Origin of the sequence: Empedobacter sp. GD03861, from assembly GCF_029840885.1 — a bacterium.
GTDB classification, from domain to species: domain Bacteria; phylum Bacteroidota; class Bacteroidia; order Flavobacteriales; family Weeksellaceae; genus Empedobacter; species Empedobacter falsenii_B.
Genome location: NZ_JAOCDJ010000007.1, coordinates 1 through 57671 on the forward strand (window position 1 = coordinate 1; position 57671 = coordinate 57671).

The following is a 57671-nucleotide window of genomic DNA, read 5'->3' on the forward strand; positions in this document are numbered from 1 at the left end:
TTCCCACGCTTGGCGTCAGTTGCGAATTTCGGAACTGATTATTTTCTGTTAAAGATAAAATTTCTTGCGAAACGTGAACGTGAATTTACTACAAAATTCGCAATTGCGCCAAACGTGTGTTGGCTGACGTTTTTATTCAAAGTATTTTATTTCTCTTTTCCAAACATATAATTTTTTTCCATTAATTGATTTTGTTTGTTCAATCCAATTTTTTTTGTCATCAAATACATATTCAAAATCAATAGCGTCCAAAACGATTTAATAAAGAAAGGAAGTTTTTAACTCAAAGATTATCTTTGAGGTTGACCAAAAAACCATCCTTTCTTATGACAAATGTAACATTGTTTTCTCAAATTATTAGTAAACTCGATCGTTCAAAATTTAACAAACTTGTAAAAGAAAAACAAACCGATAAGCATCAAAAGGGTTTTTCATCTTGGACGCATTTAGTTTCAATGCTATTTTGTCAATTTGCTAAGAGTCAATCTGTACGTGATATTAGTAACGGACTTCGTTCTGCTACTGGAAATTTAAATCATTTAGGAGTTGAGCGCGCTCCGTCAAAATCAACTATAAGTTATCAAAACAAGCATCGAGATTGGGAACTCTTTAAATCGTATTATTTTGAACTATTAAATTCTTTAGGACAGCAAGCCAAGTTCAAGCAAGTAAAATTTAAAATTAAGAGCAAAATATTTCTTTTAGATTCCACCACGATATCAATGTGTTTAAGTCTGTTTGATTGGGCAAAATACAAGACTGCAAAAGGCGCTGTAAAAATGCACACATTGCTTGATTATGATGGTAATCTGCCATCCTATATCAATATTACAGATGGCAAAACAGCCGACAATAAAGGAGCTTACGACGTGCCTTTAATCAAAGGCAGTGTTATTGTGGCCGACCGTTTTTATAATGATTTTTATCTGCTAAACCTTTGGGACAGCAAAAATGTTTTCTTTGTAATTAGACATAAAGAAAATCTTCAATATCTCACTATAAAAGAAAATGAATTGCCTGAAAAAACGCATCAACACATCCTAAAGGATGAAATAATTGAATTGAAAAATCAAACATCAAAAGATAAATATCCAAAGAAATTGAGACGCGTTGTGGTTTGGAATGAACAAAATCACCAAACTATTGAACTCATCACAAACCAATTCATTTGGTCGCCAAATACCATAAGTGAACTGTATAAAAGCCGTTGGCAAGTAGAAATATTCTTTAGAGAAATAAAACAATTATTACATATAAAATCCTTTGTAGGAACAACACAAAATGCAGTAATGATACAAATATGGACAGCTTTAATAACAATACTTGTCCTTAAAGCATTAAAAGCAATGGCTCGGTATAATTGGCATTTATCAAATTTAGTGGCATTTATTAGACTCAATTTATTTGTGAAAATTGAACTCCAAAAATGGCTCGATAAACCATTTGAAGAACACTTTCAAAAGCAAGAAATTACTATACAAGGGGTTTTGTTCTGATTATTGAGTTTTTCGGTCAATAAACTCAATAGATTTAATAAATTTGTGAAACCTAAAATTTATTTAGGACAGTATTGATTTTATTTATATATTTGAAAAATATTTTTGATTATATCTTATTAAAACTAACATTAAAACAACTAAAAAATGAGAAAATTTATTTTATCCTTAGTATTTGCTTTAATTGCATTGCCATTATTTTCACAAACTGTAAAAGATGAAGTAGCTATCTTTCAAAACGCTTTTGGTATTGAAAAAAGAACGTTGATTGAAAATTATATGAAAGTTGACGAATCGAAAGCTGCTGAATTTTGGAAATTATACGAAACCTATGAAAACAGCAGAAGAGCCATTGGTTTAAAACGTATTCAAAACATTACAAAATACGCTGAAAATTACGAGAATTATACACCAGAAAGCATCAATGCTATAATGAAAAATGCTCTTGATGTTCAAAAAGAAATGACATCTTTATGGGGTTCAACTTATAAAAAAATGTCAAAAGTTATTACACCTGTGGAAGCTGCTAAATTCATCCAAGCGGAAATGTATTTTGAAAACACTATACGTCAAGCCTTATTAGAACAAGTGCCATTAATTGGAGAATTAAGATAATATTTTAAATTACACTTTATACAAATCGGAATAGCAATTAATGTTATTCCGATTTGTTTTTTTTTTATAAATTTGTAACGTTAATACTTTTTATCCGAATCAATATTTTTTGATAAAATCAAATTATTGTTTTTATCATAAAGATTAGTTGTATTTGAAAATTTATAAGAATTAAATTTTTGATTTACTAACTTACCCTCTTTATCATATTCGTTTTCACAAGAATTTAAAATCGTCTGGTCTTTATAATACCATATGACTTTTAATAGTTTATTGTTGATGTCAAATTCTTTATAGTAATTAATATAGTGAACCCAATAAGTTTGATACCACCAAATATTAAATCTTCTTTTTGTATATTCTTCGCTTAAAAAACCATTATGTCCGTAATCACCTTCGGTACTGAATAGTTTTCTATTTTGTCGATTTTCATCTAAAAATAGAAGTTGTTCTCTAATGGACTTTATTTTGCCGTAAATTGTGTCTTTTGGTTGTGAATATGAAATATTTTTTAGTAACGTCAAAAAGATTATTAACAACTTTAACTTCATAATTTATTATTTTAAGTGATTGTTGTTTGCAGCACGATTTTCCAAAATGTCTGCCAACATTGTTTTTTCACGAAACTGATCTAGCTTTTGTTTCGTAAAAAATCAACTATATCCGCATTTCGTAAAATTAGAAGCAAATATAATTATTTTTTTGTAAATAAGATACTTATAAAAACAATATTCATGTATCACGAAGTAATTTGATGTAGAATGTAATAATGAATGTATGGATAGCGAAACAAAGTATTCTTGCATCATTTTATTTTTACAATTTCAATTTCCTCCCACTTTTGTTCGTGTTTTCTTCGACCGTTCTTCGACGAGAATGCCGTTTTTCCGAAGATTCGTCGAACAATGGTCGAACAATGGTCGAACAAGACCAAAATTGACCAAAAATTCAACTTCTCTCTAGCTCTTATAAATAGGAGGTTAGCGAGGTTTTTATTTTGTTATATTACTATTATTGTGTAAAAAGCAACTGGACAAAAGTGGACAAATGCGGGCAGAGCAGGGCAAATGCGGGCACAAAATTGTGTTTTTGTAAATGGTGTTGTTTCTGTTGCTAACTTTATGAATATTAACAATAAAAACTTGCAATTATGGCAGAAATTAAAAAAGGAATCCTTGGTGGATTCTCAGGAAAAGTAGGAACTGTAGTAGGCGTTAATTGGCGCGGCAAAGACATTATCCGTAGTTTGCCAAAAAAATCTAAAAGCCAACCTACTGATTTGCAATTGATGCAACAAATCAAATTTAAGAAAATTATTGGTTTTTTGCAACCAATTCGTCTTATTCTTAATTTATATTTTGGGAATAGAGTCGGGCTAAAATCGCGCTACAACATCGCGACTTCTTATATGCTGAACAATGCATTGGAAATGGAGAATGGTTTACCTGTTATTGTATTAGAGCGTGTATTGGTGTCGAAAGGCGATTTGGTTGGCTTTTTACAACCTACGATAGAGACGGCAGGTGGGGATAGTTTCCAAATGAATTGGGAAGATAATTCTGGGCAAGGCAATGCGCAACCTTCGGATTTTGTGAATCTTGTTTGTTATTGCGAGGAACTAAATTCGTTCGAAGTGTTTCAGAATGTTGTAACTCGTGATTCTATGATTATAGATGTTACTTTACCAACGTATTACAATGGCAAAAAAGTGAATTTTTGGGCGTTTCTGAATAGTGAAACAAAGGCTATGGCGAGTACCAGTATTTATCTTGGCGAGTATATGGTTGTGTAAAGGTAGTAGTGAGGTAGTAGTAAAATGAAGTTCGTTGATTGGAGTGATTTTTCGGTACAATACTTTGTTTAACGGCGTAGAAGAGTGAAGAAGAATCGTATCGAAAATAGAATTTTATAGATGTTGTTCAAATTTATTTTGACCACATAGAAACATAGTTTTAGTTGTGATGGCTTATAAAGATTAGTTGAAAATACGAATAGGTAGACTACTAATTGGAAAGCAAAATCATTTGGTTCTATGTTTCTATGTGGTATTTTTTTTGCAAAGTGAATATGTGTTTTTTTTTCAACTTTATGTTTGGTGTAAAATTCTGGGAGAACCTTGCTTGTATTTATGGTTTTAATCCTAAAACTGTTCAACGATACATTGGTTTATTGTCGAACATAATCGATTTGAGTACTCTACAAAAAGTAGGGTGATAGCTAGATTTCGTGTAAAGGAATATTGTTTGTTTGGTAAATATTTGGTTATTAAGTATTTATTTTATAAATTAGTACATCTTAACATCAACTAAATATATGAAAAATGATTTATTTTTACAAAACGATGGAGAGGCATTAAAGGATATGAAGCTCCTGCTGATAGAATTCCAAAAAACTTTTCTACTATTAGAAGAAAATCAGAAATTCTATGATAACGCAGACCTAAAAAGTTTGCTTAACGTGAGTGACAAAACGTTGTATAGGATGAGGAAAACGAATAAGATTCCTTATATTAAGTTTGGAAATAAATTCTATTATCTAAAACAGTTTTTTAACCAAATGGCTCTTTGATAAGAGCTTTTTTTGTGGGGTGTTGGGAGTGGTTGAGATAGTGTGTATATTGGGGAATTATAGTTACGCAAAATAATATGAAAAAAATTCTACAATTAATTTTAAGTTTTTTAATGATTGCTTGTACTTCAGAAGTAGAAAAATTGACTGATAAACAATTTACGAATAAATATTTAGAGAAAATATCTGAGCAATATCCAACGGTAAATTTTGAAATAAAAGAACCTCTTGTGATAATTTCAAAGTTTGAAAATGAAGAATTTACGCATTATTTAGATAATTCTTTTAAAGAATATAATCTTAGCCCAACAGAACTTAATGAGATAATAGAACGATATGTAAATTCTTCAGGAAGTTTATATGAAAAGAAAGAAGAAATAAATATTAATCAAATCATTCCAATAATAAAACCATCAAGTTACTTCGAAGAACTAAAAAGAAGTGGAATTGAGACGCCTGATTTAATATGGGAAAACTATAATGAAGACTTGATAATTATTTATGCAGAAGATAAGGGAAATAGATTTAATTATTTCAATAATAACGAATTTGAAAAGCTAAACATAAAAAAAGATACTTTATTAGATTTTGCAAGAAGTAATTTAAATAACATTATTCCTAAGATAGAAAAAGTTGGAAAAAATGGTGAATATGGACTTATAGCGGGTGGAGATTATGAGGCAAATCTTATTCTTCTGAATACTCTTTGGACAAAGGATAATTTTAAAGTAGATGGAGATATTATTGTAGCTATTCCAAATAGAGATTTAGTTTTTATAATAGGTTCTAATAATAAGCAATCTATAGAAAAATTAAAAAAGAGTATACCTGAATATTACAATACTGGAAATCATCCTATATCAGATAGCTTTTATCGTTGGACTGGAACTAAATTTGAAAAAATATCACTATAGCTAATTATTTATTAATAAAAGCTGGTATAGTTTTTAAATAGAAAAAAATATAATAATACTCAAAAAGCTTCTAAATCTTTAGTGATTTAGAAGCCTTTATTGTTTTTAATACTATTGATAATCAGTATTGAACTGATAGTGATTTTAACCTCTAAAATGTCCTACCCATTCTTTGAATTTACCAAATTGTTCTAATAGAAAAGATTCTTTTTCTTCTTCCTCTTGTGGTGAATCTGATCCAATAGGTAGAATATGTTCAAAATAAGTTCCCTTTAAAACTTTATTCAATAAACCTTCACCCATGAATGGTTTATCATCGTTCAACGTTTTAGTTGCTTTTAATAAATGACGAATGTCGTATTGTAATGGATTAATGTCTGGAACTTGCTTATTTAAATTAAGTAATTCATAAACTGCAATACGTGCGGTACGAACAGAACTTTCCATTGTGAAAACTACATCGTTATTGGTTTCTACAAATTGACCTACTAAACCTAGATTCTTACACTCATCTGGAACTACTTGTGGGCGGTCTCCTTTTGCTCTAGGCATAAACATAGATGTGATGTAAGGCATATAAGCAGAACGAGTGATTGTATTCTCAATAACGTCGTCTATTTGGTCTTCAATTCCTAAATGATAACATAATTCTGTTAGGATTTCGTTTCCTGTACAAGTAGGCATTGTTTTCTTAATGTAGTTTCCTTCTTTATCCATAAATAATGCATAAACCCAAAGTACTAAAATATCATCTGGTTGTGTAGGAAAATGTGGTTGACGATTACACGTAAAACTCATTAACCAATTAGAATCTGTAATGGTAATAATTCCACCTGTAACAGTTTGACCTGAATATGGATCATTAACAGAATATTCTTTTAGTTTTTCTACTAATGCAGAAGGTTTACAAGTTAAAGTAACAGATTCCCATGAAGATTTTTCAATATTCCCACAAAATTTTTCTGGACGACCAAAAACAGGAGATTTAGCAGAAAGGTTTTTCCATAGTTTCCACCCTGCACTTTGACCACTAGTATTATTATCTATCGCTAAAACTGGTGCCGTTGTATTATCTCCATACGCAGTATCTTCAGTCATAGAACCAGTAGTTACAATAACATAATCATTTGGTGTGACAGGAATAATTACATCTTGTCCATCTTGTTCTGTTATAATTCCTTTGACTACTTTTCCTTCTGTATTAATTAATAAATCTAAATCTTTAACCAGTGTATTTAACTGAATTTTTACTCCTTTTTCTTTTAACCATTTACCTAATGGCGTAACAAAAGTGTCGTATTGATTGTATTTAGGAAATACCAATGAAGAAAGATCATTTAAACCATCAATCGCATGTAAAAAGCGATGCATATATAATTTGAATTCTAGTAAACTATGCCAATTCTCAAAGGCAAACATTGTACGCCAAAATGTCCAGAAATTACTTTCTAAGAATGATTGATTAAAATAATCTTCAATTGTTATATCATCCAACTCTTCTTTTTTCTTTAACAAAAGTTTGATAATAGCTAATTGATCTTTCTTATTCAAACCAAATTTACTAAAGTCTTTTACTTTCCCTTTTTCATGAATTAAACGTGCAATAGAATAATTAGAATCATTATCATTTACTAATCTATATTCGTCTAAAACACTATAAGGTTCTGGTAACTCTAATGCAGGAATGTCTTGGAAAATATCCCATAAATTCTCGTAGGTACAATCCATTTCTCGACCTCCTCGAATTATGTAACCATCTTTTGCATTTCCAGCTCCATCTAACGAACCTCCTTCTACCTGAAGTTGTTCTATAAATGTGATATTCTCTGGAGTGAAATGTCCGTCTCTAATAAAATAATAGGCAGTAGCTAAACCTGCAATACCACTTCCCACAATATATACCTTACTGTCCTTATAAGATTTTGTAGGAATTCCTTTATTGCGTTGGTAATTTCCTATTTGATCAGAGAAGGGATAAGATTTTTCTGGAGTGTTTCTTGGTGTTTCTTTACTTGCATCTGGTTGATGATCAATATTTCCGTAGATAGTAGAATGATTTAAAACGTTGTCAAATTTTGAAGTAACTTTATCCATAATTATTTATTTTAAGATTCTAGAATAAAATTACGCTTTATTACTTTTCTAAAGTATCCCGAAATTCGTCATTTGTATCCCAAATTTCTTTTTTTATATATGTTGTTGTTTTCTATATTGTTGAGGAGAAATTGAAGTGTATTTTTTAAAAAACCGACCAAAAGATGAAGAAGAGTTGAAACCTAGATCTAATGCTATTTGGACAATTGTTTTCTCTGAGTAGCCAAGCAAAACATACGCTTCTTTTAATAAATACTCGTCAATAATAACATGTGGAGTTTTCTTAGTTGCTTTTTTTACAAGGTGAATCAAATATTTATTTGTAATAAACAATTGATCTGCATAAAACTGTACGTCTTTGTGAGCGATAACATTTTCTTGAACAAGTTGTGTAAACTTACAAAATAGAGTGTTGATTTCGCGGGAATAATTTTTATTTTCTTTTGAATATTGTTCAGCAATTATAGAGGCAGATTCAAGAAGTAAAGTAAAAATAATCGATCGAATAATATCTTCTAAGAACAAAACATTTCTTTCTCGTTGTTCTTGAAGATAATTGATTAACATTAAAAGATGATTCGCATCTTTTTTATTTGCCTTACAAACTGTAAAGTTTTGATGTGTAAACAAATTAAGTTTATCAATAAAGAAAGGATTAGAAATGTTTTTAAGGAGAAAGTTTTTCTCAAAAAACAACAATTTCATTCTAAAATTAGAGTTAGTATCTAGAATTTTCAAAACAGTAGAAGGAGCAGAAATCAAGAATTCGTTTTGAGTAATAAAATATTTCTGAGAATCTATCTCAACTTCTATCGAGCCAGATAAACAAATACAAAATGCATAAAAGTCGATTCGAAAAGATCTTTCAGGAAACGCAAAAATTGGATTTCCTGATGAGATATAATATAGTTTATTACAATTTACGCCATAAAAAGACAAGGTCTCTTTTAGGTTTTCATAGTTTTTCATGCTTGAAAATAATAGTTGGTCAGATCGTTTTTTTAGGGTAGTAGAATTGATATAGCAAAAATAAGAATTGTTTAGTAAGTAATTAAATACAATAAGGTATTTTAACTGTATTCTAATGTAAAAGTTATTTTCATATCAACTAAGTAGTTCTTAAATAAGAAATTTCATGAATATAATCAATGAAATATCGGCTAACAATGTTGAATGATGTAGTAATTTTTTGTAACAAGTAATACTTTTGGATTGTGTAGTTTGTTTCGGTTAAGATAAATTACCTTTGCAAAAAATCCGTTATGTTTTCTGCCATTAATAAAAAATTAAATTTAGATCCCGTTTATAATCTCCATTTTATTTTAATGTGTTTGAGTTCGTTGTTGTTTTCAGCGAGTTTTAATATGATGATTCCCGAGCTACCTGCTTATTTAAGCAGCATGGGAGGAGCAGAATACAAAGGATTTATTATTGCATTATTTACCTTGACAGCGGGAATTTCGAGACCTTTTAGTGGAAAATTAACCGATAAAGTGGGGCGGGTACCTATTATGGCAGTCGGTTCTATTGTCTGTTTTGTGTGCGGAATTTTATATCCTGTTTTAACAACCGTTTCAGGTTTTTTATTTTTGAGATTGGTACACGGCTTTTCGACAGGTTTCAAACCCACTGCAACAGCAGCTTATATTGCAGATATTATTCCGCGCGAACGTTGGGGCGAAGCATTGGGCTTGCACGGAATTTGTTTCAGTATCGGAATGGCAATTGGACCTGCATTGGGAAGTACAATTACATTATATACATCGATTAATGTGATGTTTTTTACGTCTTCGTTTTTTGCATTATTATCGATATTGATTTTATTCAATATGAAAGAGACCTTGCAAAATAAACAAAAATTTTCGTTCGGATTATTAAAGATTTCGAAGCAAGATGTTTTTGCAAAAGAAGCTTTGCCAGCGGCATTGATTACGTTTCTTTCGTATGTTGCTTATGGTTCTATATTGACATTAATTCCAGATTGGACCGAACATTTAGGTTTTCAAAATAAAGGGGTTTTCTTTATGTTATTTACAATATCATCTATGATGGTTCGTTTCTTTGCAGGTAAGATATCTGACCAAAAAGGGCGTGTGTTGGTGATAAAATTAGGCTTAGTTTTATTGATTATTGCATTGGTACTTTTGGCTTCTATTGATGCAAAAATAGGGTTGATTTTAGGGGGGTTGATGTATGGCATTTCAACCGGAATTCTTTCACCTGCACTAAATGCTTGGACGATAGATTTTAGTAAACCTGATGAACGTGGAAAGGCGATGGCAACAATGTATATTGCGATGGAAGCGGGGATAGGACTTGGAGCATTGTGTGCGGGTTGGTATTTTCAGGATTATTTGGATCGCATTCCGATGGTGATTTATGTTTCGGCATTTATCTGTCTTTTGGGAACCATTTACATGCTGAGATTTAAGAATAAGCCTCAAACAATTTAATTGAAAGAAATGAAAGCAGAATTATATCAATTTATAGCACAACAAATCGAAGATAAAATAACGTATTTGAATGGTTTGATTGACGATTTACGTGCTTCAAACAACGATACTAAAAGTAGTATGGGTGATAAGTATGAAACGTCGCGCGAAATGATGCAACAGGAAATTACTCGAATTCAAAATCAATTGAATGAAGTTTTAATTCAGCAAGACGTGTTTTCTAAAATAAAAATTGTGGAGAACAAAACCATTGGTTTAGGTAGTTATGTTGAAACTACGATGGGAAATTTCTGTATGGCGTGTAGTTTTGGGGAAATTATTTTCGAGAATAAAAAGATATTTGTCCTATCAACTCAAACTCCTTTGGCTAGAATCTTGGTTGGAAAATCGGAACAAGATACTTTCGAAATGAATGGAAAAGTTTTTGTAATTAGTAAAATTAATTAAGATAAAAAAGGACGTAGTTGCGGTACGTCCTTTCTAATTGAAAAGTATGTATTAGAATTGTGCGGCTTCCGTACTTTCGGCCATAGCTGTAGTAGATGAAATGCCTTGTTGCACTGTGTTTTGTACGTAATCGAAATATTGTGTTCCTACAAAAGATTGGTGTTTTACAGCTGCAAAACCTTCTTCTTGTAACGCAAATTCTTTTTCTTGTAATGCCGAATATCCCGCCATTCCTTTGGCTTTGTATGCACGTGATAACTCGAACATAGAGGTATTCATCGCATGGAAACCTGCTAAAGTGATGAATTGGAATTTGTATCCCATTTCAGCTAAATCTTCGCGAAATGTTTCCATTTGAGCTTCTGTTAAATGTTTTGCCCAATTAAATGAAGGCGAACAATTATAGGCTAACATCTGATTTGGATATTTTTCTCGAATCGCTTGTGCAAATTCTCTTGCCATTCCAAGATCTGGATTAGATGTTTCCATCCAAATTAAATCAGCATAAGGCGCATAGCTTAAACCTCGATTAATTCCTTGTTCCAAACCATTTCTCACATTGTAAAAACCTTCAGAAGTTCTACTTCCTTGTATAATAAAAGGTTGATCTCTTTCATCAATATCCGAAGTAATCAAATTCGCAGCTTCTGCATCAGTTCTTGCAACCAATAGAGTAGGAACGCCGCAAACATCTGCTGCTAAACGAGCTGCAACCAATTTGTTAATTGCTTCTTGTGTTGGAACTAAAACTTTTCCTCCAAGATGACCACATTTTTTGGCTGATGACAATTGATCTTCGAAATGAACGCCAGCAGCACCAGCTTCTATCATTTGTTTCATCAATTCATAAGCATTCAAGTTTCCTCCAAATCCAGCTTCTGCATCGGCAACAATTGGTACCATATAATCAATGTTTCCCTGTTCGGTAACAGATTGTATTTCATCGCGACGACGCAACGCATTGTTAATACGTTTTATCACCATTGGAACCGAATTGGCTGGATACAATGATTGATCTGGATACATTTCTGCCGAAAGATTTGCATCTGCAGCAACTTGCCATCCCGAAAGATAGATTGCATCCAAACCAGCTTGCACTTCTTGTATGGCTTGATTACCATTCAAAGCGCCTAAACCCGCCATAAATGGCTTCGAATTTAAACCTTCCCAAAGTTTCTTAGCACCTAATCTTGCTAAAGTGTAATCGATGTCCAAAGAACCTCTTAATCGAATAACATCTTCTGCTGAATAAGGACGAACAATGTCTGTCCAGCGTGGATTAGTTTCCCAATCCTGCCGAATCTTTTGAATTCTTTCTTGATTGCTCATAATTGTGTTTTTTGTGTTTTGTTTATGAATGTGTGTTGTGTGTGTATTTCTTTTTGTGTGTGTCTGGTTATAAGGGCTTAATCAATATACTTATAGGCTTCTAATGTTAAAAATTCGGTAAACTTGTGCGATAAAACTAATTCGTCAAAGATTGAAATAGCTTCTTCAAATCTTCCGTTCAAATAGTTTTCCTCACCAACTAATTTTTTTATTTTTTGAACCTCTTCGGCTCTTAATTTTTTGTATTTGTCACTGTTAAATTCGCATCCGTTTTCTAACGTAATCGACTGGCTTAACCATTGCCAAACCTGCGTACGAGAGATTTCTGCTGTTGCTGCGTCTTCCATTAAGTTATATAAAGCTGCGGCTCCTTTTCCAGATAACCAACTTTCGATGTATAAAATTCCGACATTAATATTGTCTCTAATTCCTTGTTCTGTAACTGTTCCTTTTGGCAATTCTAACAAAGCCTCGGCAGTTGTTACAACATCTTCTCGCTTATTGGAAATTTGATTAGCTTGTGGCATATATTCGTCAAAAATATCTTTTGCGACTTTTACCAAAGCAGGATGCGCAACCCACGTTCCATCGTGTCCATTTTTTACTTCGCGAAGTTTATCATTCTTCACTTTTTCAAAGGCAATTTCATTGACTTTTTCATCATTCTTAATCGGAATTTGAGCAGCCATTCCACCAATTGCATGTATGTTTCGTTTATGACAACGTTGGATAACTGCTTGCGAATATGCAGCCATAAAAGGCGAAGTCATCGTAACTTGTGAACGATCTGGAACAATAAAATTTGGGTGTTTCTTAAATTTTTTGATATAAGAAAATATATAATCCCAACGACCGCAGTTAAGGCCTGCGATGTGGTCTTTTAATTCGTAAATAATTTCATCTAACTGAAAAGAAGCTGTTATAGTTTCGATCAAAACTGTAGCTTTAATCGTAGCTTGTGGAATGTTTAAATAATTTTGTGCGAAAACAAAAACATCGTTCCACCAGCGTGCTTCTAGGTGATGTTCTAATTTAGGAAGATAGAAATAAGGCCCACTTTGCTTGGAAAGTAACGTGTGTGCATTATGGAAAAAATATAAACCAAAGTCAAATAGTGAGCCTGATATTTCTTGTTTATCTATTATGATATTCTTTTCATTCAAATGTAAACCTCTCGGTCTTACAAGCAAGACAGCAGTTTTTTCGTTTAATTGATACTTTTTTCCATTATTTTCGAATGAAATAGTACCATTTACAGCATCTCTTAAATTTTGTTGTCCTTGAAGATTGTTATCCCATGTAGGAGAATTACTATCTTCAAAATCGGCCATAAATGTTTTAGCGCCAGAATTTAACGCGTTAATTACCATTTTACGGTCAACAGGACCAGTTATCTCAACGCGTCTGTCTTGTAAATCAGCTGGAATAGGAGCTGATGTCCAATCACTATTTCTGATTTCTTTTGTTTCTGACAAAAAAGTTGGAAAATTACCCAAATCAAAAAAGATTTGTCTTTCTTGTCGATTCGCCAAAAGTTCTAAACGTCTTTCGTTGAAATTTTTGTGTAAAGCTGTTAAAAATTTAACCGCTTCGGTTGTCAAAATATCTGGATAACTATCCAGCTTATTCTGCGATAATTTTAATTCACTTGTAATAGTATCCATTTTTTTGTGTTTTTGTTGTAATTTTGGTTTTGGTTATTCGAGCGGAATTTTACTTCCAGCGAACGTTCGCTAAATTATAAAAATTCGTTTACATTTACCAAATATTTTTGAAAAAATTATGCAAGAAGAATACATTAAATTAATTTTTGGGTTAAAACTAAAACAATTAAGAACGGCTAAAGATTTGTCGTTGTTTAAGTTATCTAAGTTAACTGGACTTTCGAAATCGTATTTGAATGAGATCGAAAAAGGTAAAAAATATCCAAAAACTGATAAAATTGTTGCTCTTGCCGAAGCGTTGGAAATTCCTTATGATGAGATAGTTTCTTTAAAATTGGATAAGAATTTAGCGCCAGTCGCTGAGATTCTACAATCAAATTTATTGCAAGAAATTCCTTTGGAACTCTTCGGAATTGAAGAAAGAGATTTAATTGAGATCATTTCTAACGCACCAATGAAGGTAAATGCGTTCATTTCTACGTTGATTGAAATAGGTAATAATTACAATCTTACACGCGAAAGTTTTTTCTTGGCTTCGTTGAGGTCTTTTCAGGAAGCAAATGATAATTATTTCCCTGAAATTGAAAAATCTGCAAAGAGTTTTTTACAAGAATATTTGATTGAATCAGAAGATTTTGTAAAAAATGAAACGATGGAAGAAATTCTGAAAGAAGAATATAATTATACCATTCTTTATGAAGATTTCACTTCGTTAGGAGGGAAGGATTTAGCGAAATTACGTTCTATTTTTATCAAAGAGAAAAAGCTGTTGTATATCAATATTAATTCTGACAATGATCAAAAACGATTTATTTTAGCGAAAGAATTAGGCTATAATTATCTTGATTTGAAGGAACGTTTGTATACATTTTCGTGGGCAAGTTTTGATAATTTTGATCAATTGTTAAACAATTTTTATGCATCTTATTTTGCTGGAGCTTTGTTGTTACCAGAAGAAAAACTGTTGAAGGATATGCAGAATTTGTTTGCTATAGAGCATCATGATTTGTCTAAATTTCAAGAAATTCTTGGAAAATATACCGAATCACCTGAAACGGTTTATCAACGAATGACAAATTTGTTACCCAAACATTTTAATATTCGTGATTTGTTTTTCTTGCGTTTGTCAGCAAAAGTTGGTTCAAATTCATATAAATTAACGAAAGAACTTCATCTTAATCAACAACAATCGCCACAAGCAAATGAAACGGATGAGCATTATTGTCGTCGTTGGGTTTCGTTAAATGTTTTGAAAGAATTGGAAAAACATCAAGATGATCATCATGAGATTTCTGCACAAATTTCGTTGTATCCGTTCAATAATAATCAAAAATATTATGTAATTTCTTCTGCAACGAAAGATCCATTCAATCCAAATTATTTACGAAGCGTAACGATTGGTGTATTGTACAAATCAGCTCAACGTAAAGTGAAATTTATGAATGATCCCTCAATTCCTGTAAAAGAAGTTGCGGTTACGTGTGAAAATTGTGGTATGAAAGACTGTGCTGAACGTGTTGCTGAACCAATTCGTTTTGAAAAAGATATCCGAAATAAACGATTAAATGTTACGATTAATGATTTTATAAAAGAGCAGAGTAAGTAATATTATCTACCATAAAATAAAAAGGAGAACTTGTTTCAAGTTTTCCTTTTTTTATGTTTAATCTAAATATTCTAATCTATTTTCAACTAATATTACATGATGTTGAAGCGAAAATGTGTTTCCTCTTTCTATGGTTGTGCAATCAAAATTACGGTATTGTAATTCGTTGAATAATGTTTTGACATAACATCTTCTTGCAGAATTCCAAGAACTGTTCCTACATTTTGATTAAAGCGTTCGATTAATTCGTTGTCAGTTAATTCACGAAATAATACGACAAATTCATTTTTTAGATTTTCCATTGTTTTAATTTTTTAATGATAAAAACAACAGGATAGAGTGGAGAATAACCTTTTATTTTGGCGTTTGCCCTCATTCTATACCACCGTAGCGCGGTTTTGGCTCGGTTGGTGTTCTGATTTTTCAGAAACTCCTGATGATTGATAGAGTAAATATAGGCATAAATTTTAAAAACAAAAAAAGGAACTCAAAAAAGTTCCTTTTCAATATTTTTATTCGGATAATTCTAACCAACGGAATTCTTTTTCCTCTAATTCATCTACAATTTTTTGTAGTTCATCTCCAATAGTTGCGATTTTGTCATAACCTAAATTTGGGTCGGAAAGTAAATTTGTTAATTCTTCTTTTTTGGCTTCAAGAATTGGTAAAGATTTATTAATTTCTTCTAATTCTCGTTGTTCTTTAAACGATAATTTTTTTGGTTTTGTCTCTACAATCTTCTCTTTCGATTCAACTTTTTCCTGAATAACGATTTCTTTTTCAACCTTTTTATCGTCAGTTACAGGCTTGTTTTTATTCTCGATGTGATATTCTGTATATGTTCCCATATAACGAGAAATTTTTCCTTCGCCTTCAAAAATCATCAATTCATCGACCACTTTATCCATAAAATATCTATCGTGGGAAACAACTAATAAACAACCTTGATATTCTTCTAAGAAACTTTCAAGAACCGTTAAAGTAGGTAAATCTAAATCGTTTGTTGGCTCATCGAGAATCAAAAAGTTAGGATTTTTATACAAAATTGCTAATAATTGGAGACGTTTTTTCTCTCCACCACTCAACTTTGAGATAAAAGTATGTTGTTGTTCTGGCGTAAATAAAAACATTTCTAAGAACTGTTCTGCACGCATTTCTTTTCCATTAGAAAGAGGGAAAAAATCTGCAATATCTTTCACAAACTCAATGACACGTTCGTCGCCTTTAAATTCTATTCCATCTTGTTTAAAGTGTCCAATATTTAAGGTTTCTCCACGTTCAATTGTTCCAGAATCCATCGTTTCGATTCCTTCTAACATTTTCAAGAAAGTGGTTTTTCCAACACCATTTTTTCCGACTAAACCAATTTTTCCACCACGAGCGAAAATATAAGAGAAATCATCTAAAATTTTCTTTTTCCCAAATGCTTTCGAAACATGTTCCATTTCGATGATTTTTTGCCCCAAACGCGTCATCACCATCTCTAATTTTACTTGTTGATCAATAATTTTATGTTTAGCAACTTTTTCAGTATCATAAAACGCGTCAATACGAGATTTAGATTTTGTTGTACGAGCTTGCGGTTGTCGACGCATCCATTCAATCTCCTTACGATAAAGGTTTTTCGCTTTGTCAATTGTCGCATTTTGATTTTCGATACGCAATGCTTTGTTCGTAATATAAGTTTCGTAATTTCCCGAATGTACATACAATGTTTTGTCCTCCATTTCGAGAATTTTGGTACAAATTGCATCTAAGAAATAACGATCGTGCGTAACCAAAATCAATGTTTTGTTTTCTTTGTTCAAGAAATATTCAAGCCATTCCACCATTTCAATATCCAGATGGTTGGTAGGCTCATCTAAAATCAAAAGAACATATCCAGTTTCGAAACTTAAATCAATCAAAAATTTTGCTAAAGAAATACGTTTGCGCTGACCTCCAGAAAGTTTTCCAATTTTTTGATCCAAGAAATCAATCTTCAATTTTGATAAAATTTCTTTGATTGTTGGCTCAACTTTCCATGCATCTAAAACATCCATTTTTCCCATTAAATCAATTAAATCAGGATTTGTTGGGTCATTTTCGATCATGTTTTCATATTGACGAACAACATCTAAAACTTCATTCGAATGATTGAAAATATATTCTTCACTTTTCAAGTTTTCGTCAAAGTCATCACTTTGATCCAACATCAAGATTTTAACACCTTTATTTGGACGAACTTCGCCAGAATCGGCAGTTTCTAATCCAGCTAAAATTTTAAGTAAAGTAGATTTTCCACTTCCATTTTTTGCTACGAATGCGATTTGGTCTCCTTCATTTACATGAAAATTTACATCTTCAAATAAAGTTCTGATTCCGTATGATTTGGTTAGATTTTCAACTGTAAGAAAATTCATAGTTTATTATCTGTTTTGTAAATTAAAAAAAGATGCTAAATCTTTTCTGTTTCGATTTGTTTCATCGATTGTTTAGCTTTTCTTATTTTAACGATTAGAATAGCCAAAGATAAGACAAAGCAAATACTTCCTATTACAATTAGATTATTTAAATGTGGTTGAATTAACGCAGGATCGCCTTTTTCGATGAAAAGTATTCGGAATATTTTCAAATAATGTGTTAATGGAATGCAATCTGCAATTGCTTGAATCCATTTTGGCATTTGACTTAAAGGCCATGTAAATCCACTTAAAATGAAACTTGGTGTTGCAACAACCATCAAAACTTCAGTTGCTTTTAGTTGGCTTGGAAGGAGAATGCTGACTAAAAATCCTAAAAAGCAAACGGCTAAAATGAATGCAAGAGAAGAAGTGAAAAATGGCCAAAATTCGGTTTCTAATTTCATGTCATAAAACATTCCGAACCAATAATACAGCATATATATAAATACTGACATAAATAAATAAGGAAAAGTTTTGACGAATAAAATGGTAAACGGATTAGATGATTTTGAGATTAATTCATTAAATGTTCTGTTCTCAAATTCTGAAGCAAATGAAAGTGCTAAACCTAATAATAAAACCTGTTGCAAAACGGTTAATAAAACACCTGGAAGCATAAAATATAAATAGTTTCCACTTCTGATATTTTGGCGAATCATGGTAGATTTGAACGGTTCGTAGCTTTGTGTTGCAATATATTCTGGAACGCCTTGTTTTCGAGCTGTTTCTATTGAAATTCCGGCTTTCATTGTTGTTAGAACTGTCGTAATTGCGATTGCTGCTGTATTAGAAGTTAACGTGTTTGAAGCATTTACAAAATAAGCAATTTCGGGTAATTTTTTTTGTTGTACATCAGACTGAAAGTTTCGAGGAATAACAACCACAACTTCAGCTCCGATTGCTAAAGCTTTATTCTTAGAATCAAATGTTGAAGGTAAAACTTCAGCAACTTTCACCGATTCATTTTCATCTAACATCTGAATAATTTTCTGACTTGTCATCGTATGATCTTCGTCTACAACAATAATTGGTAAATTGGTTACATTTCCTTTTTTATAAACATTTCCGATCAGAACACCATACATAATAGGTGCTCCCAAGAATAAAATTGGTAAAACAGGATTCTTGAAGAAAAGTTTGAATTCTCGTATAATTAAATGAAAAATCGTTTTCATCAGAATTTATTTAGCGTTAAGATCCAAAATTACATTTGCTTTTGTCAATAGTTGAGCAGCTTGTTTATAGTCAACAGGAACAACTTTCACTTCATATTGCGATTGTTGTTGATCAATATCAGGATAAGCAGTCGAAATATTTGCATACGAATTAAGAACTTTTATCGAAACAATTTTACCTTTCAAAACCATATTATTTTTATAAGGAACTTTTAAATTGACGATTTGATTTTTTTGCAATTGCCCGATTTTATTCTCAGGAATTGTAAATCTAAAAAATGTAGTTTCTTCCAAAATTCCGTTTGCAATAGAATATCCAGCCAAAGCTAATTCTCCAACTTTTAGATTAATTGTTTCAACCGTCATGTCTTGTGGTGCTTTGATGTGTCTTTCCGCCTCAGCAACATCTACTTCTTGCAAAGCTCCCAAAGCACGCTCTTTTTGTCCCAAAGCCATTTGTTGTTGTTCTACACGCGCTCCATTTTCGGCATCAGCTAATTCCGCTTTTGCAGCTAAATATTGATTTTTAGCACCTTGATATTTAGCATAAACTTCATCATAACTTTGTTGCGGAACAAGACTATCTCGAAGCATATTTTTTAATCTATGATTTGATTTTTCTGCATAATCTAATTGTTCTTTCAAGCCAGCAACTTTTGCACGCAATTGTTTCAATTGATTATCTGTTGCACCTTTTTTAGCCATTTCATATTGAGCTTCGGCAGAATTTACTGCGCCTTCAGCTTGACTTTTCTTCGCGTCAACTTCTGGTAATTGTAAAACAAAAAGCGTTTGTCCTTTTTTTACTTCATCGCCTTCGTGAACTAATATTTGATCTATTTTTCCTGGGATTTTTGTTACAACACTAATTTGATCGCGCTCAATTTTACCTTGAAAAATAGTTTGCTCTTCTTTTTTATTTTCTTTGTTAGATGATTTACAATTTGTAAAAAGAATTAATCCGCTTAAAGCAAAAATATAGGATAATGTATTTTTCATGATTCTAATTTGATAATTGATTAAATAATTCTCCAGATGTTTGAAGTAATTCGTAGGTTTTAGAGCGTTGATCTAAGATTTGAGCATAATAACCTAGATTGGCTTTGTAATAATCATTTTCAGCAGCCAAACGCTCGGTTACATCTATTAATCCTTCTTGAAATCGTCTTGAAGCGATTTCTAAATTATTTGTTGCAATGGTATTTTGTTGATTATTTACTTTTAATTTTTCAGTAGAAGTTTCGTAATCAATTTTGTTTTTACTTAATAATAAATTCAGTTTTTCTTGGGAATCTTGTAACTTGTTTTCATTTATTAAAATGTCAGTTTTTGCTTGTGCTAATTTATTTTTATGTTGTCCGCCATCCAACAATTCCCACTTTGCGCCAATACCAATCAAAATATTAGGGAACATCGAAAATTGGTTCATTTTTAAATTAACATCACCTAATACATCACCATCTTTTAATTTGAAATGACTTCCAAAAATTGAGGTGTAATTGGTATTCGCGAATGCAAAAACTTGCGGTAAATGTGAACCTTTTTCCTTTTGATACAGAAATTCGTAAGCTTTCACAGAGTGTTCAAGTGCTTTCAACTCTTTTTTATTTTCTAAAGTATAGCTTGAAGCAAGAATGTCAATTGGGGTAAGTTCATATTGAATTTGTTGAAGATCTTTTTCAGACAGATGCGTTAAAGTTTCTAATTTTTTGTACAGTAATTGTCGATTACCATTCAGTTCTACTTGTCGAGCTTCTAATTCTAGCATTGCTAATTTTATTTTTTCACGATCGTATGGAATAGCTAAACCATTTTGAATTGCTTTCTGCACTTTAAGATGTTCTTTATCCAATCGTTTTGCAGAATTTGAAATTAATTCTTCTACTTTGACCAATAACATCAATTGATCATAAGTTTGTAAAATATCTTTGGTTATAGTTTCTTTTTCGGCTTCTTTCAAATAATCTAAAGCAGTACTTTTTTCCTGAATAGCATTCAACGCATTTGGAATTTGTAATCCCGAAAATATAATTTGAGTAGCGTTAACTCCCACAGTAAATAATCCTGCTGAGGTATTGAATCTTTGATTACCCGAAAACAATTCTGTTGACAAAATATCGATTGATTTGGTTGGAATATCGATAATTCCGTTCGAGTTTAGATAACCACCCAGCGCAATTGCAGATAAACTTGGTTGTTGTTTACCTTTTACTTCGTTATATTGGTAATTGTTTTTCTCGACTTCCAATTGTTTATTTTTTAATTCGTAACTCGACTCAATCGCTTTTTCAACAGGCAATCGAAGTTGCGGATCAATCAATTGTTGTGCAAATCCCGAAATAGAAGTCAATAATGGAATAAAAGATAAATATCGTATAATAGGCATCCTATAATTTTAGCATAAAATTAACAAAAAATATACCATGAATAAAAGTCAATATTAGAATGTCATTAAAAATAAAAATCCTGAAACTTTTTAAGGGTTCAGGACTTCCAAAAGTTGCCAAAAAAATGGCGCATAGTTCAATGTATTTAATATTTATTATCAATAATATCCAACGTTTCGTTTAATGATTCTTTCATCATTTTCTCTAAATAATCCGTCGTACTTTTATTGATTGTTTCGTCTATATATTTAGTTCCACCAATTGTTTCGCTATATTTTAAAGCATTATTTTTAAGGTCTAAAATATTAATATAGACATATGTTTTTGCGATGTATTTCTGTTTGTTGGCAGGATCATAATCAAGACCCGATTTTACATTAATCAAAACTAAATCATCTTGATTAATCGCTTTTTTTAAATCATTAAATTTAACTTGATTTACATTTTCCTTTGTGATTAATTCATTTGGAACTAAGTTTTTATCAAATTTATCAATCATTTGATAAGTATACTTGTTATCGTTTAATATTTTCTCAGATTTATCACGAATTATTTTTACAATATCAAATTTAGAATTTATTTGTTTAAGCTGATTTTCAATTGATTTTGAATCAATGTTTTGATCTAAATTTTGAGAATTATGATCAAAAAAACCAAGAGAATCTATGTTAATGAGAACACCAACTTTGTTTACAGGAACGTCTAAAGCATTTTCGTAAGTTACCGTATTAAGTGCTAATTCTTTTGGAGCTTCTTTTTTTTGCTCGCAAGATTGGGTAAAAAACAATACCCCAACAATAAAATAAACTAATTTTTTCATACACTATCCTATTACCTCTTTAAAGGTAGTGATTTATAATGTTTTATAATAAAATTATTGCTAATAATTTTCTTCTTCTTCATCGTCAAAAGTTTTGGCAATTTTTTCAATGTTTAAGCTTTTTGCCATTGCATCAAAAATCTCTTTATAAGTACCGTTCATTTTGTACACATCTTCATGAATCCCGTTTTCTACAACTTCGCCTTGTTTCATCACGTACGTATAATCGGCATCGATAATTTGAGAAATACTATGCGAAATAATGATAACTGTTCGATCTTTTTTGATGGCATCCAAACTATTTTTAATCTGTTCCGTGGCAATTGCATCCAAACTTGCAGTAGGTTCGTCCAAGAAAATAATTGGGGGATTTTTTAGAAACATACGTGCTATGGCGATACGTTGCTGTTGACCACCAGATAACAATAAGGCTTTGGATTGATAAGCTTCTGGCAAATCCATAATTTGTTCGTGAATATAAGCACGTTTTGCGGCATCTTCTATTTCTTCGAAAGTTGCGTTTACATTTCCATAACGAATATTTTCTTCAATCGTTCCATTAAAAATGTGATTTTTTTGTAAAACCAATCCAATATTATCGCGTAAAAATTGTGTGTCATATTCTTCTAAATCAATTCCGTCAAGTACAATTTTTCCAGAATCAGGTTGATAAAATTTATCTAACAAATTAATCACTGTACTTTTTCCAGCGCCAGACAAACCAACCAAAGCTGTAATTTTATTGGGTTGAATTGTCATGTTGATATTTTTCAAGGCTTTGTAACCATTTGGATAAGAAAAGTCAACATTTTGGATTTCGAATTTACCTTTCAATTTTGTTGGAATATAATTTCCAGATGATTCTTTTTCGTCATCCGCTTTTAAAATAGAAAAGAAACTTTCGGAATAAATCATGGCATCATTCATTTCATCATAAATACGATGCAGTTGACGGATAGGAGCAGAAACGTTGTTGAACAACAAAATATGAAACATAATTGCGCCAATTGTCATTTGTCCGTCCAGAACCAAATATGAAGTTAAAATGATGATAATCACCACGCCAAATTGCTCGATAAAGGATTTTAAACCATCAAAAAAGAAGCTTGTTTTACGTGTTTGCATTTGATTATTCGTCAATTCTTTTTGCAAAGCAAGTTGTTTTTTACCTTCGATATCTTCTCGGTTAAATGATTTAATTACTGTGATTGAATCAATTATGCTGATAATTCCTTGCGATTTTTGTTCACGATAACCTCTTAGGTTACGTCGCCAACCACTCAGCTTTTTAGCTTGTTGTTGTGTAATAATGAAATAAATTGGAACGATACAAAGTCCAACCAATCCAACATAAAAATTAGCATTGAACATTAAAATTAAAGCAACAATTGAATTGGCAAAAAGTGGAAGAATATCGATAAAAAAGTTTTGAACTAAACGTGTCAAACTTTCAATTCCTCTGTCAATACGGGTTTGAAGTTTTCCTGCTTGATTATCTTGATTTGTATAAAATGCCATTCTATACGTCAAAATCTTTTCGATAATGGTTTGTGCTAAATCTTGTGAAACTAAGATTCTAAGCTTTTCACCATAATATTTTTGACCAAATGTGATAAAAGCATTCAAGATTTCTTTTGTCATCAAAACAATTGAAATAAACGAAATGATTTTCAGACCTTCTTTTAATCCTTTTCCAGCTTCAACCAAACCATTTATAGAATCTACGGTATACTGTAAAATAAGGGCGTTTACCTGTGACGTAAAAGATCCAACTAAGGTTAGGAGCAAAGTTGCGACAACCAAAGAACGATAAGGTTTTACAAATGGACGTAGATTTTTAAACAGTTGAATGATTGTCATTTATTATTCTTTTAACGGTTGTTCTTTCACAAAAACGTGACCAACTTTTGTGAAATCGTAAGCAATCTCGTATAAATACTCTAATAGATCTTCAATCAGTTCAGAATCATTTTGCAAAGCCTCTGTTTCAATTTCAGTATATGCAACAGTTTTTTCTCCAAATTCTATTGTTTTAGGTAAATTTTCTGTTTCATATTCGCCATAAAGCCGAATGTTTTGTAACAATAATTGCAAAATTTTCTTCATCAATCGAATGTGTTCTGAAGTTAAAATAACAGAATTGTTTTTCTTTAAAATTTTAACTAAACCAACTGAATATGAGACAAATGACTGGTTGAAAATGGTGAATTTATTCAGTACGTTAGCATTTTCTTGTTTTCCTTTCGGTTCAGAAATTACACGTTGAAAAACTGAATTAATATTTGCCATTGCAATAAAAACATCTTTTCTAGCTAATTTATAATCTGTTGTAGAAACTTCGTTGTCTGCTAATTTTTTAAAAACCAAATAAATAAACTCATAATTTGCAATCAATGCTTTTTGAATATATTCGTTCATATTATTTTTTTCCCAAGTTGGTAAAATCAAATAACTCGAAATAAACGCCATAAATCCTCCAACAAGTGTATCAATAAAACGTTCTTGAATAATATACAATGAATCTTTTTGCGAATAAAAACTAAACGAAATAAGAATATACGCGGTTAAGTAAAATGTACCAATTGCATATTTGTGACGAATAAAAGTGTAGGCCATTAACATGAAAATAAGCATTAAAGCAAATCGGATACTGTGTTGAGGAATTATCAATAATATTAAAACTCCAACTAATCCACCGCCAATTGTTCCTTTCAAACGCTGAAAGTTTCGTTTTTTTGTTACACTAAAACCAGGTTTTAAAATTACTAAAACTGTCATCAAAATCCAGTAACTATGATAAGTCATTGGAATAATAAATGTGACGCCATAAGCTAATAACATTACAATTGATGCACGAATTGCATGTCTAAAAATTGAAGATTTTAGATTCAGATGATCTTTTAATTTTCGTAAAGAATAATCAACTGTAGGTTCAAAATGTTCGGCATGATCCAGTGGATTTTTCTTTTTTTCTGTGAACGAATCATCATAGAAAAATTTATGGATAAACTCTATTTTATAAACAATTTGCTTTAGATTGATATAAATTTTAGATAAAACGATTGGTTTTTGTCCTTCTGCATATAATTCTTTGATGGCATCATCAATCTTTTTCAACTCAACTTCAAAGTCAAAAGTAGGTTGTTTAGGACGTTTGTTCGAGTTAATATGATAAGCAATCATTTTAAGCTCATGCGCTAATTTATTCATTAAATTATAGATTTTGCGCATTGCTTTTGTATCACCGTAAACTTCTCGAATTTTTACATAATCGTATTGATTTGCTGTTACATTCTCAAATATATCCACCAAATCAGAGAAAATAAACACAATCGAACGCCCAATTGGTGTCTGGTCTTTTACCAATTTTTTGTTCGAAAAAACTAATTCACGAACTAAACTTTGTTTTTCGTTAATTACAACATGTTCATCGATTAATTTTTTGATAATATCATCGTAATTTGAATCTTTATCAAACATAGAAGCCTTGATTCGAATGTATTCAGAAATATGAATCATTGTGTCAGCTAAGTTTTGCTGCGCCATACGATAAGGACGAAAGGTACTAATAGCTAGGCTAAAAATAGTGTACCAAGCTGCTCCAGCAGTCACAAAAAGTGCAATATGAAGAGGACTTAACTCATGTCGTAAATCATTCATATTCATTACCATTGACATCATAATGACCATTCCAAGCGCACTTGTACGTTGTCCCCAAACGGTTAACATGTTAGAAAAGAATACGATAAGTGTTAAACAAATACCTAGAAATATTGGGTAACTGTTAATCGTTTTGGTGAAATATGAAACAAGGAAAATCAAGAGCACGGAAAGCCACATCAGGTTTCGGCGTTCTTTAAATGGACCAGGTGTATCCGTCATGTGTGCTAAAACTGCACCAAGACTTATCGTTACACCGGCATATAAATCGCCAAACAAGCTGGCTACGATAGGCGGAATGATAATCGCTAAGGAAGTTTTTAAGCCATCTGAAAGCGCTTCTCCGTAGATAAAGTTTTCAATTTTATTGATGATTTTCAAGTGTAATTTTTTAAGGTTGAAAATTGTTGTATAAAATTAACACAACTTTTTTCGAAACCCAACTAAACTCGTGAAGTTTTTAGAATATGAAACCCATCAATGCTTTGAGTAAAAATTAAAGTTGTTGTACCGCCATCAATAATTTTGAATTTTTTCTTGATAACGTCTATTGGCTGATTGTAATTTTTGACTAATAAATTCGCTTTTGTTTTTAGAATTTCTTTTTTTTGATTTTTAATTTCTTCTTCAATCAAGTAAATTTTTCCAGGAAAATTCTCTAAAAGTTCATTCGAAGTATACAAATGAGTATTCTGATGAAGTTTATGAAGATTGAATTTTTCGCTCAATAATTTGAAAGCACCAGTTTTTAGAATCGCAACATTTGGTTCGTAAATATAACGTTGAATTCCTCCAAAACTTGCATTCGCACTATATTCTTCTTCAAAATGAAAAGAAAATTCGGATTGATTATTTTCTAAATTAACAGCTTTTATCAAAGGGTTTTTTGTTGAAGAATTTTTATCTAAAATGATTAGAAAATCTTTCACTTCATTTTTTAATGCAACAATGTGTATTTCAAAAATTGAATCAATTTGTTGTAGGGTAGAAGTGATGTCCAATAAAGGCGAAAGCTTGATGATAATTTTCTCCGTTTTTTCGTAAAAAGTTGGAATCCATTCTAAAATATTTGGCTCTAAATCTTCTAAAATAAATTTTCTTCCGCTCGAATTTCTTCTTGCTGGATCAAGATAAATCACATCAAATTTTAACGTAGGATTTTCTTCAAAAAAAGATTGAAAAGTTCCTGTGTAGGTTTCTAAATTTGATGCTAAAATTTTAGCATTATGTTGTACAATCTCACTCAATTCAGGATTTTGTTCGATGTGATATACTTTTTCAAAATTCTTTGCAAAAGCCATAGTGTCAATTCCAAAACCTGCAGTTAAATCAATCAAATTTTTTCCTTTAACTAAAGTTGATTTATAATTTGCTGTAGCTTCTGAACTTGCTTGTTCCAAATTAATTGAAGGCGGAAAATAAATATTTTCTGTCGAATAAAGTGTTGGAAATTTATGTTTTGAAACTTGAATTCCTTTCAATTGTTGTGCAATTTCAGCAGAAGAAATTTCTTCAAACAACGATTTTTTCAAACCTATAGATTTGATGTCTTCATGTTCGATTATTTTCAGATAATCTTGAAATTCTTTTGTTAAAATAGTTGGATTCAAAATGTTATTTTTTGACGTAAAATATTATTTTATTAAACACAAAACTTCAGTATCCATCACAGCTACTGAAGTTTCGATTATATTATTAAGTTCTTTTAATGAAATTGGCATCCAATTCATGTAAAAACTATTTTTTTTCTTCTTTTTCTGCCAAACGAGTTGGAACAATCGGAACAAAAAGTGCTTGTTTTACCACTTTTTCTTTTGGCGATTTCTCAATCACATCTGCAGGGTTTCTAAATTTGTTTACACCAATTAATTTAATGGTTTGCTCATCGAAATCTTTTTGCTCTTTTTTCGCGCTTGTGTAAATAAAATCTTGAATAGTTTCATTTTGTAAAGCATTCACAAAACCACCAACATTTTGTATTGTTTTAAACAATTCTAACGCATTTTCAGCCATTTGATTTGTCAAACTTTCAATGTAGAAAGAACCAGCAGCAGGATCAGTAAATTGATTCAAATAAGATTCTTTTTGTAACAATAATTGTTGTTTTGCGGCTAATTCTAATCCAAAATCAGACTCTTTATTAACTTCATCATATGATCCAACAAAAATAGCGTCACTTGATCCGAAGATAGCCGAAGAAGCTTCTATTGTAGAGCGAATAACGTTGTTGTAAATATCTAATTTAGATTTATTGCGATCGGATGTTGAAGTGAAAATAAATGCTTCACTTTCTTTATTATATTGCTCCAAAATCATTTTCCATAAAAAGCGAAATGCTCTTAATTTCGCAACTTCGAAGAAATAATTACTTCCAACAGCAAATTTAAAATAAATTTTGTCCGCAATATCAGCTCCAAAATTTTCTAAATATTCTACTGCATGTGCAAGTGTAATCGCAATTTGTTGAACATGATTTGCTCCAGCATTTTGATAAACATCTCCTTGAATTGAAATTACTTTTTCGAAATTTTTCAATGCCAAAGCTTCTTTCACCAATTCTTTTGATGCTTTTTCTGAATCATTTTGCCAAAGTCCATTCTGTGCCAAATATCCATAAATATCTAAATCTAAATATTTCAGATTTGGAAGATTTTCAAGCGATTTTAAATCAGAAGTTCCATTATATTTAATAAATAAATCTAGATAATTAGGAAGTTCTAACGATGAATCAATTTGATTTTGATTAATCAAATATCCATACAAAAAGCTGTAATCTTGGTTTTTATTTCCAGTATATTTCGAAATAATTTTCCAATCTTTTGAGGATTTTGGTAATGGTTGTACAGCCGAATAATCGACATCATCCTTTGTATATAATGGTTTTACATTTATTTGATCGTTCGTTCCCCAAACCAAAGTTTCATTATATTCTAAACCTTTTAGCTCGACTTGAACTTTATTTTTCCATTCTTTTTCAGAAATAGAATCAAAATTTTCAAATAACTTACTCATTTTCTTTATTTTGCGGCTTCGTAACTTTTTCTTGCTGAATGATAAAAATATCTTCATCATCTTTTTTCAAGAAATGCTTTTCTCTTGCAATCCTTTCAATTTCAGCAGGATTACTATTTAGTTGATTTAATTTTTCAGACTCAGTATCCAAGTGTTCTTGGTAATATTGTTGATCAACTTCTAATAATTTGATTTGTTTATCCAACTCGCGATGTACGAAAAAAGAATTTTGGTCGAAAAAAATCATCCAAACAGCAAACGCAACCGTTAGAACAAAGTAACGATTCCAAACAAATTTGAATACACGTGTATCCTTAATTTTTCTTTTCGGTACTTCTGGTGTAAGTTCTTTGTCAAAGATTTCTTCCGATTTTTCTTTCATTATACAGTAGTTTTCGAGTTGAGTTTTTCTTTAATTACAGTTGATAAAACTTTGATTGCGACAGAATTTTTCTTTTTCATATTCGGAATAATAATGTCTGCATAGTTTTTAGATGGTTCTATAAATTGCTGATGCATAGGTTTTAACGTTTTTTGATAACGCGTTAAAACTTCATCCAAATCGCGTCCACGTTCTTGGATATCACGACGTACACGACGAATTAAACGCTCATCAGAATCTGCATGAACAAAGATTTTTACATCAAATAAATCGCGTAAATCTGGGTCAGTCAATACCAAAATTCCTTCTACAATAATAACCGATTGTGGATGTGTTAAAATCGTTTCTTCCTTGCGACTATGCGTAATAAACGAATAGACAGGTTGTTCTATTGATACGCCATTTTTCAATAAAGCGACATGTTCTTTTAGTAATTCGAAATCAATTGATCTTGGGTGATCAAAATTGATCTTAGAACGTTCATCAAAAGATAATTCAGGATGATCTTTATAATAATTATCTTGAGAAATAACGATAACGCTTTCCGCGTTAAGATCTCTTAAAATATTATTTACAACAGTTGTTTTTCCCGAACCTGTTCCTCCTGCAATTCCTATTACTAGCATTTTTGTTTTATTATTTTTTTTAATTTCGTTTGATGTTTCCATTGCAAGAGTTCTCGTAAAATTTCCTTAAAGATAAAATTTTCCTATCAGAAATTAAAATAAAAAGAAATCGATTCTTGCAAAATTTTAAATGTTGTCGTGAAGAAGTTTTGGTTGATTGATTTTGAGAAAAGAAATAATTATCGATGCATTTAAAAAATGATTGATTTATTATTCGATTATTTAGATGTAACTCAAACATTTAGGTTTATTTATACAAAAAAAGTACTTTGCAGTACTTGGTTTCTCTTAATCGGATGCAAAGGAAAGAAAAAAATGATAATTATTAAGTATTTTTTTTGTAAATTTAAGTAATCAAAACTGTTAAAAACATAAAAAATGAACGAATTATTATCAACAAATTTTCTCTTACCAATACTCATAGGTATTGGTTTAGTAGCTGCAACTGGTTTTAGAATATTCTTACCACTTTTCATTGTAAGTTTATTAACCGATTCAGGAAGTATTGATTTAAATATTTCTGATAATTGGAGTTGGATTGGAACTGATACAACGATGATGATTTTAGGATTATTAGCCGCTGTAGAAATAGTAGTATATTATATTCCTATTTTAGATAATTTTTTAGATAAATTATCTGTGCTCTTAGCTGCAATTGCAGGGATATTTATTTTTAAAATTGTATTACCAGAGGTGATTAATGAATACCTTTCTTGGGTATTAGCTATAGTTATTGGAGGAGGAGTTTCTTTCTTTATTTCTGCAACTATGACAGCAGCAAGAGATGTATCAACAATAACTACAAGAGGAGAAGGGAATTTTGTAATTAGTACAGTAGAAACACTTTGTTCTGTAATTTTGATATTTATGTCAATTTATTTACCTGTGCTTTGTTTCTTCTTTGTATTATTTATATTGTACAGTTGTTATTATGCTTACAGTCATGTAAGTAAAAGAAAAAACAATATATTATTGCATTAAAATTAAAATAATAATAAAAAAACCTTGATAACAATTGTTATCAAGGTTTTTTTATTAAAAGAAACAAAAAGAAATATTATTAAACAATAGTTAATTTTACTCCAAGTTTATCAATATCTTCTTTTGCTTTTTCTGTAATTCTAGAGTCAGTTATAATATGGTCAATTTCATTAAGATTACATATTTTACCAAAACCTTTTTTTCCGAATTTACTATAATCAGTTAATACAATTGTTTTTTGAGAAGCTTTTATCATAAGATGATTTAAATTGGCTTCGAGTAAATTAGAGGTTGTTAATCCGTAATCTGTATCAATACCATCAATTCCAAGAAATAATTTAGAAAAAGAAAGTTTTTTCAATGTATCTTCAGCATAAGGTCCAACAACAGATGTAGAGTTTGGTCGAACAACACCACCTAATTGTATTACTTCAATATTAGCTTTACCACTAAGAGCTAATGCAACGTTCATTGCAGAAGTTACAACTGTTAACTTTCCATTTGTTACGTTTATAGCCTGAGCAAATTGTAAAACAGTTGTTCCCGAAGCTATTAAAATTGCATCATTTGGTTCAATTAAAGATGCAGCAAATTTTGCTATATCTCTCTTTTGTTCAACATTTAATAAGCTTTTTTCGTTTACATTTATATCTTGTGTATAGGGATTGTTTTTATATATTAAACCATGAGCTTTGTATATTAAGTTCATGTTTTCTAATGTTTTAATGTCTTTTCTGATTGTGACAATAGATATATCAAGTTTTTTTGCTAAATCAGATATTTTAACGACTTCATTTTTCTCTAATTGATCTAAAATATAATTATGTCTTTGCGCCATTGTTTCAAATTCTATCATCATTTATGTTTTAAAATCTACTCAAATTTAATAAAGTTTTTACATATAATTATTTCTTTTTACATTAAAAATAGTTTTTATTTATTTCTTATTTGTTTTTTTTTATTATTTTTGATTTCGAAATGTTTTTATTATGAAAAGAAGCTCTTTATTAAAACAAATAGCATCAACAAAAGATTGGGATGTTATAATAATCGGTGGAGGAGCCACTGGTCTTGGATGTGCAATGGATGCTGCTACTAGAGGATATAAGACTTTATTAGTTGAACAAGCTGATTTTGCAAAAGGGACTTCAAGTAAAGCAACTAAGCTTTTACATGGAGGGGTTCGATATATGGCACAAGGTGATATTGGTTTAGTAAAAGAGGCTTGTCATGAAAGAGGTCTATTATTAAAAAATGCACCTCATCTTACAAGAAATACTTCTTTTGTAATTCCTAATTACTCGTATTTTGATAATATTATGTATACGGTTGGTTTAAAGTTTTATGATTTTTTAGCTGGGAAATTAAGTTTAGGAAAATCAAGATACGTTAATTCAAAAAATACATTGAAATTACTTTCTACAGTAAAACCTAATGGTTTAAAAGGAGGAGTAGTGTATCAAGATGGTCAATTTGATGATTCAAGATTAGCCCTAAATATAGCTCAGACAGCTATAGAAAATGGTGCTTGTGTTTTAAATTATACAAAAGTTGTAGGTCTTTTAAAAGATTCGAAAGGAAAACTTTCTGGAGTAAAAATAAAAACAGAAGATACGGAAGAAGTATATGAATTAAATGCTAAAGCAGTTATTAATGCAACAGGAGTTTATGCTGATAATATTTTGCAATTTGATAAACCTAATTCACCTCATCTAGTAAGACCAAGTCAGGGTGTTCATATAACAATTGACAAAAAATTCTTGCCAGGTGAAAATGCTTTAATGATTCCTAAAACTAGTGATGGTCGTGTATTATTTGCTGTACCATGGTATGATAAATTAATTCTAGGAACAACTGATACGCTTAGAGATCATGCAGAATTAGAACCACGAGCTTTAGATGAAGAAATTAATTTTATCTTAACTACAGCTCAACAATATTTAGTAGGAAAACCGACTAAAGATGATGTGCAAGCTATTTTTGCTGGTTTACGTCCTTTAGCTGCACCACAAGGTGAAGGGAAAAACACTAAAGAGATTTCTCGTAGTCATAAAATCTTAGTTTCTGATAGTGGATTAGTAACAATTATAGGTGGGAAATGGACAACATTTAGAAGAATGGGACAAGATACAATTGATAAAATTATTCAATTGAATAAAGTTCCTTCAGTAAGTTGTAAAACTGAGCAATTAAAAATACATGGATATGAAGAAAATGTCAACTTTGAAAAAGATTTACATTTTTATGGTTCTGATAGATCAGAGATATTGAAATTGGAAAAAGAAAACCCTCAGTATGCTGAAAAATTATTGCCAAAATATGATTACACATATGCTTGTGTTGTTTTTGCTGTAAGAAATGAATTAGCATATAAATTAGAAGATGTTTTAGCTCGTAGACTTCGACTTTTATTATTAGATGCAAAAGGAGCAGTTGAAGTTTCTCATAAAGTAGCAACAATTATGGCTCAAGAGTTAGGTAAAGATGAACAATGGATTCAAAAAGAAGTAAATGAATTTGCTCAATTAGCAAAAATATATCAATTATAAGAAGAAAAAAAATAAAAACCACAAAAAATGGAAACACACGAAAAATTTATTCTTGCATTAGATCAAGGTACAACTAGTTCGAGAGCTATTATTTATAATCATGATGGAGAAATTGTAGCGATATCTCAAAAAGATTTTCAGCAAATATTTCCCCAGCCAGGTTGGGTAGAACATGATCCAAATGAAATTTGGTATACACAATCTTCAGTAGCTGCTGAATCTGTAGCTAAATCAGATTTAAATGGAACTAATATCGCAGCTATAGGTATTACAAATCAAAGGGAAACAACTATAGTATGGGATAGGGTAACAGGAGATCCTATTTATAATGCAATTGTTTGGCAAGATAGAAGAACATCAAAATACTGTGACTCATTAAAAGAAAAAGGGTATAAAGATATTATACAAGAAAAGACAGGTCTTGTTATTGATTCATATTTTTGTGCTACAAAGATTAAATGGGTTTTAGATAATGTTGATGGAGCAAGAGAAAAAGCAGAACAAGGGAAATTATGTTTTGGAACTGTAGATAGTTGGCTTGTATGGAAATTTACTAGAGGAAAAATGCATATTACGGATGTTTCTAATGCTTCAAGAACACTTCTTTATAACATTAATACAATGGAGTGGGATGATGAATTGTTAAATTTATTTGATATTCCCAAATCTATGCTACCTGAAGTAAAGAGTAGTAGTGAAATTTATGGAACAACATCAACAACGTTATTTTCAACTAAAATTCCAATTTCTGGTATTGCTGGAGATCAACAAGCTGCATTATTTGGACAAATGTGTGTGGAGGAAGGAATGGCTAAAAATACATACGGAACAGGTTGTTTTTTATTAATGAATATTGGTGAAAAACCAGTTTTTTCAAAAAATAATTTATTAACGACAGTTGCTTGGCAAATAGACGGTAAAACAACTTATGCATTAGAAGGTTCTGTTTTTGTAGGAGGAGCTGTTATTCAGTGGTTGAGAGATGGTCTTAAAATAATTTCATCTGCACCAGAAAGTGAAAGATTATCTGCATCTGTGGAAGATAATGGTGGTGTTTATTTTGTACCAGCTCTTACAGGTCTTGGTGCTCCTTACTGGGATCAATATGCGAGAGGTGCAATTTTTGGAATTACTCGTGGTACGACACAGGCTCATATTGCCAAAGCAGCTATCCAAGGAATTGCATTTCAGGTTGATGATTTAATTAAGAGTATGAAATCTGATGTTGAAGGGGAAATAAAAGAATTAAGAGTAGATGGCGGAGCTTGTGCGAATAATGTATTAATGCAATTTCAAGCTGATTTGATTGAAAATGAAGTTATTCGTCCTAAAGTTTTGGAAACTACATCTCTTGGTGCTGCATATTTAGCAGGTTTAGCTGTTGGATATTGGAAAAATATTGATGAGATAAAAGTTCAATGGAAGCAGGATAGAGTTTTTAAACCAGAGATGAATTCAGATAAAAGAGCTGACTTATTGAAATTCTGGAATAAGGCTGTAAAAAGAACTCAAAATTGGATTGAAGATTAAATCAATTGAATTATGAATGAATTTTCAGCTGAATTAATAGGAACTGCTGTCCTAATACTTTTAGGTGGTGGTGTTTGTTCAAACGTTGCTTTGAAAAAGACAATTGGTCATGGTTCTGGTTGGATTGTTATTACAACAGGTTGGGCTTTGGCTGTTTTTGCAGGAGTTGTAATTGCAGGTCCTGTGAGTGGTGCTCATTTAAATCCTGCAGTTTCTGTAGGTTTAGCATTAGCAAATAAATTTGAATGGTCTAAAGTACCATTATTTATTCTTGCTCAGTTATTAGGAGCGATGATAGGAGCATTTTTAAATTGGGCAATGTATAAAGATCATTTTGATGCTTCTTCAGATGATCCAAGTTCTCAATTAGGTGTTTTTTCTACAGGGGCAGCAATTCCAAATAATTTTAGAAATGTCCTTTCTGAAATTTTGGGAACATTTGTATTGGTTTTTTGTGTATTTTATTTTTCTGATGCTAAAGGTACTTCGGGTACAGAAGAAGTGAAATTAGGATTAGGATCAGTTGGTGCTTTACCAGTAGCTTTCGTTGTTTGGTCTATTGGATTATCTTTAGGAGGAACAACTGGTTATGCAATTAATCCTGCTCGTGATTTTGGGCCGAGGATTATGCATTCTCTTTTACCAATGAAAGGTAAAGGTTCAAGTAATTGGGGATATGCATGGATTCCAATTTTAGGACCAATTTTAGGAGCTGTTTTTGCAGCGTTATTATTTAACTTTTTGTCTAGTTAATATAATTATTCATTTCAAAACCACACAACATGAATAAAATAACTTCACTAAAAAATATATTACTAACTTTTGTTTTTTTAACTCCAGTTAGTATTTTTTCTCAGTCATATGATGTTGCAGATCTTAAAATAAATGAGGATGAAAAAAGCAAGGTGTCTTTAAATGAAGAATTTCAGCAAGAATTATCTCCATTTTATTTACATGGTCAATTAAAAACAATGCATTTATGGAGAGGTTTAGCTGTTACAAATTCTACCGTTTTTGCTATAGATGCAGGAGTTGGTACGGCAGATGGTAAATTAAAAGCAGGAGTTTGGGGAGGATACGGAACAACTGGAGAATATAGAGAATTTGATTATTATGTAACTTATTCTCCAGTGAAAAATTTAACTTTTGCTCTTTGGGATATTTATAATTATTCCACTAATGCTACATGGAATAATAAAGATTTTTTTGAATATAATGGAGATAAAACAGGTCACTTTTTAGATCTTTCTGTGTCATATACAATTTCTGATAAAATTCCATTAAATTTATATTGGTCTACTGTGATTCATGGTAGAGATAGAGGAATTGAAAATGAGAAAAATCTTTATTCTTCTTATGTACAAGCCTCTTATCCTGTGGTGAAAAGTAAATTAGTTAATTTAGATTTGTATGCTGCTGGAGCATTTGCTTTATCACCTGAAAAAGAAGATAAAGGAAAAAACTTTTATGGACCTAAATCAGGTTTAGCAAACGTAGGTTTTATTATTGGTAAAACACTTAATTTTGGTAGATATCAATTACCTATAACTGCTACAGCTTCTTGGAGTCCAATTAATGACTCTGGCAATATTCAACTTGCGTTTAATATTTTTTAATATTTTTTATTTAATTATAAAAGGGACTATTTATTAGTCCCTTTTTTTATTTATTTTCCTGAAAAAAAAGAAAGTTAAATAACTATAATACATAATTGTATAAATTTGAAATACAAATAATTAAAACTTTATGAAAAAACAATTATTAATTATGATTGCTAGTCTAATTGTGGACATAGCAATTGCACAGGTTGGTATTAATACTTCAACACCTCAGAAAACATTTCATGTAAATGGTAGTTTACAAGTTACTAATGAATTGAATGTTGGTGGTAATGCTACAAGTCAAGGTAGTGCAGGTACTTACATCAAATGGTGTTTCAAATTCACCTGAATGGAAAACAATTGCTGTAGCAACTAATTTAACTGGTGATATTAAGTATAGCCTTATTACTAGTGACCATAATGGTTGGGTTAAATTGGACGGACGTTCAGTAAGTAGTTTAATGTCTACTCAGCAAGCACAAGCTAGTGTTTTAGGTTTTTCTACTAATTTACCTGATGCAACAAATGCTTATTTAGTACAGAATAATACAACGCTTGGAGGATTGTCAAATTCTAATACTAAAACTCTTACTAGAGGTCAGCTTCCAAATGTTACTTTATCTGCATCAGCTTCTACAAATGTTGCAGGGTCACATAATCATAATTATACAGATAGGGGAAATACATCTTATGAGATGACAAGAAATGGTAATTTAACAAATATTGCAGATGATACTTCAGGTACTTATCAAACATCAAATGCAGGAGATCATAGTCATACAGTTTCTGCTACAACAGAATCTATTAACGGGGGAGTAACACAACAGTCTTTAGATGTTAGACCTTTAAGTATGAGTGTTAATACTTATTTATATTTAGGTCTCTAGTTTTTTAAGAGATTTATTTATTGTAAATTCATTCGTAAATTCAAATTATGATTGATATAGACACAAAAATAAAATTATATAATGGTCTTCATTTACCAATTTTAGGATTGGGTGTTTATAAAACGAATGAAGGTGATGAGGTTATAACTGCTATTCATTCAGCTTTAGATGAAGGTTATCGTCTTATAGATACAGCATCTTATTACAATAATGAAATAGGAGTTGGTAAAGCAATTAATTCTTACAAAATCAATCGTTCAGAATTATTTATTACTACAAAAGTTTGGATAGATGATATGGGATATGATAAAACAATTAATGCTTTTCATCAATCACTTAAAAACCTGAATTTAGATTATATTGATTTGTATTTAATTCATTGGCCAGTCGCTGATAAATTAATTGAATCTTGGAAAGCTTTAGAATTTTTATATGAAGAAGGTTTAGTAAAATCTATTGGAGTTTCTAACTGTTTGCAACATCATTTAGAAATAATTCAGAAGAATTGCGTTTATAAACCGATGGTTGTTCAGAATGAATTTCATCCAAGGTTGATTCAACAAGAATTGGTTAATTATTGTAAAGATCATCAAATTGCTTACCAAGCTTGGGCTCCATTGATGAGAGGGAGATTGTTAGAAAATGAAATACTAAAAAGTTTAGCTAAAAAATATAATAAGTCTGTTGCTCAAATTATTTTAAGATGGGATCTACAAAAAGGGATAGCTACAATTCCAAAAAGTGTAAATCCAGAACGAATAAAAGAAAATTCTTTATTGTTTGACTTTGAACTTTCTTTGGATGATATTCATAAAATTGATTCATTGAATTCAAACGAAAGAACAGGTGCTGATCCAAATAATTTTTTAGATTACTTTGCAAATAAGAAATAATTGATGAAACAAATAACTTATTCAATTGTTTCTAGAGGAGAAATATTAATTAATTATTCTAATCAGACCGTTAATGTTTTTATACGAGTTTCAGGAGAATTAGTCTTTCATCCACCAGTATTTTATGCTGATTTATTAATTTTTAAAAAACGTTCTGTATTATCAGAAAATATAAATCAAGAGATTATTGATTTTATTATGCAAGATAGTATAAGTAAAGGAACAAAAATTATTTTTGATTGACTTTGCGTTAGGAGGTGAAGCGGTATCCTTTTCTAATTGGATGTATTTTTATTTCAGTTAAATTATCAATTAGAAAAGATATTGAGGAAAACCCGCTCGAACGCCTAAATAAATATAAAACCTCATAATAGTATATTATGAGGTTTTTTTTTGATGTATTTATTTTGTTTTTGGTCGAATTAAACCTTCTTGAGCAACACTACAAATTAGCTCACCTGATCTGTTAAATAGTTCTCCTTTTGTAAACCCTCTTGTATCCATTGTACTTGGGCAATCTACGCTCACTAAAATCCAATCTTGTAAATTTGGAGTTCTGTGAAACCAAATGGAGTGATCTAAACTTGCCATTTGAGTGTTACCAAAATGAGCCTTAGAAGCATGAGGTTTTAACGCTGTAGATAATAAATTATAATCAGAGCTGTAAGCGATTAACTGATGAACAACTTGCAAGGGTAAGTTTTCTGGCGCATCATTAAAATTCATCCAAACATTGCTATAACTTTCATAATCTTTTTTTTCTGCAAGGTTTAATGTTTCGACAGGTTTAAAATCTATTGGTCTATCGGCCATTATAAATTGCTTAGTAGCTTTTGGTAAAAAATCTCCGAACATTTCTGCAATTTGTCTCCAGCTGATTAATTCTTCTGGTTGTTTTACATCTGGAATTTCTTCTTGATGCTCGTAACCTTCTTGCTTTAATTGAAAAGAACATGCCATTACAAAAATAGCTTCGTTATTTTGTTTTGCTGTTACTACTCTTGTACTGAAACTTCCTCCATCTCTTAAAATAGCAACTTCATAATAGATTGGTTCGTCTAATTGACCAGCTAAAATGAAATATGAATGTAATGAATGACAAAATCTGTCTGTGTCTACTGTTTGGTATGCAGCATTTAATGCTTGTGCTACAACTTGTCCTCCAAAAACATGAGGACTTCCCATAAAAGAACTTTTTCCTTCGAATAGATTATTTTCTAACTTTTTTAGAGAAATTAATTCGATGAGTTCTTGTGTTGTTTTCATTTTATGTTAGATTAAAATTTTAATTTGTTTAAGCGTTGGACATTCTTTTCTAAGGCAGTTTTATATTCATTTTTCATTCTAGTTATTAATTCCTTTACTGTAGGAACATCATGTATACCAGAAACGCCATGACCGGCAGACCAAATATCTTTCCAAGCTTTTTGGTCATCATGATCTGTTAGTTTAGAAAAATCCTCTTCTTTTTTATCTTCGATATTAATGTCGGAATGTTTGATACTTTGTTTTAAGAAATTAGCATTAACACCAGAAACACCGTCAGTGTAAATAATATCCTCAAATGAGGAATTTACTATCATATCTTTGTATTTATTATCTGCAGCTGCTTCTTTTGTAGCTATAAAACGAGTTCCTATGTATGCAAAATCTGCTCCCATTGTTTCTGCAGCTAATATATCATTTCCATTATTCAATGAACCAGCAAGAATTAAGCAGCCGTTATAAAATGTTCTAATATCATCGATTAAAGCAAATGGATTAGCAGTTCCTGCATGTCCGCCTGCGCCACCAGCTACAGCAATAATTCCATCCACACCAGCTTCTACAGCTTTTTCAGCATGACGTTTTTTTATAACATCATGAAAGACTATTCCTCCATAGCTGTGTACAGTGTCTACTAATTCTTTTACTGCTCCTAAAGATGTTATGATTAATGGAACTTTATACTTTACACATAAAGCTAAATCAGTTTCAATTCTTGGATTGGTTCTATTTACAATTAAATTTACTCCAAAAGGTGCTGCTTTTTTTCCAGTTTCTTTTTCGAATTGTTCTAACTGAGTTGTGATGTCAATTAGCATTTGTTCAAAATCTTCTGGTTTTCTACCATTTAATGAAGGAAATGTTCCACAAACACCATTTTTACAAGATTCTATAACTAATTCTGTTCGAGAAACAAGAAACATAGGTGAAGTGATTAAAGGTAAATCTAAACTATTTTTAAATTCTTGTAGGGTCATACTAAAATTTTTTTGATGTGGTATAGGATGCAATATAGTTATAAATTGAGTTATGATTTTCAGAAAAGATTAATTTATTTGCATAAAAAAATCCTGAAATGTTTAATATTTTCAGGATTTTTTATTTGATAAAAGCAGTGTTCGATTAATTTAAATTTAGGATTATTATTTCCTTCACGTTATTTAATTTCAATGCTGAAATTGATTTTGAAAACATTAATAATTTTTCAATCGTTGATTGTTTTGGTTCAAATTTTTCTGAGTAAAATTCAATCATAAAAACTTATTTACTTTAAAAACGTTAAATAGATAAGTTTATTTTTTAATCGATTGTTAAAATAATGTTATTATTTTCGATGACTTTTCTCAAGTTGATAATAGCATAGCGCATTCTTCCCAATGCAGTATTAATACTGACATTTGTTTCTTCCGCAATTTCTTTGAAACTTAATTCTTTAAAAATTCTTAATTCTAAAACTTCTCTTTGATCACTTGGTAATAAAGTAACCAGGTATCTTAAATCATTTTCGATTTGATTTTTTATGATTTTGGATTCAGAACATTCATCAGAGTTTCCAATAAAATCGAAAATATTATATTCGTCATCATATTTACCTATAGTTTCTCTAACAGCAGGCATTTTCTTAATATTTCGAAAATAATCAATAGTTAAATTATGCGCAATACGCATTAGCCAAGGTAAAAATTTTCCTTCTTCATTATATCCGCCACTTTTTAGTGTAAGAATAACTTTGATGAAAGTATCTTGGAAAATATCTTCAGTGATATCTTTGTCTAAAACTTTTGAGAAAATGAAACTATAGATTCTACTTTTATACTTCTCAATTAAAATTTCTAAAGCATATTCATTACCATCAACATAGTCTTTGATTAGTAATGAGTCTTCTTCGTAATTCATAAGGTAGATAATTTGGTTTAGTAAGTAGATTTTTTATCTATAGGCTTCTTGTTTTTTTTATAAGTGATTCAAATATAATCAAAGTTTGAATCAAAACAAGTGAATTAACATAAAAAGTCTTAAAAAAAAATAAAATTTTCTTAAAATTTTAGAAGTCTAAACCAAAAAAGGCCATTCACTTATTGAGAACAGCCTTTTTGTTAATTATTAATTAAGAATTAAATCTTTGCGATGTGTTGAACTAAATCAACTACTTTGTTAGAGTAACCAATTTCGTTGTCATACCAAGCAACTAACTTAACGAAAGTAGGGTTTAGCATGATACCAGCTTCTGCATCGAAAATAGATGTTCTTGTATCACCTACGAAATCTTGAGAAACAACAGCATCTTCTGTGTATCCTACAATTCCTTTCAAATCTCCTTCAGCAGCTTCGCGCATTACTTTTTTGATTTCGTCGTAGTTTGTTTCTTTTGCTAATTTAACTGTTAAATCAACTACAGAGACATCAACAGTTGGTACACGGAAAGACATTCCTGTTAATTTACCATTCAATTCTGGAATTACTTTTCCAACTGCTTTCGCAGCTCCAGTAGATGAAGGAATGATGTTTACCATTGCACTACGTCCACCTCTCCAATCTTTCATTGATGGTCCGTCAACTGTTTTTTGAGTTGCAGTAGTTGCGTGAACTGTTGTCATTAAAGCTTCCACAATTCCGAAATTTTCGTGAATTACTTTTGCTAATGGTGCTAAACAGTTTGTTGTACAAGAAGCATTAGAAACGATAGTGTCTTCTGCTGTTACAGATTCGTGGTTAACACCCATTACAAACATAGGGGTATCATCTTTAGAAGGACCTGTTAAAACAACTTTTTTTGCTCCAGCTTCAATGTGTTTTCCTGCAGTTTCTTTTGTTAAGAATAAACCTGTTGCTTCGATTACGATATCAGCTCCAACTTCGTCCCATTTCAAGTTCGCTGGGTCTCTTTCAGCTGTAACGCGAATTGTTTGTCCATTAACAATTAAGTTTCCGTTTTCTACTTTAACTTCTCCGTTAAATTTTCCGTGAACTGAATCATACTTTAGCATATAAGCTAAATAATCAACGTCTACTAAATCGTTAATACCTACGATTTCAATATCGTTTCTCTCAAAAGCAACCCCGAAAACAAGGCTACCAATTCTTCCGAATCCGTTGATTCCAATTTTAATTTTTGACATAGTATATATAATTTCCCTTTATATTAAATGTTTAAATCGCTAAAATATTAGCTACTTTGATCAACTCTTCGTCAATCTCATTGTGTTTTTTGATGGCTTCATCAATGGCTGTAAATACAACTTTATTAGAACGAATACCAGCCATAAGATTTGTTTTACCTTCTAGTAAACCTTCGACAGCAGCAATTCCTAAACGACTTGCTAAAACACGATCGTGACAAGATGGAGAACCACCACGCTGTATGTGTCCTAAAACTGTGACACGAATATCATATTCTGGATGACTATTTTGAACTTGTTTTGCTAATTCAAAAACTCCACCTAATTTTTCACCTTCTGCAACTACAACGATGCTTGATTTTTTTCCAGATTTTTCTGAACGTTCTAAAGAAGAACATAATTCTTCGACGCTATCACGTTGTTCTGGAATCAAAATATCTTGTGCACCTGAAGCAATTCCACTATTTAAAGCAATAAAACCTGCATCGCGTCCCATTACTTCCACAAAAAATACACGATCATGTGATGTAGCAGTATCTCTTAATTTATCAATTGCATCAATTACAGTATTCAAAGCTGTATCGTATCCAATTGTAAAATCTGTACCGAAAATATCATTGTCAATTGTTCCTGGAATTCCAATAAATGGAACACCAAACTCTTGATGAAATATATTTGCTCCTGTAAAAGAACCATCTCCACCAATTACAACTAAAGCATCAATGTTATTTTGTTTTAGATGATTATATGCTTTTTGACGACCTTCTGTAGTTTTGAATTCTAAAGAACGAGCAGTTTTAAGAATTGTACCACCTTGATTGATAATATTTTTCACTGAACGAGGTCCAAGTTCAATCATATCATTGTTAATCAAACCTTCATAACCTTGACGAATTCCTACTGATTTGATATCGTAGTACTTACATGCTCTTACAACGGCACGTAAGGCCGCATTCATTCCAGGCGCATCACCTCCAGAGGTTAATACACCAATTCTTTTTATATTGTTTCCCACGTTTTTCCCTTTATTAAATCAAATATAATAAAAAATCAGAATATTATTATAATTGGTAGTATGAAAGATAAATTAATCTTCGTCGACAGGTTTTAACGTTCCGTCTGCAAAATCTCGTTGAAGAATAACCGCAATATACAAATCTTCTCGTGTTCGCTTCGGATCATAAGTTTGTTTCAGATCAATATTAAATGCGCCACTTGCTGCTTGATAAAGAAAAGCATTCAATCCGCCACGTAATTCTTTTATAATATCGTATGTTGTTTTATCTGTTTCTTTATAGATTAATTTAGTAAGAATTTGTCCACGAGAACTAGACATATTTTTTAATTGATTTTCAAATTGATCAGCCAAATCCTTTTGACGAGATTTAATAAAACGTTTTTTGTCTCGTCTTTTATCCATAGTTTGAATCGTATCCGATACATAATTATATTCTCTAACAGCAGTTCTCACATAAGGCCAAACATCGCGAACGCGCTTTCTTAGCCATAAATAATATTTTTTTTCTAAATCAGTTTTTAAATGAACCGAATAACTATTCATTTCATTAAGATGTATTGTGTCTAAAGGATTAAACGCAAATTCATCTAAATTAATTGAATCATTTTTAATTTCTTGAGAAGGATTTTTTCCCCCTAAATCTAACCCAAAAATTTGAGCATTAACATTAGATAATCCAATAAAAGTAAGTAGTACAGTTATATGATAGATATAAAATTTCATATCAGAATTAGTTCAAAAATTGTTCCTAAAATTAGTACATTTGTTAGATAAATAAACTAAAATGAGTACAAATAATTTGTTTGATCAACAATCTTTGGATTTTTTGACAAAATATTTAAATACAGCTTCACCTACAGGTTTTGAAAGTGAAGGACAAAAAGTTTGGATGGATTATATCAAACCATATGTAGATGAGGTAAAAACTGATAATTACGGATCTGCTTATGGAGTGATTAATCCTGAAGCGAAGTATAAAGTTGTGATTGAAGCGCATGCTGATGAAATTTCGTGGTTTGTGAATTATATTTCGGAAGATGGGTTGATTTATGTGATTCGTAACGGAGGATCAGATCATATGATTGCGCCTTCTAAAGTCGTAAATATTCATACTAAAAAAGGAATTGTAAAAGGAGTTTTTGGTTGGCCAGCTATTCATTTGCGTCAAGCAGGAAAAGACGAAGCGCCAACTCCAGATAAAATTTGGATTGATACAGGTTGTACATCGAAAGAAGAAGTTTTAGAACTTGGAATTCATGTTGGTTGTGTGATTACTTATCCAGATGAATTTTTTACGTTGAATGATCGTTATTTTGTTTGTCGTGCAATAGACAATAGAATGGGAGGGTTTATGATTGCTGAGGTTGCGCGTAAATTGGCAGAAAATAAAGATCAATTAGATTTTGGTTTATACGTTGTAAATGCGGTTCAGGAAGAAGTTGGATTGCGTGGTGCGGAAATGATTACGCAAACAATCAAACCAAATGTTGCAATTATTACTGATGTTACACACGATACAACGACACCAATGATTACAAAATCGAAAGAAGGTGAGCAAAAATGTGGTGATGGCCCAGTTGTTTATTATGCGCCTGCTGTGCAAAATAATGTACGCGAATTAATTATTGATGCAGCTGAGAAAAACAATATTCCTTTTCAGCGTGCTGCAAGTTCTCGTGTAACAGGAACGGATACAGACGCTTTTGCATATAGTAATGGTGGTGTACCTTCAGCTTTAATTTCGTTGCCTTTGCGTTATATGCACACAACTGTAGAAATGGTTCATCAAGCTGATGTAAAAAATGTCATCGAGTTGATTTACGAATCAGTAAAAACAATTAAAAACGAACAAAGTTTTAAATATCATACCGTTTAAATTATAAAGTGATAAAAAAATATAAAGGCTGTCTCACGACAGCCTTTGTTGCTATTTTGTGTTTCGATCTACTTCAAAAATTCCCAAAACATTGTTATTTGTATCTAAAAAAAATATCCTTGCCAAGACATTCCAGGAATAGCAAATTTAGGCATGCTATTATTCCTCCGTTTTCAAGTATTTTTTGAGCAGTTTCATCAAAATTTTCTATAATTGAATTTAAATTTAGCTAAAATTTATTCAGAAAATCATTATTCAATCAAATATTAGAATAAATCTTTAGAGAATGATTATTTTTATACTTTAAAAGAAATAAGATGAAAGTTGAATTAAATAGAGTAAATCAGGCTTCTCACTATGAAGCGACTGCGTCAAGTTCTTCGGTAAAAGTAAATATTGATGGACCTGAATCGATTGGAGGAGAAGGAAAAGGAGTTCGCCCAATGGAGTTGGTTTTGATTGCTTTGGGAAGTTGTAGTGTTTTTGATTTGAATGAAATTTTGAAAAAACAACGTCAAGAAATTGAAGATATTAAAGTTGAGGTTGAAGGTCAGCGTCGAGATGAAATTCCAAATATTTTTACAAATATTCACATCAAATTTTTCTTAAAAGGAAATGTTGATTTAGATAAAGCAAATAAGGCTGCTGAATTAGCGGTTAAGAAGTATTGTAGTGTACATGATATGCTTGCAAATGGAGGAATTGATATCACCTACGAGATAAATGTAAATTAAGTAGCTGTGATATTCCAACAAAAAACCGGGCTTTTAAGCCCGGTTTTTTGTTGGAATAAAAGTTAAAAAATTAACATTATGATAATGTATTTCTAAATTTTATGTTAGAAAAGAACGATAGTTTTGTGAAATTACTAAAGACAAATACTATTGAAAGGAATTTTATTTTTTATCACACTTTTTTTCTTTTTTATACAGCATGCTGCTGCTCAAACATGGTCTAATGTATCTTTTACTGTGGTGGAAAGACGTTGTCCAACTGTACCAACAGGATCAGAAATATATATATCCCAAATATATGATCATAAAACAGGTTCTTTTGGGGTTATACAAATATATAACCCAACAGATAGAGTGATTAATCTTAATAATTATACATATCGTAGAAGAGGAGATTATAATCCAAGTCCTCCAAAACCATGGACTACAAATATTGCTTTAACAGGTTTATTGCAACCTTATAGTATTTATTTAATAGGTGTTGGTGTAACATCTACATCTCCAATTATTTGTAATAATCCTAATTATGATTTAATATTAAATGGTTCTCACGGAATTAATGATGATGATCAAATTCAATTATTAAAAAATGGAGTTGTAATAGATGAGTTAAGAGTAGATAAAACAGGAACAAGTATGATTAGAAGGCCTACAGCAATTGCACCTAAGTCAGTTTATACAGCAAGCGATTGGTATACAGGGGAACCTAATTGTGTTACAGTTGGTACACCTCCTTTATTAGATATATTGAAAGTAGAGAGAAATATTATTCTACCAGATTATTCATTGTGCAAGCTACCAGCTCGAATCAAATTAACATTAGGAGGTGGTTCTGGAGTTTACCAGATTAGTAATGATAATGGAGTAACTTATAAACCCTTTATAAATCCATGGTGGACTGATATAAGTACAAGTGGAGATAATACACTTTTTATTCAAGATAAAAAAAATACAGGATGTTATATAAAATTTAAATTTGATGTTGTACAAAATCCACTACCTAAAATAGCACCAATAGAAATGAATTAATTAAATAGAAAATCATAAAAAAATGAATAAAAATTTTACTCTTAAATGCATTACTTTATTTGCTTTCACCTTGTTAGGTTTTAAAGCACAAGCTCAATATTATGCTGATGGATCAACACAAGCTGATGGTACACCACTTGTAGCTACAAAATCTCTGACAGTTGACACTCAAGGGCCAAATGGAGCTTCTCCGGATGGTACGGCAGGTTCATGGTACAGATGGAATCCTAATGCAGGAACTACCACCACAGCAACTTTTACAGCAGGAAATGATCCAGATGGATCAGGATTAAACGATTCAAATCAAGCTACAATTACATGGAATGCTGTATGGCCAACAGCTCCGTCAGGAGTACCAACTCCGGCTGAAATTGCAGCTTTGATAAAAGATTATAAAATTACAGCAGAAGAGTTTAATAGTTGTCAACCTTCGATTTCTACGGAAGACTCTAAAACAGATATTAATGTAAAATTAGTTAAACCTGATGTTTTATTCATTGATGCAGATAGCGACGATGTTTGTAGTACTGCTAAGGCTAATATTACTTTATATGGTACGCCTGGGGCTATTGTTAATTTTGAGGTTACAAACGGAAATGTTACAGTTACATCTGTAGTCACTAATACTTCAGCTACTTTAGATTCTGATGGTAAGATAGATATAGAGATTACTCCAAATGGAACAGTTGATGTTGTTTTTGTTATAAATAATGTTACTTATACAGCTACACAACCGGCACCACTTAGTACAAAAGTCACATTCACGAATTCTACAATTACAAATGCTGCAGGAAAAACTGTAACAATTAAATTAAGCGCTGGTCCGGTGATCTCTCCAATTGAATTCTAATATAAATTGATTTATAATTACAAAACATATCAATTCAAAAAAATAGGCTTAATAGGCTTACTGCTTCTTTTGGGATGTAGTCTATTAGGTCAGCAAAAACTATGTTTTGCTTCAAAACATCAGTATGGTGTAGATTTGAACGAAAACTCTGGCAACGGAACTACTGGTTCTACTTATGTTTGGAAAGTTTTAGAAAGTAATTTTTCTGGAAGTTATATCCCAATTACAACATCAGGAAATCAAGTCGAAATCGATTGGAAGAATACACCTTTAGGTGTTTATACTTTGCAAGTTACGGAAACCAACAGTTGTGGTTCTTCTACGCAAAAATTACAAGTTACGATTACCGAAGCTACACAAATTGATTTAGCACCAATTTATTATTTCTGTCCAGATTTTAATTCGATGACCATTATAGCTCCGAGTGGTTTTGATGAATACAATTGGTTTGATGAACATCATAACTTAGTTTATACATCTACTTCTTCAACTTTTGTTGTAAATAAGGCTGGTAAATATCGTTTGGAAGCTAAAATTGGAAGTTGTGTTTCGATTGCTGAAACTGAAGTTCAGTTAATAGAATTTCCATCAATTTTGGTAAATACTGATTTAGATAATTCAATGATTATTGTTGCAAGTGGAGGAAATACTTCTGTTCAATATCAATTAGAAGATGAGAGAGGTAAAATCATTTATCCTTGGCAAGGTTCTAATACGTTTAAAAACGTAGTTGCAGGCAAATATATTATTCGAGTTAAGTCTAAAAATGGAGAATGTTTGACAGAAATTCCTGCTGAAGCAATGGTGATTACAAATGTGATTACGCCAAATAATGATGGAATAAATGACAATTGGGATTTGAGTAAATTGTTACATGCTTATCCAAATGCGTTAGTCGAAATTTACGATCGTTTTGGTAAAAAAGTGAAAATAATTACAAAAGCAGAGAATTTCATTTGGGACGGAAAAATAGCTGGAAAACCAGTTTCAACAGATAATTATTGGTATGTTATTAAGTTAAATGATAAACAAACCAAATCTGGTTCAATCTTAATTAAAAATAGATAATAAACTGATAACAAAAAAAAGGTCTTTCGTTCGAAAGACCTTTTTTTAATACATACATTTTCAATTAAGCTTCAACAATAGTTAAAGCTTCTTGAAAGATACTAACTTGCGCTAATACTTTATTTTTTAATTCTTCATTTACAATTTCGTTATTTTGGAAATTATCGTTGAAAGATGGGAAAGTTGTGCTTGCTACAATTTCTCCGCTTGCAAACATTCCAAAATATTTTGTTGCAACTTCCATTACATTTCCTCCACCATAAGCACCTGGAGATGTACTTAATAACAACAATTTTTTATCTTTCAAATATGGCATTTCGATACGAGAAACCCAATCCAAAATATTTTTTAATGCAACAGAAAAGTTTCCATTATGTTCTGCCAAAGAAATTACAACACCTTCTGCATCTTTGATTTTATTGTAAAAATCCTGCGCTTCTTGTGGAAATCCATTTTCTAATTGACGGTCAATAGAATAGATAGGCATCTCGAAATCATTGATGTCAACTAAATCGATTTCTGCATTTTCGATTTGATTTAATGTATAATTTAATAATTCTTTATTGATTGATTTTTTGCTGTTACTACCAGCGAAAGCTAAAATTTTCATATTCTTATTGAGTATTTTCATTTTTGATGAAGCAAAGTTATTGCAAGCAACCATAAATTTTATTGACCTATGTTAGGAAAAGATAAAAACTTATATTTTTTTTCTAAATTCATCAATTTTAAGAATCAATTCTCTGTTTAACTCTTCATTAGTGATTTTACCTTCTGCAAAATTTTCGTTGAATTTAGGCAAAGAGAAATCGACTAAAATGTCACCTCCTAATTTTGTAATTAATTTAGAACCTATTTCTAAAGAGTTTTTTGCTCCATAACCACCAGGAGATGTACTCATAACGAAGACCTTTTTTCCTTCCAGAAATTTATAATTAATTCTTGAGCACCAATCCATATAGCTTTTAAAAACTGCTGTAATGCAAGCATTATGTTCTGCTAATGAAATAAGCAAAATATCAGAATCAACAAGTTTTTGATAAAATCGTTTTACTTCATCAGAAAAACCTTGCTCTTTTTCTATATCAATATCAAAAGTAGGGATATCAAAGTCATCTAAATCTAAAATCTCAATTTGATCTTTGTTTAATAAAGAAGAAGCATAAGTTACGAGTTGTTTATTGATAGAAGTAGAGCTGTTACTTCCGGCAAAAGCTTTAATAATCATAGTTTTTATTTTAAGTTATTGTTTTTTTGTGTGTAATAATTGCGTATATTCTGTTGGTCGAATTCCTGAAACTTTCTGAAAAATATTACTGAAAGATGACAACGAATTATAACCAACTAACATTGCGATTTCGTACATATTGTATTTATTTTCAGCAATCAATTCCAATGATTTTGTGATACGTAATGCGCGTAAAAATCGAACATAATTAATTCCCATATTATCTTTGAATTTTCGAGATAATGTTCGCGTGCTCAAACCAAATTGTTGCGCAACTTCATCTATTGTATAGTTTTTCTCGATATTTTTCATCAGAAATCGAGCAATATCGATCAGTTTCTGATCTTTTGGAAATGGATGCTGAATAAAAGCGGGCAATTTGTTCGATTCCATTTCGGGCAAAATAGATCGTATGGCTTTTACAAAATCATATTTTGCAGGATCTTTTTCCGAAATTGATCCACTCCAATTTTTGGTGTACAAAATCATTTCCCTTAACAACTCATTCGTGTAATAAATATTTGTAATCGAATAAAAATCGTTTTCTTCTTTTTCGGTCTTGAAATAAAAGTTATACAAATCGCCTGTTTTACTATTCGTTAAGATAGAATGTGGCGTATTTGCAGGAATCCACATAAAACAACGCGCAGGCAAATACCAATGTTTGTCGTTTACAAAAACATGTACAATTCCGCCTTCTGCATATAATAATTGTGCTTTTTTGTGTTCATGTACGCGCGTTCCTATCGTATCTAAATGTGCATGTTGTATGTAAAAATGGACTTTAGATTTGTCAACTTCGTTAAAAAAAAACTGATCAAACAACATTGTTTTATACTTTTATAAAGTGAAATATTTTGCTTTTGCAAATTACTTTATTTTGGCGTAAATGAGCAAATTATTTTCTTTTTTTATCAAGAGGGTAAAGGTGTTTTGAATGTAACTTTGCATCACTAAAAATCAATAACAGACTTATAAATAATACAAAATGATATTTAAATTCGTTAAATATCAGTTGCTTACATTGTTGTTAATGCTGAGTGGGTTGAGTTATGCTCAAAATGAAATAGACTATAACCAACTGAAATTAAGCAAAGCAATTGAAATTGGACTTCAAAATAATAAAAAATTACAAATTAGCGCTTTAAAAACTAATATTGCTGAATTAAAAGAGAAAGATCTTAAAAACGAAAAATTACCAGATGTAGACTTTCATACTGGTTTTAATGTTTTGAGTAATTTACGCCAATTCGAAGACGGTGTTTTAAAACCTTCTACAAAATATGCTGTTCCTCGAGTAAAATACGATTTTACACTTTCGGCTGAAATTCCAATTTATTTGGGAGGAAAATTAAAAAATGACGAGAAAAAATCTGAAATAGAAACTAATATTTCGAAACTACAAGTTCGAAAAGATGAGCGAGAATTGAGAATGCAAATCATCACAGCTTATTTACAAGCATTGCATTTACAAGAGCAACAAAAGTTGATTTCGGATAAAATGAGAGAAGATTCAGTTGTGATAAAGCAAACAGAATCCTTGAAAAAAAATGGTTTGGTAACGTATAACGAAGTTTTGAGAACAGAATTACAATTGTCAAATCATAAAATGTCTTTTACAGAATTGGCGAATGAAATTTCGATTATCGAACATCAAATCAAAACAATTTTGGCTTTACCAGAAAATCAAGAAATGCATATTGATACCAATGATTTGTTTACAAATGAAGAACATTTAGGCTTGGTTGATGAAATGATTTTGGAAGCAATGGATCAAAGTGAAAGTTTGAAAATTGCGAAAGATGATTTGAATTTGAAAGAAATTGATAAGAAAATTACCAAAGCCAATACATTACCAAAAATAACTGCTGGTGCGGAATATGGATATAATTATCCAAACTTTATGTTTTTTCCTCCAGAAGAATATTTATATAGATTTGGTTCTGTTGGTGTAAACGTTTCGATTCCGTTGAGTAATTTTTTCAAGAATAAACAAAAAATGCAAATCGCAGATCGTAACATTTCAATTGCAAAATTAGAAATAGAAGAGAAAGAAGAACAAATTCGACATGATGTTTTTGCAGCGAATAAAAGATTAGAAGAATCGATCGATAAAATAAAAATTGCCGAAGAAGCAATTGGTCAAGCCAAAGAAAATTATCGAATTGTTCGAACAAAATATGTCAACAAATTGAGTTTGATTACAGAACTTATTGATGCGGATAACGCTTATTTAGAGGCTCAATCGAATTTGATTTCATTGCAAATCAATAAACAATTAAAATACTATCAATTACAATACGTTTTAGGAAACTTATAAAAATGGGAAAACAACAGACAAAAGGAGAAAAACGAATGAATAGAACGCTTTCGGCGATTGCTTGGATTTTTATTATCATAGGAATCACTGCAGTGGCTTGGTTTTATTTCTTTTCGAGTTCACATGTCAATACAAATGACGCGCAAGTGCGACAATATATTACACCAGTTTCGAGTAAAGTTTCTGGTTTTATCAAAAAAGTAAATTTCGAAGAAAATCAATTTGTACACAAAGGTGATACGCTTGTTGTGATTGACAATAGAGAGTTTCAGAATCAGATTGATATTGCAGAAGCAAATTTAGAATCGACTTCGCAATCTGTTTTAACCTACGAAAAAGCGGTAGATACAAAATCGAGTGATGTTAATATTGTGAATGCAAATATAGAAGCTGCTAAAATAGAGGTTTGGAGAACGGGAAAAGATTATAACCGTTTCAAAAATTTAGTGCAAGAAGATGCTGCAACCGTACAACAATTTGAAGAAGTTGAAGCAAAATATAAACAAGCAAAAGCAAGTTTGAGTGCTTTGGAACAACAACGTAATGCAGTAAATGTTAGTGCGTCTGCTGAACAAACAAAAGTTGCGCCTGCAAAAACTCAAATTTTACAACGAAAAGCCCAATTGAATGATGCCAAACTTACTCTCTCATATACCTATGTTGTGGCGCCTTACGATGGTTGGGTTGGAACAAAAAATATACAAGAAGGTCAGTTAATAAAAGAAGGACAAGCTTTGGTGCAAGTGGTTTCGAAAGAGAAATGGATTGTTGCGAATTTTAAAGAAACGCAAATTGGAGAAATCGATTTGGATCAACCAGTTATTATAAAAGCTGATGCCTACAAAAACATTGAGTTTGAAGGAAAAATTGAATCACTTTCGCCAGCTTCTGGTTCTGAGTTTGCTTTGATAAAACCTGATAATGCAACAGGGAACTTCGTGAAAATTGAACAACGTTTTCCTGTAAAAATAATTCTGAAAGAGTCTAAAAATAACGAAAAATTACGTACCGGAATGAATGTAAATGTTTCCGCAGAAAAAGTAAATTAAATAAATGTCACAACAAAATTCAATATTCAATAAATGGGTTCCGCAAAAATTGGTTGTGCCAATTTTTATCCTTGCGCTATTTCCTCACTTGATGATTTTGACGATATTCAACATGAATAGTACGTTTACAGCATCATTTTTGGATTTGGAGGTCGATGATTTGCAGTTCCTTTTTTCGATGGCGTATGCCACTATTGTTTGTGGCTTATTTATTCACGTTCGATTTTTTCACTTTTTCAATATCAGAAGTTATTTGCTAACAATGACCATGCTCAACATTTTGGTATTGTTTGGAATGACATTGACGACAAATACAGAATTGATTTTGATTCTGCGTTTCATTCAAGGACCTTTATCGCTTTTCGAAGGTTGTATTTTGTTACCAATCATTATGTCGAATATTAAAAGTGAACATTCAAAATTGATTGCTTATTCGTTTTTGTACGGCGTAATGTTAACAGGAGATAAATTCACGACTTCAATTGTGAAGTTTGCGATTGAGAATTATAACCACAATATGATGGTGTATACGATTATGAGTTTTCATGTTGTTGCATTAATTATTTATGTATTTTTCTTTAATCACAACAGAATGTTTCCTAAAAAACCATTGTATCAATTAAATTTAGGCGGAATTTTCTTGATGATTATTTCCCTAATTTCTGGTGCATTTTTCTTGATTTATGGAAAAAAATATTATTGGTTCGAATCGCCAATTATTATCATAGCATTTGCATCAACACTCGTTTTTAGTGGTTTATTTTTATTGCATCAAAAAACAGCCAAACGACCTTTGTTTCATTTTGAGATTTTCAAATCAGAACGTGTCATTTTAGGAATATTAATGTTTTTTGTTTTCTATACTTTACGTGCTGGGATGAGCAATATTTACCAAGTCATGTCAACAGTTTGGAAATGGCAATGGGAATATGTGTTGCAGATTCAATATTTTAATGTTGCAGGTTCCATCATTGGTATTGTATTTTCATTTTTCATGGTTAAAAATAAAATTGATTTTAGAAAAATATTTTTTCTTGGATTTGTACTTTTAGCCATGAGCATGTTGTGGTTTAGTCACTTGTTTTATCCAGATACAAAAGTCGAGGCAATAGCGCCAACGTTGATGTTAGAAGGAATTGCGCAAGGTGTTATTTTTACGCCATTAGTGTTGTATATTACAGGTTCTGTACATCCTTCTATTACTGGTAGTGCGGCGCAAGCAGGTACGGCGATTCGTTTTTGGACGACAACAATTGGTTTTTCGCTGATGCAAAATGCAATTTTATACTTGACGACTAAACATCAATTTTTGATGACCAAAAATTTAGACAAAACGAGTCCGATTTTCCAACAACAATGGAATAATTTGTTCAATAAAAATATTGCGAGTCATCTTCCAAAAGAAGCAGAAAGTATTACTGCCGCAGCTTTAAAAGCAAAATTGTATAACCAAGCTTTGTTGGTTAGTAATATTGAGATTTTCCGAACATTGTTTGTTGTGGGAATTATCGCTGCGATTTTTGTAATTCTTTATCAACCGATAAAAAATAGACTTTTACATCGTTAAAATAATTTTTATATATTATTTTTTATTTAATTGACGTATTTGATTTAATAGAATCAAGTACGTTTTTTTTATGACAAATTTTAAAAATGAATGTTTTATCAAAATTATCTTGTAAAAAGGAGGTGTTTTAAAGTTTTTTAAATTTGAAAATGGCGTAAATGAACAAATTATATTCTCAAATAATCAACTTGTTTTTATGCGCTAGCACTTACTTTTGCCATCAAAATAAATCAAACGAAAAATGATTAATTGTTTTAATAAATATTAGTTGTATTTTATTGATTTTAAATTTGTTATATTTTTATAAAAATGAATCATCGTATTTTAACGATTTATTATTCAGAATCACATTTTAGCCTTTTGACTTTTCTCAGGCAGCTTCCTTTTTTTACTTTTTAGGTAAGATAATCACGAAATCAATAAAATATTTTTAATTAGACAAACTTTCGAATGAATGTTTTGAACTTGATTGTAAAAGTGAATAAATAACTCAATGCACAATCAACATCCCATTTTCAAGAAATGGATACCAGAAAAATTGGTGCTTCCAATTCTCATTGCCGCGTTGATTCCGCATGTGATGATTCTCTCACTTTTCAATATGAATAGTATATTTACAGCTTCATTTCTAGATGTTGATGTAGACGATTTACAATTCATTTTTTCTTTGGCTTACGCTACAATTGTTTGTGGACTTTTTATTAACGAACGGCTTTTTCAGTTCTTTAATATTCGTTCTTATTTATTGTCTATGACTATTATCAATATTGTATTAATGTTAATAATTTCGTTGACAACAAATACGCAATTGATTTATTTACTTCGTGTGATACAAGGGACAACATCTTATCTCGAAGGATGTATTATTGTTCCGCTAATTATGTCGCGTATAAAAGGCGAATATGGACGATTATTAGGAAATACTTTTTTGTATGGATTTATGATGACGGCTGATAAATACACGACTTCTATTGTAAAATTTGCCATCGAAAATTATAATTTCAATATGGTGATTTATACTGTCATCTTTTTTCATGTTTTATCATTATTGATTTATGTTTTTCTCTTTAGTCATGGTAGATTGTATCCCAAAAAACCATTGTATCAGTTAAATTTGGCGGGTTATTTTTTGATGATGATGTCATTAATAGCAGGAGCTTTTTTATTGATTTATGGTAAAAGATATTATTGGTTCGAATCGCTTTATATCGTTATTGCGTTTGCTGCAATGTTTATTTTTTCAGGCTTATTTATTTTGCAACAATTAACGTCTAAAAAACCGATTTTTCATTTCGAGATTCTTCGTTCCGAAAGAGTTATTGTAGGTATGTTGTTGTTTTTTACATTTTATATTTTCAAATCGAGTATGAGTAACATTTATCAAGTTATGAATGTTGTTTGGAAATGGAATTGGGAGTTTGTTTTGCAAATACAATATTATAATTGTGCCGGAATTTATATCGGAGCATTGTTTGCTTATTACATCATTACACAATTTCAAACGCAATATAAGTATGTGTTTTTTGGAGGTTTTTTTTGTTTAACGTTTGCTATGTTGTGGTTTAGTTACATTTTGGTTCCAGATACTCGTCCGAATGCAGTTATTCCGCCATTGTTGATGGAAGGAATGGGACAAGGAATGTTGTTTGCGCCAATTTTGCAATATATGGTATGTTCTGTACATGCTAATTTTTCTATGAATACCATGCAAGCAGCAGTTGCAATGCGTTATTGGTCGTCGACAATTAGTTTTTCGATTATGCAAAATGCAATTCTTTTCTTGACGACTAAACATCAATTTTTGATGACGAAAAATCTAGATATTACCAATACGATTTTTCAAGAACAATGGAATAATTTATTCAATAAACACAATGCAACTCATTTAGTAAATGAATCTATCAGTTTGACAGCAAGTAATCTGAAATCTCAATTGTATAACCAAGCCTTGTTGATTGCAGATATTCAAATTTTTAGAACTTTATTTTATTTCGGAATTGTAATGATGGTTTTTATTATGATTTATAATCCAATCAAAAATGTTTTACATCTTAGGAAAAAGAGAAAAGAAACTCATTGATTCGCTTTTTTTCTGGTATTGATTTCTGCATTTATTTTCGCTAAACCTGTTATAAGAGGAATAAAAGTTACAGAACATGATAATAAAATAACGAATGTTACATTGATATCATATTTGTTTGTCATCTTCAGAATTAATAAAACGATTGCAATGAGTAATAAAGGAATTTGAATGCTAAGATTAAGTTTATTAACTTTTTTTCTTTTATCATTTAATTCTTCTAATGTTAATTCGCTCAAAGGTTTTTCTTTGTTCATCTTAATTGTTTTATTAAAGATAGTAAAATCAAATTAAAAAATAGATTCAACAAAAAAGCTAACCAATTCGGTTAGCT

At 30.8% G+C, this 57671-nt stretch carries 54 protein-coding genes and 1 riboswitch; of the genes, 26 read left to right on the forward strand and 28 right to left on the reverse strand.

Features of this window, described 5'->3' with window-relative positions:
• Positions 1-326: 326 nt before the first annotated feature.
• On the forward strand, positions 327-1496 hold the full coding sequence (locus N5D03_RS05445) for an IS4 family transposase (protein ID WP_280051110.1): 1170 nt from the start codon (positions 327-329) through the stop codon (positions 1494-1496).
• A gap of 147 nt (positions 1497-1643) precedes the next feature.
• Positions 1644-2111, forward strand: coding sequence for a hypothetical protein (locus N5D03_RS05450; RefSeq protein ID WP_280051111.1), 468 nt, complete (start codon positions 1644-1646; stop codon positions 2109-2111).
• Between the two features lie 80 nt (positions 2112-2191).
• Here N5D03_RS05450 and N5D03_RS05455 read toward each other — a convergent pair whose 3' ends face one another.
• A complete protein-coding gene (locus N5D03_RS05455) occupies positions 2192-2662 on the reverse strand; it encodes a hypothetical protein (protein WP_089770025.1) in 471 nt (156 codons plus the stop codon).
• A 599-nt stretch (positions 2663-3261) separates the two neighbouring features.
• Here N5D03_RS05455 and N5D03_RS05460 point away from each other — a divergent pair.
• From N5D03_RS05460 to N5D03_RS05470, 3 genes are all read left to right on the forward strand, one after another.
• Entirely contained in the window at positions 3262-3903 is a 642-nt protein-coding gene (locus tag N5D03_RS05460; protein WP_115001161.1) for a DUF6266 family protein, read from the forward strand.
• Positions 3904-4472: 569 nt separating this feature from the next.
• Positions 4473-4679 (forward strand): helix-turn-helix domain-containing protein, encoded by a 207-nt coding sequence (locus N5D03_RS05465; RefSeq protein WP_115002105.1) that lies wholly within the window; start codon positions 4473-4475, stop codon positions 4677-4679.
• Between the two features lie 77 nt (positions 4680-4756).
• On the forward strand, positions 4757-5593 hold the full coding sequence (locus tag N5D03_RS05470; RefSeq protein WP_115001159.1) for a DUF1444 family protein: 837 nt from the start codon (positions 4757-4759) through the stop codon (positions 5591-5593).
• Positions 5594-5737: 144 nt separating this feature from the next.
• Here N5D03_RS05470 and N5D03_RS05475 read toward each other — a convergent pair whose 3' ends face one another.
• Together N5D03_RS05475 and N5D03_RS05480 are read right to left on the reverse strand one after the other, a co-directional pair.
• The gene (locus tag N5D03_RS05475; protein WP_125349231.1) at positions 5738-7687 is read right to left on the reverse strand and encodes an oleate hydratase; all 1950 of its coding nucleotides are present in this window, start codon (positions 7685-7687) and stop codon (positions 5738-5740) included.
• Between the two features lie 93 nt (positions 7688-7780).
• Entirely contained in the window at positions 7781-8656 is an 876-nt protein-coding gene (locus tag N5D03_RS05480; RefSeq protein WP_125349232.1) for a helix-turn-helix domain-containing protein, read from the reverse strand.
• 293 nt (positions 8657-8949) lie between these two features.
• Here N5D03_RS05480 and N5D03_RS05485 point away from each other — a divergent pair, with 293 nt between their 5' ends.
• Both N5D03_RS05485 and N5D03_RS05490 read left to right on the forward strand, forming a co-directional pair.
• Entirely contained in the window at positions 8950-10140 is a 1191-nt protein-coding gene (locus tag N5D03_RS05485) for an MFS transporter (protein WP_115001158.1), read from the forward strand.
• Positions 10141-10149: 9 nt separating this feature from the next.
• The gene (locus N5D03_RS05490) at positions 10150-10587 is read left to right on the forward strand and encodes a hypothetical protein (RefSeq protein ID WP_280051112.1); all 438 of its coding nucleotides are present in this window, start codon (positions 10150-10152) and stop codon (positions 10585-10587) included.
• Between the two features lie 51 nt (positions 10588-10638).
• Here the strand turns inward: N5D03_RS05490 and aceA are convergent, their stop codons facing one another.
• Both aceA and aceB read right to left on the reverse strand, forming a co-directional pair.
• Positions 10639-11916 (reverse strand): isocitrate lyase, encoded by a 1278-nt coding sequence (aceA, locus tag N5D03_RS05495; protein WP_257468114.1) that lies wholly within the window; start codon positions 11914-11916, stop codon positions 10639-10641.
• Between the two features lie 77 nt (positions 11917-11993).
• A complete protein-coding gene (gene aceB / locus N5D03_RS05500; protein WP_280051114.1) occupies positions 11994-13580 on the reverse strand; it encodes a malate synthase A in 1587 nt (528 codons plus the stop codon).
• 118 nt (positions 13581-13698) lie between these two features.
• Between aceB and N5D03_RS05505 the strand changes: the two genes are divergently transcribed.
• Complete coding sequence (locus tag N5D03_RS05505) at positions 13699-15186, forward strand: helix-turn-helix transcriptional regulator (protein ID WP_125349236.1); 1488 nt, start codon at positions 13699-13701, stop codon at positions 15184-15186.
• Positions 15187-15314: 128 nt separating this feature from the next.
• Here the strand turns inward: N5D03_RS05505 and N5D03_RS05510 are convergent, their stop codons facing one another.
• The 12 genes from N5D03_RS05510 to udk all read right to left on the reverse strand — a co-directional run bounded on the left by N5D03_RS05510 (position 15315) and on the right by udk (position 29734).
• Positions 15315-15488: a hypothetical protein gene (locus tag N5D03_RS05510; protein WP_181816318.1), complete on the reverse strand. Its 174-nt coding sequence runs from the start codon at positions 15486-15488 to the stop codon at positions 15315-15317.
• 43 nt (positions 15489-15531) lie between these two features.
• Positions 15532-15631: riboswitch (SAM-I-IV-variant riboswitch) on the reverse strand.
• Positions 15632-15698: 67 nt separating this feature from the next.
• Complete coding sequence (locus tag N5D03_RS05515; protein WP_280051115.1) at positions 15699-17588, reverse strand: ABC-F family ATP-binding cassette domain-containing protein; 1890 nt, start codon at positions 17586-17588, stop codon at positions 15699-15701.
• A gap of 35 nt (positions 17589-17623) precedes the next feature.
• Complete coding sequence (locus N5D03_RS05520; protein ID WP_280051116.1) at positions 17624-18805, reverse strand: ABC transporter permease; 1182 nt, start codon at positions 18803-18805, stop codon at positions 17624-17626.
• Positions 18806-18811: 6 nt separating this feature from the next.
• Positions 18812-19804, reverse strand: coding sequence for a biotin/lipoyl-binding protein (locus N5D03_RS05525; protein ID WP_280051117.1), 993 nt, complete (start codon positions 19802-19804; stop codon positions 18812-18814).
• Between the two features lie 4 nt (positions 19805-19808).
• The gene (locus N5D03_RS05530; protein ID WP_280051118.1) at positions 19809-21191 is read right to left on the reverse strand and encodes a TolC family protein; all 1383 of its coding nucleotides are present in this window, start codon (positions 21189-21191) and stop codon (positions 19809-19811) included.
• 146 nt (positions 21192-21337) lie between these two features.
• Positions 21338-22012: a hypothetical protein gene (locus N5D03_RS05535; RefSeq protein ID WP_125349240.1), complete on the reverse strand. Its 675-nt coding sequence runs from the start codon at positions 22010-22012 to the stop codon at positions 21338-21340.
• A gap of 60 nt (positions 22013-22072) precedes the next feature.
• Positions 22073-23872 carry an ABC transporter ATP-binding protein gene (locus N5D03_RS05540; protein WP_280051119.1) on the reverse strand — a complete coding sequence of 600 codons (1800 nt, stop codon included), beginning with the start codon at positions 23870-23872 and terminating at the stop codon, positions 22073-22075.
• Between the two features lie 3 nt (positions 23873-23875).
• The gene (locus tag N5D03_RS05545) at positions 23876-26053 is read right to left on the reverse strand and encodes an FUSC family membrane protein (RefSeq protein ID WP_280050133.1); all 2178 of its coding nucleotides are present in this window, start codon (positions 26051-26053) and stop codon (positions 23876-23878) included.
• Between the two features lie 62 nt (positions 26054-26115).
• Complete coding sequence (locus N5D03_RS05550) at positions 26116-27282, reverse strand: RsmD family RNA methyltransferase (protein WP_280051120.1); 1167 nt, start codon at positions 27280-27282, stop codon at positions 26116-26118.
• A 127-nt stretch (positions 27283-27409) separates the two neighbouring features.
• A complete protein-coding gene (locus N5D03_RS05555) occupies positions 27410-28684 on the reverse strand; it encodes a methylmalonyl-CoA mutase family protein (RefSeq protein ID WP_219034475.1) in 1275 nt (424 codons plus the stop codon).
• A complete protein-coding gene (locus N5D03_RS05560) occupies positions 28677-29066 on the reverse strand; it encodes a septum formation initiator family protein (RefSeq protein WP_221855581.1) in 390 nt (129 codons plus the stop codon). Before N5D03_RS05560 ends, N5D03_RS05555 begins: the two co-directional genes overlap by 8 nt.
• Entirely contained in the window at positions 29066-29734 is a 669-nt protein-coding gene (gene udk / locus N5D03_RS05565; RefSeq protein WP_260392473.1) for a uridine kinase, read from the reverse strand. Before udk ends, N5D03_RS05560 begins: the two co-directional genes overlap by 1 nt.
• A 336-nt stretch (positions 29735-30070) precedes the next feature.
• Here udk and N5D03_RS05570 point away from each other — a divergent pair, with 336 nt between their 5' ends.
• Positions 30071-30673 (forward strand): DUF4126 domain-containing protein, encoded by a 603-nt coding sequence (locus N5D03_RS05570; protein WP_115001131.1) that lies wholly within the window; start codon positions 30071-30073, stop codon positions 30671-30673.
• A gap of 79 nt (positions 30674-30752) precedes the next feature.
• On the opposite strand, the gene N5D03_RS05575 is transcribed toward N5D03_RS05570, so the two are convergent.
• Positions 30753-31529, reverse strand: a complete 777-nt coding sequence (locus tag N5D03_RS05575; RefSeq protein WP_115002099.1) for a DeoR/GlpR family DNA-binding transcription regulator — start codon at positions 31527-31529, stop codon at positions 30753-30755.
• Positions 31530-31662: 133 nt separating this feature from the next.
• Between N5D03_RS05575 and N5D03_RS05580 the strand changes: the two genes are divergently transcribed.
• The 8 genes from N5D03_RS05580 (at position 31663) to N5D03_RS05615 (ending at position 38376) form a co-directional block, all read left to right on the forward strand.
• Positions 31663-33222, forward strand: coding sequence for a glycerol-3-phosphate dehydrogenase/oxidase (locus N5D03_RS05580; protein WP_115001130.1), 1560 nt, complete (start codon positions 31663-31665; stop codon positions 33220-33222).
• A 27-nt stretch (positions 33223-33249) separates the two neighbouring features.
• On the forward strand, positions 33250-34752 hold the full coding sequence (glpK, locus tag N5D03_RS05585; protein WP_280051121.1) for a glycerol kinase GlpK: 1503 nt from the start codon (positions 33250-33252) through the stop codon (positions 34750-34752).
• Between the two features lie 12 nt (positions 34753-34764).
• A complete protein-coding gene (locus tag N5D03_RS05590; RefSeq protein WP_115001127.1) occupies positions 34765-35505 on the forward strand; it encodes an MIP/aquaporin family protein in 741 nt (246 codons plus the stop codon).
• Between the two features lie 29 nt (positions 35506-35534).
• Positions 35535-36368 carry a hypothetical protein gene (locus N5D03_RS05595; RefSeq protein ID WP_115001125.1) on the forward strand — a complete coding sequence of 278 codons (834 nt, stop codon included), beginning with the start codon at positions 35535-35537 and terminating at the stop codon, positions 36366-36368.
• A 151-nt stretch (positions 36369-36519) separates the two neighbouring features.
• Complete coding sequence (locus tag N5D03_RS05600) at positions 36520-36702, forward strand: hypothetical protein (protein ID WP_125349247.1); 183 nt, start codon at positions 36520-36522, stop codon at positions 36700-36702.
• A complete protein-coding gene (locus N5D03_RS05605; protein WP_125349248.1) occupies positions 36662-37240 on the forward strand; it encodes a hypothetical protein in 579 nt (192 codons plus the stop codon). Before N5D03_RS05600 ends, N5D03_RS05605 begins: the two co-directional genes overlap by 41 nt.
• Before the next feature lie 47 nt (positions 37241-37287).
• Positions 37288-38133: an aldo/keto reductase gene (locus tag N5D03_RS05610; RefSeq protein WP_115001120.1), complete on the forward strand. Its 846-nt coding sequence runs from the start codon at positions 37288-37290 to the stop codon at positions 38131-38133.
• 3 nt (positions 38134-38136) lie between these two features.
• Positions 38137-38376: a hypothetical protein gene (locus tag N5D03_RS05615; RefSeq protein ID WP_115001118.1), complete on the forward strand. Its 240-nt coding sequence runs from the start codon at positions 38137-38139 to the stop codon at positions 38374-38376.
• 159 nt (positions 38377-38535) lie between these two features.
• On the opposite strand, the gene N5D03_RS05620 is transcribed toward N5D03_RS05615, so the two are convergent.
• From N5D03_RS05620 to N5D03_RS05645, 6 genes are all read right to left on the reverse strand, one after another.
• Positions 38536-39399, reverse strand: coding sequence for an acyl-CoA thioesterase II (locus N5D03_RS05620; RefSeq protein WP_115001117.1), 864 nt, complete (start codon positions 39397-39399; stop codon positions 38536-38538).
• A gap of 11 nt (positions 39400-39410) precedes the next feature.
• Complete coding sequence (locus N5D03_RS05625) at positions 39411-40376, reverse strand: nitronate monooxygenase family protein (RefSeq protein WP_115001115.1); 966 nt, start codon at positions 40374-40376, stop codon at positions 39411-39413.
• Between the two features lie 322 nt (positions 40377-40698).
• A complete protein-coding gene (locus tag N5D03_RS05630) occupies positions 40699-41295 on the reverse strand; it encodes a sigma-70 family RNA polymerase sigma factor (protein ID WP_280037446.1) in 597 nt (198 codons plus the stop codon).
• A gap of 218 nt (positions 41296-41513) precedes the next feature.
• A complete protein-coding gene (gene gap / locus N5D03_RS05635) occupies positions 41514-42518 on the reverse strand; it encodes a type I glyceraldehyde-3-phosphate dehydrogenase (RefSeq protein ID WP_280051122.1) in 1005 nt (334 codons plus the stop codon).
• 31 nt (positions 42519-42549) lie between these two features.
• Positions 42550-43533 carry a 6-phosphofructokinase gene (gene pfkA / locus N5D03_RS05640; protein WP_280051123.1) on the reverse strand — a complete coding sequence of 328 codons (984 nt, stop codon included), beginning with the start codon at positions 43531-43533 and terminating at the stop codon, positions 42550-42552.
• Positions 43534-43605: 72 nt separating this feature from the next.
• Positions 43606-44259 carry a DUF4294 domain-containing protein gene (locus N5D03_RS05645; protein WP_115000016.1) on the reverse strand — a complete coding sequence of 218 codons (654 nt, stop codon included), beginning with the start codon at positions 44257-44259 and terminating at the stop codon, positions 43606-43608.
• A 61-nt stretch (positions 44260-44320) separates the two neighbouring features.
• On the opposite strand from N5D03_RS05645, the gene N5D03_RS05650 reads away from it, so the two are divergent.
• The 5 genes from N5D03_RS05650 (at position 44321) to N5D03_RS05670 (ending at position 49093) form a co-directional block, all read left to right on the forward strand.
• The gene (locus N5D03_RS05650) at positions 44321-45412 is read left to right on the forward strand and encodes a M42 family metallopeptidase (RefSeq protein WP_180906389.1); all 1092 of its coding nucleotides are present in this window, start codon (positions 44321-44323) and stop codon (positions 45410-45412) included.
• A gap of 317 nt (positions 45413-45729) precedes the next feature.
• The gene (locus tag N5D03_RS05655; RefSeq protein WP_115001108.1) at positions 45730-46146 is read left to right on the forward strand and encodes an OsmC family protein; all 417 of its coding nucleotides are present in this window, start codon (positions 45730-45732) and stop codon (positions 46144-46146) included.
• Between the two features lie 237 nt (positions 46147-46383).
• Positions 46384-47175: a hypothetical protein gene (locus tag N5D03_RS05660; protein ID WP_280051124.1), complete on the forward strand. Its 792-nt coding sequence runs from the start codon at positions 46384-46386 to the stop codon at positions 47173-47175.
• A gap of 22 nt (positions 47176-47197) precedes the next feature.
• Positions 47198-48025, forward strand: a complete 828-nt coding sequence (locus N5D03_RS05665) for a hypothetical protein (protein ID WP_280051125.1) — start codon at positions 47198-47200, stop codon at positions 48023-48025.
• Positions 48026-48031: 6 nt separating this feature from the next.
• Positions 48032-49093: a T9SS type B sorting domain-containing protein gene (locus N5D03_RS05670; protein WP_280051126.1), complete on the forward strand. Its 1062-nt coding sequence runs from the start codon at positions 48032-48034 to the stop codon at positions 49091-49093.
• Between the two features lie 64 nt (positions 49094-49157).
• On the opposite strand, the gene N5D03_RS05675 is transcribed toward N5D03_RS05670, so the two are convergent.
• From N5D03_RS05675 to N5D03_RS05685, 3 genes are all read right to left on the reverse strand, one after another.
• Positions 49158-49703 carry an NAD(P)H-dependent oxidoreductase gene (locus N5D03_RS05675; RefSeq protein WP_125349252.1) on the reverse strand — a complete coding sequence of 182 codons (546 nt, stop codon included), beginning with the start codon at positions 49701-49703 and terminating at the stop codon, positions 49158-49160.
• A gap of 90 nt (positions 49704-49793) precedes the next feature.
• Positions 49794-50321 carry an NAD(P)H-dependent oxidoreductase gene (locus tag N5D03_RS05680; protein WP_115001105.1) on the reverse strand — a complete coding sequence of 176 codons (528 nt, stop codon included), beginning with the start codon at positions 50319-50321 and terminating at the stop codon, positions 49794-49796.
• A gap of 15 nt (positions 50322-50336) precedes the next feature.
• Positions 50337-51149, reverse strand: coding sequence for an AraC family transcriptional regulator (locus N5D03_RS05685; protein WP_280051127.1), 813 nt, complete (start codon positions 51147-51149; stop codon positions 50337-50339).
• Between the two features lie 160 nt (positions 51150-51309).
• On the opposite strand from N5D03_RS05685, the gene N5D03_RS05690 reads away from it, so the two are divergent.
• The 4 genes from N5D03_RS05690 (at position 51310) to N5D03_RS05705 (ending at position 57337) form a co-directional block, all read left to right on the forward strand.
• Positions 51310-52641 carry a TolC family protein gene (locus N5D03_RS05690; protein ID WP_280051128.1) on the forward strand — a complete coding sequence of 444 codons (1332 nt, stop codon included), beginning with the start codon at positions 51310-51312 and terminating at the stop codon, positions 52639-52641.
• Between the two features lie 2 nt (positions 52642-52643).
• Positions 52644-53690, forward strand: coding sequence for an HlyD family secretion protein (locus N5D03_RS05695; RefSeq protein ID WP_280051129.1), 1047 nt, complete (start codon positions 52644-52646; stop codon positions 53688-53690).
• Between the two features lie 4 nt (positions 53691-53694).
• Entirely contained in the window at positions 53695-55257 is a 1563-nt protein-coding gene (locus N5D03_RS05700; protein WP_221855848.1) for a hypothetical protein, read from the forward strand.
• Between the two features lie 493 nt (positions 55258-55750).
• Positions 55751-57337: a hypothetical protein gene (locus tag N5D03_RS05705; protein ID WP_280051130.1), complete on the forward strand. Its 1587-nt coding sequence runs from the start codon at positions 55751-55753 to the stop codon at positions 57335-57337.
• Here the strand turns inward: N5D03_RS05705 and N5D03_RS05710 are convergent.
• Complete coding sequence (locus N5D03_RS05710; protein WP_115001096.1) at positions 57331-57594, reverse strand: hypothetical protein; 264 nt, start codon at positions 57592-57594, stop codon at positions 57331-57333. The two genes, N5D03_RS05705 and N5D03_RS05710, sit on opposite strands and share 7 nt — an antisense overlap.
• Positions 57595-57671 lie beyond the last annotated feature (77 nt).

Coding starts and splice junctions, on each gene's coding strand:
- N5D03_RS05540 (WP_280051119.1), bottom strand. CDS start 23,872: ATGACAATCATTCAACTGTTTAAAAATCTACGTCCATTTGTAAAACCT.
- N5D03_RS05450 (WP_280051111.1), top strand. CDS start 1,644: ATGAGAAAATTTATTTTATCCTTAGTATTTGCTTTAATTGCATTGCCA.
- N5D03_RS05655 (WP_115001108.1), top strand. CDS start 45,730: ATGAAAGTTGAATTAAATAGAGTAAATCAGGCTTCTCACTATGAAGCG.
- N5D03_RS05480 (WP_125349232.1), bottom strand. CDS start 8,656: ATGAAAAACTATGAAAACCTAAAAGAGACCTTGTCTTTTTATGGCGTA.
- N5D03_RS05695 (WP_280051129.1), top strand. CDS start 52,644: ATGGGAAAACAACAGACAAAAGGAGAAAAACGAATGAATAGAACGCTT.
- N5D03_RS05475 (WP_125349231.1), bottom strand. CDS start 7,687: ATGGATAAAGTTACTTCAAAATTTGACAACGTTTTAAATCATTCTACT.
- N5D03_RS05700 (WP_221855848.1), top strand. CDS start 53,695: ATGTCACAACAAAATTCAATATTCAATAAATGGGTTCCGCAAAAATTG.
- N5D03_RS05465 (WP_115002105.1), top strand. CDS start 4,473: ATGAAGCTCCTGCTGATAGAATTCCAAAAAACTTTTCTACTATTAGAA.
- N5D03_RS05625 (WP_115001115.1), bottom strand. CDS start 40,376: ATGACCCTACAAGAATTTAAAAATAGTTTAGATTTACCTTTAATCACT.
- N5D03_RS05520 (WP_280051116.1), bottom strand. CDS start 18,805: ATGAAAACGATTTTTCATTTAATTATACGAGAATTCAAACTTTTCTTC.
- N5D03_RS05580 (WP_115001130.1), top strand. CDS start 31,663: ATGAAAAGAAGCTCTTTATTAAAACAAATAGCATCAACAAAAGATTGG.
- N5D03_RS05505 (WP_125349236.1), top strand. CDS start 13,699: ATGCAAGAAGAATACATTAAATTAATTTTTGGGTTAAAACTAAAACAA.
- N5D03_RS05590 (WP_115001127.1), top strand. CDS start 34,765: ATGAATGAATTTTCAGCTGAATTAATAGGAACTGCTGTCCTAATACTT.
- aceB (WP_280051114.1), bottom strand. CDS start 13,580: ATGGATACTATTACAAGTGAATTAAAATTATCGCAGAATAAGCTGGAT.
- N5D03_RS05455 (WP_089770025.1), bottom strand. CDS start 2,662: ATGAAGTTAAAGTTGTTAATAATCTTTTTGACGTTACTAAAAAATATT.
- N5D03_RS05680 (WP_115001105.1), bottom strand. CDS start 50,321: ATGATTATTAAAGCTTTTGCCGGAAGTAACAGCTCTACTTCTATCAAT.
- N5D03_RS05615 (WP_115001118.1), top strand. CDS start 38,137: ATGAAACAAATAACTTATTCAATTGTTTCTAGAGGAGAAATATTAATT.
- N5D03_RS05620 (WP_115001117.1), bottom strand. CDS start 39,399: ATGAAAACAACACAAGAACTCATCGAATTAATTTCTCTAAAAAAGTTA.
- N5D03_RS05600 (WP_125349247.1), top strand. CDS start 36,520: ATGATTGCTAGTCTAATTGTGGACATAGCAATTGCACAGGTTGGTATT.
- udk (WP_260392473.1), bottom strand. CDS start 29,734: ATGGAAACATCAAACGAAATTAAAAAAAATAATAAAACAAAAATGCTA.
- N5D03_RS05705 (WP_280051130.1), top strand. CDS start 55,751: ATGCACAATCAACATCCCATTTTCAAGAAATGGATACCAGAAAAATTG.
- N5D03_RS05555 (WP_219034475.1), bottom strand. CDS start 28,684: ATGAGTAAGTTATTTGAAAATTTTGATTCTATTTCTGAAAAAGAATGG.
- N5D03_RS05470 (WP_115001159.1), top strand. CDS start 4,757: ATGAAAAAAATTCTACAATTAATTTTAAGTTTTTTAATGATTGCTTGT.
- N5D03_RS05675 (WP_125349252.1), bottom strand. CDS start 49,703: ATGAAAATTTTAGCTTTCGCTGGTAGTAACAGCAAAAAATCAATCAAT.
- aceA (WP_257468114.1), bottom strand. CDS start 11,916: ATGAGCAATCAAGAAAGAATTCAAAAGATTCGGCAGGATTGGGAAACT.
- glpK (WP_280051121.1), top strand. CDS start 33,250: ATGGAAACACACGAAAAATTTATTCTTGCATTAGATCAAGGTACAACT.
- N5D03_RS05570 (WP_115001131.1), top strand. CDS start 30,071: ATGAACGAATTATTATCAACAAATTTTCTCTTACCAATACTCATAGGT.
- N5D03_RS05510 (WP_181816318.1), bottom strand. CDS start 15,488: ATGGAAAATCTAAAAAATGAATTTGTCGTATTATTTCGTGAATTAACT.
- N5D03_RS05645 (WP_115000016.1), bottom strand. CDS start 44,259: ATGAAATTTTATATCTATCATATAACTGTACTACTTACTTTTATTGGA.
- N5D03_RS05560 (WP_221855581.1), bottom strand. CDS start 29,066: ATGAAAGAAAAATCGGAAGAAATCTTTGACAAAGAACTTACACCAGAA.
- N5D03_RS05485 (WP_115001158.1), top strand. CDS start 8,950: ATGTTTTCTGCCATTAATAAAAAATTAAATTTAGATCCCGTTTATAAT.
- N5D03_RS05460 (WP_115001161.1), top strand. CDS start 3,262: ATGGCAGAAATTAAAAAAGGAATCCTTGGTGGATTCTCAGGAAAAGTA.
- N5D03_RS05575 (WP_115002099.1), bottom strand. CDS start 31,529: ATGATAGAATTTGAAACAATGGCGCAAAGACATAATTATATTTTAGAT.
- N5D03_RS05535 (WP_125349240.1), bottom strand. CDS start 22,012: ATGAAAAAATTAGTTTATTTTATTGTTGGGGTATTGTTTTTTACCCAA.
- N5D03_RS05525 (WP_280051117.1), bottom strand. CDS start 19,804: ATGAAAAATACATTATCCTATATTTTTGCTTTAAGCGGATTAATTCTT.
- N5D03_RS05690 (WP_280051128.1), top strand. CDS start 51,310: ATGATATTTAAATTCGTTAAATATCAGTTGCTTACATTGTTGTTAATG.
- N5D03_RS05665 (WP_280051125.1), top strand. CDS start 47,198: ATGAATAAAAATTTTACTCTTAAATGCATTACTTTATTTGCTTTCACC.
- N5D03_RS05595 (WP_115001125.1), top strand. CDS start 35,535: ATGAATAAAATAACTTCACTAAAAAATATATTACTAACTTTTGTTTTT.
- N5D03_RS05490 (WP_280051112.1), top strand. CDS start 10,150: ATGAAAGCAGAATTATATCAATTTATAGCACAACAAATCGAAGATAAA.
- N5D03_RS05710 (WP_115001096.1), bottom strand. CDS start 57,594: ATGAACAAAGAAAAACCTTTGAGCGAATTAACATTAGAAGAATTAAAT.
- N5D03_RS05685 (WP_280051127.1), bottom strand. CDS start 51,149: ATGTTGTTTGATCAGTTTTTTTTTAACGAAGTTGACAAATCTAAAGTC.
- N5D03_RS05515 (WP_280051115.1), bottom strand. CDS start 17,588: ATGAATTTTCTTACAGTTGAAAATCTAACCAAATCATACGGAATCAGA.
- N5D03_RS05610 (WP_115001120.1), top strand. CDS start 37,288: ATGATTGATATAGACACAAAAATAAAATTATATAATGGTCTTCATTTA.
- N5D03_RS05630 (WP_280037446.1), bottom strand. CDS start 41,295: ATGAATTACGAAGAAGACTCATTACTAATCAAAGACTATGTTGATGGT.
- N5D03_RS05530 (WP_280051118.1), bottom strand. CDS start 21,191: ATGCCTATTATACGATATTTATCTTTTATTCCATTATTGACTTCTATT.
- gap (WP_280051122.1), bottom strand. CDS start 42,518: ATGTCAAAAATTAAAATTGGAATCAACGGATTCGGAAGAATTGGTAGC.
- N5D03_RS05445 (WP_280051110.1), top strand. CDS start 327: ATGACAAATGTAACATTGTTTTCTCAAATTATTAGTAAACTCGATCGT.
- N5D03_RS05650 (WP_180906389.1), top strand. CDS start 44,321: ATGAGTACAAATAATTTGTTTGATCAACAATCTTTGGATTTTTTGACA.